Annotated in this window: 50 protein-coding genes, 9 tRNA genes and 2 rRNA genes; 20 read left to right on the forward strand and 41 right to left on the reverse strand. The window is 40.7% G+C overall.

All coding sequences use genetic code 11. The features are described 5' to 3' along the window. From CIK00_RS18555 to CIK00_RS18580, 6 genes are all read left to right on the forward strand, one after another. Positions 1–80: ribosomal RNA gene (locus CIK00_RS18555) — 23S ribosomal RNA — on the forward strand; the annotation flags it as partial. Positions 81–217: 137 nt separating this feature from the next. After that, a 5S ribosomal RNA gene (gene rrf, locus CIK00_RS18560) occupies positions 218–333 on the forward strand. Positions 334–403: 70 nt separating this feature from the next. Further along, a tRNA-Asp gene (locus CIK00_RS18565) sits at positions 404–480 on the forward strand. Positions 481–517: 37 nt separating this feature from the next. Then, positions 518–594, forward strand: a tRNA-Trp gene (locus tag CIK00_RS18570). A gap of 995 nt (positions 595–1,589) precedes the next feature. Then, positions 1,590–1,925: a DUF1904 domain-containing protein gene (locus CIK00_RS18575; RefSeq protein ID WP_101770103.1), complete on the forward strand. Its 336-nt coding sequence runs from the start codon at positions 1,590–1,592 to the stop codon at positions 1,923–1,925. A 96-nt stretch (positions 1,926–2,021) separates the two neighbouring features. After that, on the forward strand, positions 2,022–2,888 hold the full coding sequence (locus CIK00_RS18580) for an endonuclease/exonuclease/phosphatase family protein (RefSeq protein ID WP_101770104.1): 867 nt from the start codon (positions 2,022–2,024) through the stop codon (positions 2,886–2,888). Here the strand turns inward: CIK00_RS18580 and CIK00_RS18585 are convergent. The 4 genes from CIK00_RS18585 to gloB all read right to left on the reverse strand — a co-directional run bounded on the left by CIK00_RS18585 (position 2,885) and on the right by gloB (position 5,951). After that, positions 2,885–3,574: a Yip1 family protein gene (locus CIK00_RS18585; RefSeq protein WP_101770105.1), complete on the reverse strand. Its 690-nt coding sequence runs from the start codon at positions 3,572–3,574 to the stop codon at positions 2,885–2,887. The two genes, CIK00_RS18580 and CIK00_RS18585, sit on opposite strands and share 4 nt — an antisense overlap. Next, on the reverse strand, positions 3,571–4,890 hold the full coding sequence (locus tag CIK00_RS18590) for a lytic transglycosylase (RefSeq protein ID WP_233426580.1): 1,320 nt from the start codon (positions 4,888–4,890) through the stop codon (positions 3,571–3,573). Before CIK00_RS18590 ends, CIK00_RS18585 begins: the two co-directional genes overlap by 4 nt. Further along, positions 4,891–5,121 carry a hypothetical protein gene (locus CIK00_RS21575; RefSeq protein ID WP_233426577.1) on the reverse strand — a complete coding sequence of 77 codons (231 nt, stop codon included), beginning with the start codon at positions 5,119–5,121 and terminating at the stop codon, positions 4,891–4,893. 71 nt (positions 5,122–5,192) lie between these two features. Beyond that, positions 5,193–5,951 carry a hydroxyacylglutathione hydrolase gene (gene gloB, locus CIK00_RS18595; RefSeq protein ID WP_101770106.1) on the reverse strand — a complete coding sequence of 253 codons (759 nt, stop codon included), beginning with the start codon at positions 5,949–5,951 and terminating at the stop codon, positions 5,193–5,195. A 41-nt stretch (positions 5,952–5,992) separates the two neighbouring features. On the opposite strand from gloB, the gene CIK00_RS18600 reads away from it, so the two are divergent. Next, positions 5,993–6,751: a methyltransferase domain-containing protein gene (locus tag CIK00_RS18600; protein WP_101770107.1), complete on the forward strand. Its 759-nt coding sequence runs from the start codon at positions 5,993–5,995 to the stop codon at positions 6,749–6,751. 8 nt (positions 6,752–6,759) lie between these two features. Here CIK00_RS18600 and rnhA read toward each other — a convergent pair whose 3' ends face one another. Continuing rightward, a complete protein-coding gene (rnhA, locus tag CIK00_RS18605) occupies positions 6,760–7,224 on the reverse strand; it encodes a ribonuclease HI (RefSeq protein ID WP_101770108.1) in 465 nt (154 codons plus the stop codon). Between the two features lie 51 nt (positions 7,225–7,275). On the opposite strand from rnhA, the gene dnaQ reads away from it, so the two are divergent. Both dnaQ and CIK00_RS18615 read left to right on the forward strand, forming a co-directional pair. Further along, positions 7,276–7,995, forward strand: a complete 720-nt coding sequence (dnaQ, locus tag CIK00_RS18610) for a DNA polymerase III subunit epsilon (RefSeq protein WP_101770109.1) — start codon at positions 7,276–7,278, stop codon at positions 7,993–7,995. A 58-nt stretch (positions 7,996–8,053) separates the two neighbouring features. Further along, entirely contained in the window at positions 8,054–9,238 is a 1,185-nt protein-coding gene (locus CIK00_RS18615) for a TIGR03503 family protein (protein WP_101770110.1), read from the forward strand. A gap of 52 nt (positions 9,239–9,290) precedes the next feature. Here the strand turns inward: CIK00_RS18615 and fadE are convergent, their stop codons facing one another. After that, the gene (fadE, locus tag CIK00_RS18620) at positions 9,291–11,744 is read right to left on the reverse strand and encodes an acyl-CoA dehydrogenase FadE (RefSeq protein WP_101770111.1); all 2,454 of its coding nucleotides are present in this window, start codon (positions 11,742–11,744) and stop codon (positions 9,291–9,293) included. Between the two features lie 491 nt (positions 11,745–12,235). Here fadE and dauA point away from each other — a divergent pair, with 491 nt between their 5' ends. The 3 genes from dauA to CIK00_RS18635 all read left to right on the forward strand — a co-directional run bounded on the left by dauA (position 12,236) and on the right by CIK00_RS18635 (position 15,493). Then, a complete protein-coding gene (dauA, locus tag CIK00_RS18625; RefSeq protein ID WP_232577947.1) occupies positions 12,236–13,927 on the forward strand; it encodes a C4-dicarboxylic acid transporter DauA in 1,692 nt (563 codons plus the stop codon). Between the two features lie 101 nt (positions 13,928–14,028). Further along, positions 14,029–14,607 carry a D-sedoheptulose 7-phosphate isomerase gene (gene lpcA, locus CIK00_RS18630; RefSeq protein WP_101770113.1) on the forward strand — a complete coding sequence of 193 codons (579 nt, stop codon included), beginning with the start codon at positions 14,029–14,031 and terminating at the stop codon, positions 14,605–14,607. An 88-nt stretch (positions 14,608–14,695) separates the two neighbouring features. Continuing rightward, positions 14,696–15,493 carry a class II glutamine amidotransferase gene (locus CIK00_RS18635; protein ID WP_101770114.1) on the forward strand — a complete coding sequence of 266 codons (798 nt, stop codon included), beginning with the start codon at positions 14,696–14,698 and terminating at the stop codon, positions 15,491–15,493. Between the two features lie 81 nt (positions 15,494–15,574). Here CIK00_RS18635 and purN read toward each other — a convergent pair whose 3' ends face one another. Next, complete coding sequence (gene purN, locus CIK00_RS18640; RefSeq protein ID WP_101770115.1) at positions 15,575–16,216, reverse strand: phosphoribosylglycinamide formyltransferase; 642 nt, start codon at positions 16,214–16,216, stop codon at positions 15,575–15,577. 4 nt (positions 16,217–16,220) lie between these two features. Then, entirely contained in the window at positions 16,221–17,261 is a 1,041-nt protein-coding gene (gene purM / locus CIK00_RS18645; RefSeq protein WP_101770116.1) for a phosphoribosylformylglycinamidine cyclo-ligase, read from the reverse strand. Between the two features lie 201 nt (positions 17,262–17,462). Here purM and upp point away from each other — a divergent pair, with 201 nt between their 5' ends. Beyond that, complete coding sequence (gene upp, locus CIK00_RS18650; RefSeq protein ID WP_101770117.1) at positions 17,463–18,089, forward strand: uracil phosphoribosyltransferase; 627 nt, start codon at positions 17,463–17,465, stop codon at positions 18,087–18,089. Positions 18,090–18,184: 95 nt separating this feature from the next. Here upp and CIK00_RS18655 read toward each other — a convergent pair whose 3' ends face one another. Further along, on the reverse strand, positions 18,185–19,438 hold the full coding sequence (locus CIK00_RS18655) for a uracil-xanthine permease family protein (protein ID WP_101770148.1): 1,254 nt from the start codon (positions 19,436–19,438) through the stop codon (positions 18,185–18,187). A gap of 275 nt (positions 19,439–19,713) precedes the next feature. Between CIK00_RS18655 and CIK00_RS18660 the strand changes: the two genes are divergently transcribed. Then, positions 19,714–20,880 carry a DUF2066 domain-containing protein gene (locus tag CIK00_RS18660; protein WP_233426578.1) on the forward strand — a complete coding sequence of 389 codons (1,167 nt, stop codon included), beginning with the start codon at positions 19,714–19,716 and terminating at the stop codon, positions 20,878–20,880. Positions 20,881–20,983: 103 nt separating this feature from the next. On the opposite strand, the gene CIK00_RS18665 is transcribed toward CIK00_RS18660, so the two are convergent. The 4 genes from CIK00_RS18665 to bepA are packed head-to-tail and all read right to left on the reverse strand — an operon-like array spanning position 20,984 to position 23,869. Beyond that, positions 20,984–21,406, reverse strand: a complete 423-nt coding sequence (locus CIK00_RS18665) for a DUF2069 domain-containing protein (protein WP_101770119.1) — start codon at positions 21,404–21,406, stop codon at positions 20,984–20,986. A gap of 14 nt (positions 21,407–21,420) precedes the next feature. Then, positions 21,421–22,020, reverse strand: coding sequence for an NAD(P)H:quinone oxidoreductase (wrbA, locus tag CIK00_RS18670; protein WP_193435491.1), 600 nt, complete (start codon positions 22,018–22,020; stop codon positions 21,421–21,423). Next, entirely contained in the window at positions 22,017–22,373 is a 357-nt protein-coding gene (gene arsC / locus CIK00_RS18675; RefSeq protein WP_101770121.1) for an arsenate reductase (glutaredoxin), read from the reverse strand. The genes wrbA and arsC overlap by 4 nt, the downstream gene beginning before the upstream one ends. Positions 22,374–22,402: 29 nt before the next feature. Next, positions 22,403–23,869 (reverse strand): beta-barrel assembly-enhancing protease, encoded by a 1,467-nt coding sequence (gene bepA, locus CIK00_RS18680; RefSeq protein WP_101770122.1) that lies wholly within the window; start codon positions 23,867–23,869, stop codon positions 22,403–22,405. Between the two features lie 163 nt (positions 23,870–24,032). Between bepA and CIK00_RS18685 the strand changes: the two genes are divergently transcribed. Beyond that, positions 24,033–24,287: a sulfurtransferase TusA family protein gene (locus CIK00_RS18685; RefSeq protein WP_233426579.1), complete on the forward strand. Its 255-nt coding sequence runs from the start codon at positions 24,033–24,035 to the stop codon at positions 24,285–24,287. Positions 24,288–24,292: 5 nt separating this feature from the next. Next, a complete protein-coding gene (locus CIK00_RS18690; protein ID WP_101770123.1) occupies positions 24,293–25,363 on the forward strand; it encodes an AI-2E family transporter in 1,071 nt (356 codons plus the stop codon). Positions 25,364–25,438: 75 nt separating this feature from the next. Here CIK00_RS18690 and bcp read toward each other — a convergent pair whose 3' ends face one another. Further along, complete coding sequence (bcp, locus tag CIK00_RS18695; protein ID WP_101770124.1) at positions 25,439–25,903, reverse strand: thioredoxin-dependent thiol peroxidase; 465 nt, start codon at positions 25,901–25,903, stop codon at positions 25,439–25,441. Between the two features lie 73 nt (positions 25,904–25,976). Next, entirely contained in the window at positions 25,977–26,513 is a 537-nt protein-coding gene (locus tag CIK00_RS18700; RefSeq protein WP_101770125.1) for an ACT domain-containing protein, read from the reverse strand. A gap of 359 nt (positions 26,514–26,872) precedes the next feature. Here CIK00_RS18700 and dapA point away from each other — a divergent pair, with 359 nt between their 5' ends. Next, positions 26,873–27,751, forward strand: a complete 879-nt coding sequence (dapA, locus tag CIK00_RS18705; protein ID WP_101770126.1) for a 4-hydroxy-tetrahydrodipicolinate synthase — start codon at positions 26,873–26,875, stop codon at positions 27,749–27,751. Positions 27,752–27,802: 51 nt separating this feature from the next. Continuing rightward, positions 27,803–28,813: an outer membrane protein assembly factor BamC gene (bamC, locus tag CIK00_RS18710; RefSeq protein ID WP_101770127.1), complete on the forward strand. Its 1,011-nt coding sequence runs from the start codon at positions 27,803–27,805 to the stop codon at positions 28,811–28,813. A gap of 83 nt (positions 28,814–28,896) precedes the next feature. Here bamC and lipA read toward each other — a convergent pair whose 3' ends face one another. From lipA to leuS, 12 genes are all read right to left on the reverse strand, one after another. After that, on the reverse strand, positions 28,897–29,868 hold the full coding sequence (lipA, locus tag CIK00_RS18715; protein ID WP_101770128.1) for a lipoyl synthase: 972 nt from the start codon (positions 29,866–29,868) through the stop codon (positions 28,897–28,899). Further along, positions 29,865–30,515 (reverse strand): lipoyl(octanoyl) transferase LipB, encoded by a 651-nt coding sequence (gene lipB / locus CIK00_RS18720; RefSeq protein ID WP_101770129.1) that lies wholly within the window; start codon positions 30,513–30,515, stop codon positions 29,865–29,867. Before lipB ends, lipA begins: the two co-directional genes overlap by 4 nt. A gap of 221 nt (positions 30,516–30,736) precedes the next feature. Next, entirely contained in the window at positions 30,737–31,018 is a 282-nt protein-coding gene (gene ybeD, locus CIK00_RS18725; RefSeq protein ID WP_101770130.1) for a DUF493 family protein YbeD, read from the reverse strand. A 216-nt stretch (positions 31,019–31,234) separates the two neighbouring features. Further along, complete coding sequence (locus tag CIK00_RS18730) at positions 31,235–32,407, reverse strand: serine hydrolase (RefSeq protein ID WP_101770131.1); 1,173 nt, start codon at positions 32,405–32,407, stop codon at positions 31,235–31,237. A gap of 230 nt (positions 32,408–32,637) precedes the next feature. After that, positions 32,638–33,528 carry a septal ring lytic transglycosylase RlpA family protein gene (locus tag CIK00_RS18735; RefSeq protein WP_101770132.1) on the reverse strand — a complete coding sequence of 297 codons (891 nt, stop codon included), beginning with the start codon at positions 33,526–33,528 and terminating at the stop codon, positions 32,638–32,640. Positions 33,529–33,531: 3 nt separating this feature from the next. Next, entirely contained in the window at positions 33,532–34,653 is a 1,122-nt protein-coding gene (gene rodA / locus CIK00_RS18740) for a rod shape-determining protein RodA (RefSeq protein ID WP_101770133.1), read from the reverse strand. Next, positions 34,653–36,608: a penicillin-binding protein 2 gene (gene mrdA / locus CIK00_RS18745; protein ID WP_101770134.1), complete on the reverse strand. Its 1,956-nt coding sequence runs from the start codon at positions 36,606–36,608 to the stop codon at positions 34,653–34,655. Before mrdA ends, rodA begins: the two co-directional genes overlap by 1 nt. 6 nt (positions 36,609–36,614) lie before the next feature. Further along, positions 36,615–37,085 carry a 23S rRNA (pseudouridine(1915)-N(3))-methyltransferase RlmH gene (rlmH, locus tag CIK00_RS18750; protein ID WP_101770135.1) on the reverse strand — a complete coding sequence of 157 codons (471 nt, stop codon included), beginning with the start codon at positions 37,083–37,085 and terminating at the stop codon, positions 36,615–36,617. Between the two features lie 6 nt (positions 37,086–37,091). Further along, positions 37,092–37,409: a ribosome silencing factor gene (rsfS, locus tag CIK00_RS18755; RefSeq protein WP_101770136.1), complete on the reverse strand. Its 318-nt coding sequence runs from the start codon at positions 37,407–37,409 to the stop codon at positions 37,092–37,094. Positions 37,410–37,631: 222 nt separating this feature from the next. Next, a complete protein-coding gene (gene holA, locus CIK00_RS18760) occupies positions 37,632–38,660 on the reverse strand; it encodes a DNA polymerase III subunit delta (protein WP_101770137.1) in 1,029 nt (342 codons plus the stop codon). Next, positions 38,657–39,310, reverse strand: a complete 654-nt coding sequence (locus CIK00_RS18765; RefSeq protein ID WP_101770138.1) for an LPS-assembly lipoprotein LptE — start codon at positions 39,308–39,310, stop codon at positions 38,657–38,659. Before CIK00_RS18765 ends, holA begins: the two co-directional genes overlap by 4 nt. Positions 39,311–39,451: 141 nt before the next feature. Beyond that, on the reverse strand, positions 39,452–42,025 hold the full coding sequence (gene leuS / locus CIK00_RS18770) for a leucine--tRNA ligase (RefSeq protein ID WP_101770139.1): 2,574 nt from the start codon (positions 42,023–42,025) through the stop codon (positions 39,452–39,454). A gap of 169 nt (positions 42,026–42,194) precedes the next feature. Between leuS and CIK00_RS18775 the strand changes: the two genes are divergently transcribed. After that, a complete protein-coding gene (locus CIK00_RS18775; RefSeq protein WP_101770140.1) occupies positions 42,195–42,764 on the forward strand; it encodes a zinc ribbon-containing protein in 570 nt (189 codons plus the stop codon). 89 nt (positions 42,765–42,853) lie between these two features. On the opposite strand, the gene CIK00_RS18780 is transcribed toward CIK00_RS18775, so the two are convergent. The 7 genes from CIK00_RS18780 to mtgA all read right to left on the reverse strand — a co-directional run bounded on the left by CIK00_RS18780 (position 42,854) and on the right by mtgA (position 50,246). Continuing rightward, positions 42,854–43,612 carry a lipid-binding SYLF domain-containing protein gene (locus CIK00_RS18780; RefSeq protein WP_101770141.1) on the reverse strand — a complete coding sequence of 253 codons (759 nt, stop codon included), beginning with the start codon at positions 43,610–43,612 and terminating at the stop codon, positions 42,854–42,856. Positions 43,613–43,736: 124 nt separating this feature from the next. After that, positions 43,737–45,290, reverse strand: coding sequence for an apolipoprotein N-acyltransferase (gene lnt / locus CIK00_RS18785; RefSeq protein WP_101770150.1), 1,554 nt, complete (start codon positions 45,288–45,290; stop codon positions 43,737–43,739). Between the two features lie 3 nt (positions 45,291–45,293). Then, positions 45,294–46,166, reverse strand: coding sequence for a CNNM family magnesium/cobalt transport protein CorC (gene corC, locus CIK00_RS18790; protein ID WP_101770142.1), 873 nt, complete (start codon positions 46,164–46,166; stop codon positions 45,294–45,296). A gap of 82 nt (positions 46,167–46,248) precedes the next feature. Further along, entirely contained in the window at positions 46,249–46,710 is a 462-nt protein-coding gene (gene ybeY / locus CIK00_RS18795; RefSeq protein ID WP_101770143.1) for an rRNA maturation RNase YbeY, read from the reverse strand. Further along, positions 46,710–47,807 carry a PhoH family protein gene (locus tag CIK00_RS18800; RefSeq protein ID WP_101770144.1) on the reverse strand — a complete coding sequence of 366 codons (1,098 nt, stop codon included), beginning with the start codon at positions 47,805–47,807 and terminating at the stop codon, positions 46,710–46,712. Before CIK00_RS18800 ends, ybeY begins: the two co-directional genes overlap by 1 nt. Before the next feature lie 113 nt (positions 47,808–47,920). Beyond that, a complete protein-coding gene (gene miaB / locus CIK00_RS18805; RefSeq protein ID WP_101770145.1) occupies positions 47,921–49,348 on the reverse strand; it encodes a tRNA (N6-isopentenyl adenosine(37)-C2)-methylthiotransferase MiaB in 1,428 nt (475 codons plus the stop codon). Positions 49,349–49,517: 169 nt separating this feature from the next. Continuing rightward, positions 49,518–50,246, reverse strand: a complete 729-nt coding sequence (mtgA, locus tag CIK00_RS18810) for a monofunctional biosynthetic peptidoglycan transglycosylase (protein ID WP_101770146.1) — start codon at positions 50,244–50,246, stop codon at positions 49,518–49,520. A gap of 158 nt (positions 50,247–50,404) precedes the next feature. On the opposite strand from mtgA, the gene CIK00_RS18815 reads away from it, so the two are divergent. Then, the gene (locus CIK00_RS18815) at positions 50,405–51,565 is read left to right on the forward strand and encodes a 2-octaprenyl-3-methyl-6-methoxy-1,4-benzoquinol hydroxylase (RefSeq protein WP_101770147.1); all 1,161 of its coding nucleotides are present in this window, start codon (positions 50,405–50,407) and stop codon (positions 51,563–51,565) included. 162 nt (positions 51,566–51,727) lie between these two features. On the opposite strand, the gene CIK00_RS18820 is transcribed toward CIK00_RS18815, so the two are convergent. The 7 genes from CIK00_RS18820 to CIK00_RS18850 form a co-directional block, all read right to left on the reverse strand. Then, positions 51,728–51,812: transfer RNA gene (locus CIK00_RS18820), tRNA-Leu, on the reverse strand. 36 nt (positions 51,813–51,848) lie between these two features. Beyond that, positions 51,849–51,925, reverse strand: a tRNA-Met gene (locus CIK00_RS18825). 38 nt (positions 51,926–51,963) lie between these two features. Then, a tRNA-Gln gene (locus CIK00_RS18830) sits at positions 51,964–52,038 on the reverse strand. Between the two features lie 41 nt (positions 52,039–52,079). Continuing rightward, positions 52,080–52,164: transfer RNA gene (locus tag CIK00_RS18835), tRNA-Leu, on the reverse strand. An 81-nt stretch (positions 52,165–52,245) separates the two neighbouring features. Further along, positions 52,246–52,330: transfer RNA gene (locus CIK00_RS18840), tRNA-Leu, on the reverse strand. A gap of 33 nt (positions 52,331–52,363) precedes the next feature. Beyond that, positions 52,364–52,438, reverse strand: a tRNA-Gln gene (locus CIK00_RS18845). A gap of 61 nt (positions 52,439–52,499) precedes the next feature. Next, positions 52,500–52,584 (reverse strand) — tRNA-Leu (locus CIK00_RS18850). Between the last annotated feature and the right edge of the window lies 1 nt (position 52,585).

Consider the following 52,585-nt stretch of genomic DNA (forward strand, 5'->3'; position numbering starts at 1 on the left):
TACAACGTTGATAGGTCAGGTGTGTAAGTGCTGCGAGGCATTGAGCTAACTGATACTAATTGCCCGTGAGGCTTAACCATACAACACCCAAGGGGTTTTTCTTCTCTAAAGAGAAGAGACGGACTCTGCAAACGCTTGAATGAGTGTGAGAACAACTAGTCAGATTTTTCCCAGATTGCTATTTATTGCCATAAGGCGATAAATAAAACAGAATTTGCTTGGCGACCATAGCGTTATGGACCCACCTGATCCCATGCCGAACTCAGTAGTGAAACGTAATAGCGCCGATGGTAGTGTGGGGTCTCCCCATGTGAGAGTAGGACATCGCCAGGCTTCAATTTCGTTTTTATCTTTTTATAAAGGTAGAGACAAACAAGTTGCATTTATGCTGAATAGACACTGCGGAGTGGTAGTTCAGTTGGTTAGAATACCGGCCTGTCACGCCGGGGGTCGCGGGTTCGAATCCCGTCCACTCCGCCATTTATTTAAGACACAGTTAAGTCTTTAAAACAACTACAGGGGTGTAGCTCCAACTGGCAGAGCAGCGGATTCCAAATCCGCGTGTTGGGAGTTCGAATCTCTCCACCCCTGCCATATTAAAGAAGGCTCATATCGAAAGATATGAGCCTTTTTGCTATATGTAATTTATGAATATAGTTCTTACTGGCAGAACAGTAGATTCCGCCATTCCGAAAATCAGCGCGTGTTGGTCGTTCGAACCTCGTAACTCCTGCCATATTCAAGAAAGCCTCGACAGTAATGTGAGGCTTTTTTACGTTTGTATTATTATGATCGAGTGTGTGGAATGTTAACGGACAGAGCAGCGGATTCGCCATTCCGAAAATCAGCGCGTGTTGGGAGTTCGAGTATCGTAACTCCTGCCATCTTCAAGAAAGCCTCGACAGTAATGTCGGGGCTTTTTTACGTTTGTATTATTATGATCGAGTGGGTGTAGCGTTAACTGGCAGAGCCGTGGATTCGCCATACCGAAAATCAGCGCGTGTTGGTCGTTCGAACTTTGTAACTCCTGCCTTGTTCAAGAAAGCCTCGACAGCAATGTCGGGGCTTTTTTACGTTTGTATTATTATGATCGAGTGGGTGTAGCGTTAACTGGCAGAGCCGCGGATTCTCCATACCGAAAATCAGCGCGTGTTGAGCGTTCGGGTATCGTAACTCCTGCCATATTCAAGAAAGCCTCGATATTAATGTCGGGGCTTTTTTACGTCTGTATTATTGTAATAGATTAGGTGTGGTCGTAATTGGCAGAGCAGTGGATTCGTTATACCGAAAATCAGCGCATATTGAGAGTTCGAACCTTGTAACTTCTGCCATATTCAAGAAAGCCTCGATATTAATGTGAGGATTTTTTACGTCTATATAATTTAGATCAACAACAACTAACAAATCAGCGGATTCGCCATTCCGAAAATCAGCGCGTGTTAGACGTCTGAATATCGTAACTCTTTTTATTACAATCATATTCAAATTTTTATTTAACAATAAATAGGGTTATAGATAATAAAAATTCGAGATAGGGTGATGTTAAGTGGTAATGTAGTAGAGTAAATAGTCAAATTTTTGGAGTTTTTATGCCACATCTTCGTTTTCGTGCGATTGCATTTGATACCGTAAAACATCTATCAACAGCATTAGTTGATGATTTACAGCCATTAATGAAATGTCATCGTGAAGATTTCACATTAGAGCATATTCCAGCCTCATTTATTTTTGACGGTGAAGTGTCTGATGCTTACCCGTTTGTTGAGGTATTTTGGTTTGATCGTGGTCAAGAGGCTCAAGATCGTGTTGCTGCAGTGATTACTGCGGCTATAAGGACTGCGGTTGCCGATAATAATCAAGATGTAGCCGTTATTTTTACCGCGCTGACACCTTCCGCATATTACGATAATGGTCAGCATTATTAATCTGCCGTTATTCCCATCTTGGTTTTATTATTTTTAATTTTATGATGACATTAGCCCATTAATCTAATGGGCTAAGTTGTCTGTGTAGGCGCTATTATGGCACGTAGAACAAAAACAAAAGTGGTTGCTGGTTTAGGTGTTGTGGCGGGCGCGTTGGGGTTCGGGGCGTTTAATTCATCATTTGATGTAACAATGCAACCTGAAGTGACCAATGAAGTTTTTGCCCCACATTTTACTTACCGTTGTATTGAAAGTGAAATTGCGCCACCGCTAGATGATAATGGTGTACTTACGGTTGCAGTATGGAATATCTATAAGCAGCAACGCCCTAATTGGCGTCAAGCATTAGAAGAATTTACTCAACAAAGTGATTTGGTGTTATTGCAAGAGGCGAGTTTAAATACCGATCTCAAAAACTATTTAGATGCAAATCATTGGCAAGTGAGAATGGCTAATGCGTTTCGTTTTCTTGATACACCTGCAGGAGTGATGAATTTATCGCGAGTATCTTCACGTCAAACATGTGCTTATCTGGCGATGGAGCCATGGTTACGTTTGCCAAAATCAGCGCTCTTATCGCAATTTACATTATCTGATGGTCAAACTCTTGCGGTAGTTAATCTTCATGGGGTTAATTTTGCCATTGGTTTAAATGAATATAAGCAGCAATTAGACAGTTTAAAATCGGTTTTAGAACAGCACCAAGGACCGATTATATTAGCGGGTGATTTTAATACTTGGCGTAAAGCGCGAATTAAAGTCGTTCGAGCTTTTGCGCATTCGCTGGGATTAAAAGAGGTGCAATACCATAATGATCATAGAGTTAGAGTGCTAGGTAAGCCGCTTGATCATTTGTATTATCGTGAATTGCAGTTGGTAAAATCAGAAGCACCAAAAACAGATGCTTCTGATCATAATCCATTATTAGTGACGTTTAAATTAACGCACTCAGTGATGTACTAAGCTGAAATAATCAGTAACGGCCATACAATGAGTGTTAATACCCAAGGAAGCACTGCGACAACAATGGCTTTTGCACGGTCAAGATCCGTCCAGGCACTCACTGCTGCGTAAGTTAAGGCGATATACCATGGTGCTAATAACGGCATGGTAGTCGCTAGTGCTGCCCAGCGATTATTTAATGGTAATTTTAGAAGGCCATTAATACTATTTAAGTCTGCTGCATTAGGTAGAATACTATTGGTGTTAAACATAACATTAATATAACTGGCAATGTCACCAATAAAAGAGGGCAACATAATAAAACAAGCGGCGGCAAGCCATTTACCGTAGCTGTGTTGATGGTGGCTACTTTTAGTGGCTAACTTTAACCATAACGCCAGTACAAAAATCACTGCTGTTCGGCCAGTGATATCACTAAAAACTTCACCTGCAAGTAATACTTCGCGCGTTAACCAAGTCTGTTGTGCATTGTCACCAATATTACCTAGTTGGGCCTGTATTGCTTGTTGCAGCCATGGCATATCAACATGGTTAAAGTAACTGCCCCATAAAATGAATGAACCTAAAATAATCATTAAATAAGGTAAAATTGCCCATTTCGGTCGTTCATAGATAGCCGCAAAGCATTCTATTGGTGAACGAAAAAGATCGATAACCGCGACAATCGGGTTTTTAGATGGTGTCATGCTTGTACCTTACGACGATCAATCACTAATTTTAGCTGTTGACCTTGTTTAATATATTTATTGTTAGCCAGATTATTCCATTTTTTAATCTCAGCAACAGAAATATCATAACGTTGAGCGATGACACTTAAACTATCCCCATTTTGTACTTTGTAATGGATCGTTTTGTGGTTAGCGGCAGTTTTCTTTGATGTTGTCGATACATTTAAGCGCTGCCCTTGGTGTAATACGGTATTTTTACTTAGGCTGTTAAGTTGTTTAAGCTTTGCGACGCTAGTTTTGTATTTATGGGCAATGTTCCATAAATTATCGCCTGACTGCACCACATAATGCTGTACTTCCATATGGGTAGCGACACGGTGTTGACGATTGACCAATGAGATTGGTGAGGCCGGAATTGTCAGTGATTGGCCAATACGAATATTGGTAGTTTTAAGTTTATTCACTTTTTGAATTGTTTTAATATTGCTGTGGTAACGTTTTGCAATTAACCCTAGGCTTTCACCTGATTTAACACGGTGATGATGAGTGATCATACTCGCGTTACGGTTTTGTGCTAATTCACGTCTAAAGTGCTTCACTTTATTGATTGGTAATAATAAATGATTAAGACCATTAGGGGCTGTCACACCACGACGATAAGCTGGGTTTAAATCTTTTAATTCACGAGTGCTAATACCTGCAAATTCTGCGGCAATGGTAAGATTCATTTGTACGCCAGGTTTAACGATAGCGATAACGGGCTTATTACTGATGGGTTCGATGTGGAAACCGTATTTTTTAGGGTGCATGATAATATCAGCAACCGCATACAGTTTCGGCACATAACTGCTGGTTTCATTAGGTAAATCAAGATTCCAATAATCGGTTGGTTTACCTGCGGCTTTGTTTTTACGGATAGCACTAAAAACACGGCCTTCGCCAGTATTATAAGCCGCTAATGCTTGTTGCCAGTTACCATCAAATTTCTTATTTAAATACTCAAGTAGATTAAGTGCAGCAGTAGTAGATTTAACAACATCACGACGGCCGTCATACCAACTATTTTGTTTTAAGCCAAAACGACGACCCGTATCAGGAATTATTTGCCATAGGCCTGCAGCGGCCATGTTTGAGTATGCATGCGGATCAAATGAGCTTTCTACAATAGGTAAAAGAGCCAGTTCTAGCGGCATACCTCGTTTTTCAACTTGTTCCGTGATGTAGTACAGGAAAGGTTGAGCACGTTGAGCAATAATTTCAAGATTGCGCGGGTTATTTAAATACCAGTTACGGTAATATTGAACGCGCTTGTTGTTCGGAATTTTAGTGGTGATCTACATCGCGATGCGATCCCATACATCTTGCTGCTGTTGAGGTGTTAGTTGAGCCACAACAGGTTGTGTTTTTTTAATGATAGGAACAATGGGTACTACAGTTTCAACTGGAGTATTAGTTGGTTGCTCAACGACAGTTTTTGATTGGTTAGTATCGGCCTGCGTTGTCTCTTTTGTCGTCTGACAACCTGCGATAACAAGCACACTTGCTAAAAGAATTTTGAATTTCATGACAGTCGTTTGTAGCCAAAATGGTTGGTGATAATACTTGCCCAACCACCTTGGTTACAAGGGGAGAAACGTTAAAATTCGTCTTTCCAACGTCGAAGTGCCGCAAATGTTTCAATATCTGAGTTATCGTACGCTTTATCAGCAACTGAGCGTTTAATACTTGGCTGATCACAACGTAAAAAAGGGTTAATAAGTTTTTCATTATGAAGAGTGGTCGGTAAGGTACTTTGACCGTTTGCACGTAGACGATTAACTTGATCACGATAATGTTGTAAGTGAGCATTATCTTGTTCTGCAACTAATGCAAAAGCAAGGTTCCCTGCTGTGTATTCGTGAGCACAATAGATGTTAGTTTCATCCGGTAATGAAGCTATCTTTTGTAGTGAATGAAACATTTGTGCTGGTGTACCTTCAAAAATACGACCACAGCCTGCAGAGAATAATGTATCACCGCAAAATAGTTTTTCATCACCGACATAAGCAACATGACCTAAAGTATGTCCAGGGACACTAAGCACCATAAAGCGTTCACCAAAGATATCAACTTGATCGCCATCTTCGACAGGACGAGTGATACCAGGAATTGGCTCATCATTGGGACCAACAACTTTTATGGCAGGGAAGCGACGTTTTAATTCACTAATGCCACCGACATGATCATGATGATGGTGAGTAATCAGAATTGCATCTAGAATTAAATTATCTTTTTCTATTGCCTCAAGAACCGGCGTGGCATCCCCTGGATCAACAACGACACAATGATTGTCTGGGTTTTGAATCAGCCAGATGTAATTGTCTTTAAATGCGGGTATGCTTTTAACAGTTAACATGAATTTTGTCTCCAGCCCTATCAGGTGTTGAGCAGTATCTTATGAAGCCAGCGCGTACAGTAACACACATTGAAGTTCCTTATACATGGTCGAATGTGATCAATGGTGAATGGGTAGCAGAATTACTACAGGCGCGACTCGACGAGTGGTGTCCTAAACTATTTGGCTACCATATGTTAAAGCTTGGCGGCCTCAGTGCAGAGCTGACCAGTAGTCATTGTAATATTCAACATCAAATTAGTGTTGATAAATTCAGTCCTAAACGAACTATTACGGCTGATGCGTTAGAGTTACCTTTTATTGAAAAATCATTTGATGCCTGTTTATTAATGCATCAATTAGATTATGCCGTTGATCCTCATGGATTATTGCGTGAAATTGATCGCGTGATGGTTGATGATGGTTACTTAGTGTTAAGTGGTAATAATCCTCTTAGCCTACTAGGTTTACGAGGACTATTGCCTTGGAATCGTAATCATGCGCCGTGGACAGGGAAAATGTATTTATCGTTTCGTATCAATGATTGGTTACGATTATTAAATTATGAAGTGGTATACCAAGAAACATTTGCTATTGTACCGGCGACTCGGCATCTTGCCTGTGCCGCATGGCTTGAGCATGTTTTATCGGAACCGTTATCTGCGGTGGGTAGTTTATATTTTATTGTGGCGCGTAAACGTACTTGCCCATTGAAATTGATCAAACCAACGTGGAAATTACGGCGTCAATTAGCGCCGCTACGTATTAATTGTCGTACTCAAGCTGAAGAAATAGAAACTAAAGCCCCGCCACGTTTATAAACCTAGGTTTAGTTTGGTTGGTAACCAGTATCTGCTTGAGTGGGATTTTCAGCGCCTGTACGCGCTAAAATATCACAACGTTCATTTTCCGGGTGTCCAGCATGACCTTTAACCCAATGCCATTGAACTTGATGACGTTGCGTTTCTTGATCAAGCTGTTGCCAAAGATCGGCATTCTTTACGGGTTTCTTATCCGTAGTTTGCCAACCTCGCTTTTTCCAATTATGGATCCATTGCGTAATTCCCTGACGCACATATTGACTGTCAGTGGTAAGATCAACGCTGCATGGTTGTTTTAAACTTGCAAGTCCCATAATAGCGGCAAGCAGTTCCATGCGGTTATTGGTGGTCATTAAATAGCCACCACTAAGCTCTTTTTCGTGTTGTTTATATCTTAATACCGTGCCATAGCCGCCGGGACCAGGATTACCTAGACACGAACCATCGGTGAAAATTTCTACCTGCTTTATCATAGTGGGTAGTTTTGCCTTAGATAAAAACTTAAGTTTGACATATTAGCGACTATGAAAGCCACAAACCAACGCATTATTGTATTTGATACAGAAACAACGGGTATGAACAAGGCCGGCCCTCATTATGAAGGCCATGGTATTGTCGAAATCGGTGCAGTTGAGATCATTGATCGAAAATTAACCGGTAATTCGTTCCATGTTTATATCAAGCCTGATCGAACTATCGATCCAGAAGCTATTGCTGTTCACGGTATTACCGATGAATTCTTACGTGATAAGCCAGTGTATGCTGATATTCATCAAGAGTTTATGGATTTTATTGATGGAGCAGAACTTGTCGCACATAACGCGTCGTTTGATACCGGTTTTATGGATTATGAATTCCATAAAATGGGCGCAAACATCGCGAAAATAGAAGATATTTGCCACGTTACCGATACGCTAGCCATGGCCAAAAGGCTGTTTCCTGGTAAACGTAACAATCTTGATATCTTATGTTCACGTTATGGTATTGATAATTCTCATCGAACCTTGCACGGCGCATTACTCGATGCTGAGATCCTAGCTGACGTTTATTTGATGATGACCGGTGGTCAAACGTCATTACGTTTAAGCAGTGGCAATGATTCAACAACTGAGAGCAGTATTCGACATCTGGGCAATAACCGAAAAGTATTAAAGGTTATTCATGCAACGGCCGATGAACTAACAGCACATCAAGATAGGCTTGATTTGATTGGTAAAAAGGCAGACGTTATCTGGCGTCTTTAGAGGCATTATATTGCGGCGATTATGGTTACTTATTTTCTATGTTCCGCTTTGTGCTTGGATGCAAATATCGAGTGCTTGGGCGCAAACGGAGACGAGATTAACGTGGCTTGATAATCGCTTTCGCGTTGATCCGGCGATTGAGCAAATATCATTTATTGTTACACGTGAGCAACCGAGTCAATCGGTAGTTTTGGTTGCTCCCGATGGACGAAAGTATTATGCAAATCGTCATTCTAAGACAATGTCGTGGTATACCGATAATGGGATGGATATTGTTTCGATTAACCATCCCATGGCTGGGCCGTGGCAAGCGTTAGGTAAAGTGTCAGCTAATAATGGCATTAGGTTTATTTCTAATATTCAACTACAAGCTGAAACATTACCCTCCCAATTGTATCAAACGGAAGTATTAAAATTTAGTGCACAACTGACTCAAAATGAACAACCATTACTGTTACGTGATTTTTTAGATCGCGTGCAATTGAAGGTGATTTTTTATCCGCTGACATCCATATTATCGAATCAATCGAATCAATCGAATCAATCGAATGAATCTGCACCGATTGAGGTGGGACAATTTTCGGATGATGGCCAGAAGTATGATGAAGTCGCGGGTGATGGTATCTTTACTGTGGCACTGAATGTGGATGTTGAACCCGGTAAGTATCGCGTTGAAATTGCATCAATTAATGGGGTGTTTAAACGTGTAGTCGAGCAAACGGTGCTCGTTTATCCGACACCAATCATTACGTCATTTGTACAAAGTCATCAACCATTAACGCCGCATAGCGTTGACATTGAGACGAAAGCGGATCAAATACTTGCGGGGTCATTGGCTGCTTATCTTGTGGTTAAACAACCCCAGCAAAAGCCGACAATTATCCAACAAAGCTCTCACCTTCAACAATCACACTTAGTGCTCTCATGGCCTAATGATGGCCAGATAGGTAAAGCATGGTGGCGTGGTTGGGCTTATGTGACCGATTTATTGACTCAGCGAGAGTTGGTATTTCGTTTGCCTCAACAAAATTATACCCAAGTTGCTGCCGTCGCTGCTGATCTAAGTTCATCATTGGTTCAGCAACAATTAAAGCAGCAGTTAATTGTTCATCATGAACAGCAACAACAGCGGTTATTTTGGGTTGTCGTTACCAATATCGTCATCATTATTAGTGTGCTAGTGGTGTTATTGATATGGCGACGTAAACGAGTCGTTCAGAGTGATTTAATTGTGCCTAAATAAGTAAGTGATGATCAGAGACTTTTGCTTTTGAACGTCACAATAATGCGCTTATTTAAGCTGCACTATCAATTGAGGCTGTGGTTTGAAGCGGGTTAATCGCTAATTGTGCAGGATCAAAGTCATCAACATTAATGGTGTCTAACCGTCCTGCTTCTGCTCGGTGAAGTAATTGCGCTTCTTCGGTGGTGATGACGCCGAGTTCTAATCCTATTGCTGCAACCTTACCTAATTGCATGAACGGTAATAGTGTCTTCGCCGCTTGACAGACACGATCATAAATTGGTTCTGCTGCGAGAATATCAACTAGAGCGACTTCCATCATTCCAACTGCATTATTTGCTGTTGCTTCTAAAAATTGACCGCGACCAATACGATCTCGCGTAGCTGATGGCGTTTGAATTAAGTGTGCCAGTTGGTGATCTAATTCATCACTCGGTTGGCGGCGACGTAATCCCATCGGTAAAACAATGAATCTTAACCCACGAGCAATAGCTTTATTAGGGAAATTAGCTAAAAAGTTATCAATAGCAACTTCTGTTTGATAAAGCGCATCTTGTAATCCCCAGTGTACTAACGCGATGTCATCTTGTTGCTGACCTTCATCGGTATAACGTTTTAGTGTGGCTGAGGCTAAGTATAATTGACTTAATACATCACCTAAGCGGGCAGATAATCGCTCTTTACGTTTAAGTGAGCCACCCAATGTTGCCATTGATATATCGGCTAATAATGCGAGGTTTGCACTATAGCGATTCATTTGTTGATAATAGCGATAGGTTACATCTTTGTGGGGGGCTGATGAGCCTCGACCATCGGTTAAACCTAACCAAAAACTGCGTATTATATTGCTAAAAACAAACCCAATATGACTAAATACTGCATTATCAAAACGATCAAGTGCACGTTGTGGATCGTCGGTATAAGCGGCATTAATTTCATTAAGTACATAAGGGTGACAACGAATAGCGCCTTGCCCAAAAATGATCATTGAGCGGGTTAATATATTCGCGCCTTCAACGGTAACAGCAATAGGGGCACCTTGATAACTTCGAGCAAGAAAATTACGAGGCCCCATACAAATCCCTTTTCCTCCGACGATATCCATCGCATCAATAATGCTTCGTTGGCTACGATGGGTGCAGTGGTATTTAACGATGGCTGAAATAACCGAGGGCTTTTCACCTAAATCTATACCCGTGACGGTTAATGTTGTTGCGGCATCAAGTACATAAGCATTACCGACAATACGCGCTAAGGGTTCTTCAATGCCTTCCATTTTACCTATTGGTAATTTAAATTGACGACGAATACGCGCATAAGCACCGGTTGCCATTGCGGCTGTTTTTAAACCGCCGGTGGTGTTTGACGGTAAGGTGATACCTCGTCCAACAGACAAGCATTCAACTAACATTTTCCACCCTTGGCCAGCCATAGTTTGGCCTCCAATGATGAAGTCAATTGGAACGAATATTTTATCACCTTGGGTTGGACCATTTTGGAAGGGAATATTAAGTGGAAAGTGACGACGGCCAATCTGAACCCCATCAAGATCGGTTGGGATTAAGGCGCAGGTGATACCAAGATCCTTTTTTTGACCAAGTAAAAAATCGGGATCAAATAATTTAAAGGCTAAGCCTAACACGGTAGCGACTGGGGCTAAGGTGATGTAACGTTTATTCCATGTCAGCTCCATTCCCAGTATTTCTTCACCTTGCCAGATGCCTTTTTTGACGATACCAAAATCAGGAATAGATCCTGCGTCCGAACCAGCTTCTGGGCTAGTTAGAGCAAAACAAGGGATTTCATCACCCGCGGCTAGGCGTGGTAAGTAATAATCTTTTTGTGCTTCAGTGCCGTAGTGTTGTAATAACTCTCCTGGACCTAAAGAGTTTGGTACACCAACCGTTGAAGATAAGACCGCAGACACTCCGGTTAATTTTTGTAATACCAGAGATTGTGCATAAGCTGAAAACGCTAATCCGCCATATTGCTTTTTAATGATCATGGCAAAAAATTTATGCTGTTTAAGTTGCTGCCATACTTCAGGCGGCAGATCGGCGAGATCATGAGTGATATGGAAATCATTGACCATACGACAAATATCATTGACTGGACCCTCTAAAAAAGCGTGTTCTGCTGGCGTTAGGGTCGGAGCTTGAATGGCATGAAGTTTGTTCCAATCGGGGTTACCACTAAAAAGATCCGCTTCCCACCATACCGTACCTGCGTCAATTGCTTCTTTTTCGGTCTGTGACATTTGAGGTATGATTTTTTTAAAATGTTTCAGTGCTGATTGAGTAATAATTTTTTTACGTAAGATGGCAATATTTAGGGGGAGAGCAATCACGGTAAACGTTAACCAGCTAATAATTCCTGTAACATTTGCTAAGGTACCTAAGACTAATAATGCTGCAATAGTGACAGTGAAAATATGGCGAGATAGTCGGTGATAAGCAAGGATGCCAAGCACACAGATAAAGCTAATTAAGTATATAAATGTCAACATAGCGATTCTCCGTAATCATATAGCAGTACAGTGTATTGTATATAAAGAAGGTTCGTTCTTTGGTCATATTTTTAGCACAATATTGCGCGGTGTTTTTTTTAAGTATGGCGGTCTTTAAAATCAAGGTAAGAGGTCTAACCACTCACAATTGATTGTAAGTTATTTTTTAAATAAATGTAAAATATTTAATTGTTGAATCAATGGTGGATGAGAACGTAAAAAACACCAAAACAGCGGTTTTACTTGCATTGATCGAGATCATTAGTGAATTTATTTTCACTTGCGAATTATTAGTGAAGCGTTAACATATAGCACTATTGTGATACCGTTCACGTTATTAGAATTGTATGTTTTTTATACGGCCAATAAGTGAATGGTATTTCCGTTTGTTGCCTTTCCCGATTTCCGACTGACAGTTGCCCGCCGGACCCTCTTTCGGGTTGACATCAATGCCTATTTTTTTATGTGCAAATAAGCACAGGGGTTTTGTTGTGTTGATTTTTCAAGCTCTTTCTAAATCGTGGAAACAGGGATATACCCTTTCCAAGCTGCGTGCCGATTTAGTATCTGGTGTTACTGTTGGTATTGTGGCTATTCCATTAGGTATGGCATTATCAATCGCTGTTGGTGTTCCTCCTCAACATGGTTTGTATACTGTTATCGTCGCTGGTTTTTTAGCAGCGTTATTGGGTGGCTCACGGTTTAATATTACCGGTCCAACCGCGGCTTTCGTTGTAATATTATTGCCGATAACACAGAAATACGGTTTATCAGGATTAATGCTAGCGACCATGATGTCTGGTGTTATTTTACTACTGATGGGCATCTTTCGTTTGGGGCAATTGGTCACTTATGTGCCTTATCCTGTAACGACAGGTTTTACAGCTGGGATTGGTTTTGTTATTGCTTTTCTACAGCTAAAAGATCTACTTGGTTTGCATGTTTTAGGCAGTCCTATTCATTTTCCTGAAAAAGTGATGGCGTATTCACATGCGATCTCAACCACTAATTATGCCGATACATTGGTTGGTATTATTACGATTCTGACATTTATTGTCTGGGCAAAACTGAAAACCCGAATTCCACCCCATTTAGTTTCTTTATTAGTGGGTACAGTTTTAGCACTAGCTTTAAATCACTTTAGTCTTGAGCACGTAACGTTACTCGGTGAAAAATTCAGTTACACCATTGGTAATATTATTGGCCATGGTATTCCTCAAGAAGCACCACAGTTTTTACCACTATGGCAATCAAGTACTTTTAACTGGGCAACAATGATTGAGTTAATGCCATCAGCGTTAACGATTGCAATTTTAGGTTGTATAGAGTCTTTATTGTGTGCCGTAGTTGCTGACGGTATGACCAGTACTAAACATAATCCGAATGCGGAATTAGTTGGTCAAGGTATTGCGAACATCGTTGTACCATTCTTTGGTGGTATCCCTGCAACGGCGGCTATTGCTCGTACTGCGACCAATATTCGTTCTGGCGCTTTTTCTCCAATCTCTGGCATTATTCATGCGATTTTTGTTTTAGCTGCAATGTTAGTATTAGCACCTGTACTGTCTTATGTACCAATGAGTGCCTTAGCCGGTTTACTTATCATGGTGGCATGGAACATGTCAGAAGCACCACACTTTGTACACACATTAAAAGTGGCACCTCGTCGTGATGTTGCTGTTCTAATGACATGTTTTATTTTGACTGTTGCATTTGACATGGTTGTTGCGGTAATTGTTGGTTTATTATTAGCTGGCGTATTGTTTATTCAACGTATTGCAAGCTTAACCACGGTTACTATTACTGATGATAAACATCCGCACCTTAATTTCGGTAGTGATGTGGTGGTGTATGACATTAATGGTCCGTTATTTTTTGCTGCGAGCGAAAAAGCATTCTCTGTAATTGAGCATGCAACAATGGAAACACGTGCCGTTGTGCTTGATTTTAGCGATGTATCAACGATTGATATCACAGCTATTCATGCTTTTGAATCCGCATTGGATCGGTTATCTACTTTACCTGTATATTTGCTAGGGGTACTACCGCATGTTGAACGTAAATTGGAGCATGCAGGTGTATTTGAACTAACAAATCTTCATTTAGTGCAGTCAATTACGCAATTGCAGCAAATTTTAGTGGTTAATTCCGACAAAGCATCAGATCAAGAGTCGACACTGTAAGTTATTTGTATGTAAACTGCGATTATTGATGTATTACACCATCAAGCGAGCATATTGCTCGCTTGATTTGTATTTAATGGAAAACATTGAGAGAGCAGCTTATGTATAAAGATCTGATCCACAGCGAATTGACTGATGCCGCTGACGTCCTAAACCGTTTTTTAAATGATGATAAGAACTTAGCAGATATTGAAGCGGCGGCTAAATTGTTAGCTGATTCATTTAAGCAAGGTGGAAAAGTATTATCATGCGGTAATGGTGGTTCTCATTGTGATGCGATGCATTTTGCTGAAGAATTAACCGGTCGCTATCGAGATGATCGCCCAGGTTATCCTGGAATTGCAATTTCAGATCCGAGCCATCTATCTTGTGTCAGTAATGATTTTGGTTATGAATATGTATTTTCTCGCTATTTAGAAGCTGTCGGCGCTAAAGGCGATGTATTGTTTGGATTATCAACCTCAGGCAACTCTGCCAATATTCTGAAAGCAATTGAAGCGGCGCAAGCTAAGGGAATGAAGACTATCGCCTTAACAGGTAAAGATGGCGGCAAAATGGCAGGATTAGCGGATGTTGAAATTCGAGTTCCACATTTTGGTTATGCCGATCGCATTCAAGAAATTCATATTAAAATTATTCATATTTTAATTATGTTAGTTGAAAAAGAAATGGAAAAATAATCGTCGATTGGTTATAAATAAATCAAATAATAACAATGATTATTGATCTTTAAATAAGCATGATTCAGCAAAAAGAGCAGAAATAAAAATGTGTGAATTATTAGGCATGAGTGCCAACGTACCAACAGATATTTGTTTTAGCTTTACTGGTTTAATGCAGCGTGGTGGTAATACAGGACCACACCGTGATGGTTGGGGAATTACCTTTTATGAAGGTAAAGGATGTCGAACGTTCAAAGATCCTAATCCAAGCTGTCAATCACGTATTGCCGAGTTGGTGCAACAATATCCAATAAAGAGTCATGCTGTTGTGAGTCATATTCGTCAGGCTAATCGTGGTGGGGTGAGTTTAGAAAATACGCATCCTTTTACGCGTGAGCTATGGGGTAATTATTGGACTTTTGCTCATAATGGTCAACTGACAGGTTATGAGCAATTAGTGACTGGCCGCAATCAAGCGGTGGGTGATACTGACAGTGAAATTGCATTCTGTTGGTTAATGAACCAGTTAGAGATTCGTTTCCCGGTCTTGCCTACTGATATGACGCCAGTATTTGGTTATTTTGCGGAGTGTTGTGACACATTACGTCAATTGGGTGTGTATAACATGCTACTGAGTAATGGTGAGTATGTACTAACGTATTGTACTAATAACTTACATTGGATCACTCGTCGAGCTCCGTTTGGTAAAGCATCATTAATTGATGAAGACGTAACGATTGATTTTCAACGTGAAACAACCGCCAATGATGTAGTAACGGTGATTGCTACTCAGCCGTTAACCAATGATGAAAATTGGCAGAAGATGGTAAGTGGTGAATTTCGTGTGTTCCATTTTGGTGAAGTGGTTTATGATGCAATTGCAGTAGATGTTAGTACTTGCTAACGGTAATGCCCGCTATTAGTAACAGATAATAAAAAGGCGATCTCAATGAGGTCGCCTTTTTTAGATAAATAGATTAAGTCATTACAGTGCAGCATAGCCTTGTGGTGGCAGTTTGTTACCATCTAGCACCGCATCACCATTTTGCATTAATAATCGCTGACTCAGTAGCCATTGGATCACTAATGGATAGATATTATGTTCTTGTCGTTGTACTCGTTCAATAACATCATCGACACTGTCTGTTGTGAAAATTGGCACTTTAGCCTGTAAAATAACGGGGCCACCATCTAACTCTTCGGTAACGAAATGGACACTGGTGCCATGTTCTGTGTCTCCCGCATCAATAGCGCGCTGGTGGGTGTTTAATCCCGTATATTTAGGTAACAAGGAAGGATGAATGTTAAGCATTTTCCCTTGATAATGGTTGACGAAATCTGCAGATAAAATCCGCATAAAACCCGCTAACACAATCACATCAGGCTGATAAGCATCAATTCTTTCAATCAGAGCTTGATCATAATCTTGGCGGTTGGCGTAATCAGTTACAGCAATAGAAAGTGTCTCTATGTTGGCAAATTGGGCTCGCTCAAGGCCATAAGCATCGGCTTTATTTGAGATCACAGCAGCAATACGGCTATTTTTGATGATGCCATTGGCACAACTATCAATAATCGCTTGTAAATTAGTGCCATGTCCTGAGATTAAGACAACAATATTATGCATAGCTTTAGTTAATCTCTACTTGCTCTTCACCGACTGCGGCTGTAGCAATTTCACCGAGCAGCCAAGCATTTTCGCCTTCGGCCTGTAAAATTTCAATTGCAAGTGCTGCTTGCGCTGGTGGTAAAGCAATCACTAAACCGACACCACAGTTGAAGGTTCGGTACATTTCATAGGTATCGACATTACCCGCCTGTTGTAACCAGTTAAAAATAGCAGGCCATTGCCAGCTGTTGCCATCAACAACGGCTTTAGTACCTTGTGGTAATACGCGTGGGATATTTTCCCAGAAACCACCACCAGTAATGTGAGAAATGGCATGAATATCACAGTTCTCAATCATTTTTAGCGCTGATTTGACATAAATTCTAGTGGGTGTTAATAAATGTTCAGATAGTTTTTTACCGTCAAGATCTTGATTAAGATCTGCTTGGGAAATTTCTAATATTTTACGAATTAATGAATAACCGTTTGAGTGGGGACCACTTGAACCGACAGCAATAAGTGCATCGCCAGCAGTGACTTTTGAACCATCAATGATGTCAGCTTTTTCTACCACACCAACACAGAATCCCGCGACATCGTAATCTTCGCCATGGTACATGCCCGGCATTTCAGCAGTTTCACCACCGATGAGTGCGCAACCTGATTGAATACACCCTTCACCAATCCCTGCTACAACGCTGGCTGCAGTATCGATATCCAGTTTACCTGTGGCGTAATAGTCTAAGAAAAACAATGGTTCAGCACCTTGTACAATCAGATCATTAACACACATGGCCACCAGATCAATACCAATGGTATCGTGCTGTTTTAGATCTATAGCAAGGCGAAGTTTAGTTCCTACGCCATCAGTTCCTGACACTAAAACGGGTTCTTTATATTTAGTTGGTAGTGAACATAAAGCACCAAAACCACCAATTCCCCCCATAACTTCAGGGCGATGAGTGCGTTTAACTACGCCTTTAATACGGTCAACTAACGCATTACCAGCATCAATATCAACACCAGCATCTTTGTAACTAAGAGAAGAGTTTTTGTTGCTCACAGATGATCCCTCAAACGTATTAAAGTAAAAAACCAAAATATAATAACAGCAGTTATTATAGTAAGGCAAACGTTTGCGTCAATTTGTGAGTATGGCTATTTTTTAGCCAATTAAACATTTGATACTATCGGCAATCGATTGGCTTGGTATATAATGCTGCGATTTTTATATTTTTTTATAATTTAGTTCCCAGGAGTCGAGATGAAAGTCGTTGAGGTGAAACACCCGCTGGTTAAACATAAGATTGGTCTTATGCGTGAAGGTGATATTAGCACTAAGCGTTTTCGCGAATTGGCAACCGAGGTTGGTAGCCTATTAACGTATGAAGCGACTTCAGACTTCGAAACAGAAAAATTGATCATTGAAGGTTGGAATGGTCCAGTTGAAGTTGATCAACTAAAAGGTAAAAAAGTGACTGTAGTGCCTATTCTTCGTGCCGGTTTAGGTATGATGGATGGTGTATTAGAGCATATGCCAAGTGCACGTATCAGTGTTGTTGGTATCTACCGTGATGAAGAAACGCTAGAGCCTATTCCGTACTTTAATAAATTAGCGTCGAATATTGATGAGCGTATTGCATTGGTTGTTGATCCAATGCTAGCGACTGGCGGTTCAATGATTGCAACGCTTGATCTATTAAAAGAACATGGTTGTACGCAATTTAAGGTATTGGTACTTGTTGCTGCGCCTGAAGGTATTGCGGCTTTAGAAAAAGCGCACCCAGATGTAGAGCTATATACAGCGGCTATTGATGAAAAGCTAAATGATAAGGGTTACATTATTCCTGGTCTTGGCGATGCGGGCGATAAAATTTTCGGTACTAAATAATTTTAGTATTGATTATCGCTGATATAAAAAACCGGACCAAGAATGTCCGGTTTTTTTTATTTTAATTGGTCGTCTATAAATGACAATTGTTGTAATTATAGATGTTCAGTATCTTCAATTTGTGCATTATCAACCACATTAGTTTCACCTAAATCTTGTGGTAGAATCAGGTTCAATAAAATAGCAACAATACCGCATAGGCTCACACCTTGTAAGCTAAATTCACCGATACCAAATGCCATTCCACCAATACCAAATACTAATGTTACGGCTACAATCACGAGATTGCGGGCTTTATGTAAATCGACTTGATTTATTATCAGAGTATTTAATCCAACCGTTGCAATCGAACCAAATAATAAAATCATTATGCCGCCCATTACTGGTACTGGAATAGTTTGCAGTATTGCGCCTAATTTACCAACAAATGCTAAAACAATTGCAGTAACCGCTGCCCAAGTCATGATGACTGGATTAAATGCTTTGGTCAGCATAACGGCACCTGTGACTTCTGAGTAGGTAGTATTAGGTGGTGCACCAAGAAAAGAGGCGACAATTGTTGCAATGCCATCACCCGCCATTGTACGGTGTAAGCCTGGTTTTTTGAGGTAATCTTTTCCTGTTACATTAGAAATAGCTAAAATATCACCGACATGTTCTACCGCAGGTGCAATTGCTACTGGAATCATAAACAAGACAGCATTGATATTGAATTCAGGCAAGGTGAAATTAGGAACAGCCAGCCAACTTGCTTGCACAACAGGTGTGAAATCAATAACACCAAAACCAAGACTAGTAACGTAACCTGCTGTAATACCGCCAACGATTGGAATTAATTTTAGAATACCTTTAGCAAAAACACTTAAGGTAATAGTGACCGTAAGGGAAATCGCTGAGATCCATAAAGCAGTATCGTGAGCGATTAATTGCACGTCACCGCCGCCAGTTTTACCTACTGCCATATTCACTGCCGCGGGTGCTAATCCTAAACCGATCACCATGATGACTGGACCGACAACAACGGGAGGTAATAAGCGATGAATAAATCCAACACCACGAATCTTGATGATACCGCCCATGATGACATAAACCACGCCCGCCATCATGAGACCCCCCATAGTGCTTGCAACACCCCATGTTTGGATGCCATACATCATAGGAGCAATAAAGGCGAAAGATGAGGCTAGAAAAATGGGTACCGATCGTTTAGTCACGACTTGAAATAAAAGTGTGCCAGCACCTGCGCCAAATAAAGCTACATTAGGATCCAGTCCTGTTAATAACGGAACCAGAACTAATGCGCCAAATGCTACAAATAACATTTGTGCACCTTGAAGAACCTGCATCATGATATTCATCTCTAAGTAAAAAAAATCGCGCAATCCTATCACGAAAGCAAACGATAACCTAGATTAATAAAAGACGAAAAGTACCTGTAATTGCTCGAATTTAGAACGAATGGCGTTTTGTTTGCATATGAGTGATCTTTGCACTATTAAAAATGTGAGTTATAAAATGATATTGCTGAAATTGTCGAATAATTTTCCCATTCTCTGCGCTATGATACGGCACCAATGATAAAACCTGTTGTCTGCTTTAATAGGTCCATTTTTTTGAGTTAACCATGAGTCTTACTATGTTGCGATTTGCATTATTATTTTTAGCGGTATTGGTATTGCCGGTACAAGCTGCGACGGTAAATGATCTTTATCGAACCCAAGTTACTTTGATCGGAAGCGACCAACAAGCCGATCAAGCTGCCCGTGAACAGGGATTAGCAAATGTGTTGGTAAAAATATCAGGTAATACTGATATTTTAAATAACGCTACGATTAAAACTGCGATTACTAATAGCGGTCGTTATGTTAGTCAGCTTGGTTATAGTCAAGTTGATGGTCAACGCGCTATTAATTTAAGCTTTGATAAAAACCAAATTAAACAATTATTGATTAAATCAAAAGCGAGTATTTGGAAAGATCAACGTCCAAATATTTTAGTGTGGATGGTCGATAATGATGGCCAGCAACGTAATATTCTGTGGGATCAGTCAACCAATGCGTTGGTTAACGACACCAAACAAGCCGCTGATAGCCGAGGCTTACCATTAACGTTCCCTGTGGGAGATATAACGGATGAAACGGCTGTAAATGCGTCAGATTTATGGGGTGGTTTTATTGATCCTATTGCTGTGGCAAGTACGCGTTATCATGCGGATGGGTTATTGTTGGTTAAAGCACAGCAGCAACCAGATGCCAATGTAACTTTACATTGGCAGTTTTATCCGCAGCAACCAAGTAAGATTGCAACGGCAGAAGTACAACCGATTACAGGTACAACATCTGGCACATTGGCACAATCATCAAATAAGATGATTAATCAAGTGACGGATTACTTAGCTAATAAATATGCCGTCGTTTTAGGTGGTGTTGCTGGTGGTAAAGTTAATATTGAAGTTGATAATATTCAGTCAACTGAAAACTTTTTTGCTCTAGAAAAAATGCTTAATGGTTTAACGACTGTGAACAGTGCTAATGCCATGAGAATTAAAGGCGATAGTGTTATTTTTCAATTAAATCTTCAAGGTTCTGAGCAGGCATTCCATCAAGAGATTAGCCATGATGATCAAGTGCGTCAAACTCAATCAGCAATAGCTTTTGCTGCTGATCCTGCCGTGTCGACTACCTCTGCAATAATCCCCGTGACAACGGATACTGTCAGTGCTGTACCATCAGTGACTGCTTCAAGTGCATTAACCGTAACGCCACAAAATATTTATTCTTGGAATAGTTAATTACATATTAACAAAGTAATTAGATGACGTTATTTTGAGTAAAATAAACAACCTCAGTATATTCAGTGCTGAGGTTTTTTTTATCACATTTTAGTGCTAACGATTAATCGTTATAGCGCGCATGCTCTTCACGCTCAACTTGTGATAATCGTTTTAATTTAATCCCTAGTTCTTTAGCCCGCAAACGCGCAAAAAGAATGTTACTAACAAAACATACACTAACGATAATCAACTCGATGGCAGCTAATCCTTGTTCACCATCATTGAGGACGATAAGCGTGACGGCATGCAGAACATAAAACATTAGAATAAAATTTGCCCATGCATGGGTATAAGGTTTTGCGGCAAATATTCCGGGTAAGGGTAATAATAAGGGGATGACCCATAACGCGGTGATGATGAATGCGGATAATTGAGGATGAGGCGATAGTTGTAATTGCCATAGGCTAATGAAAATAATCAAACTGCAATAATTGATCAATGCAGATTGACGAGCAAAATGTGTTAGTCGTTGCATTTTGGGCATGAAGACTCCTTTTTCTAGCCACTTAATTTACATGCTATGGTTGCTAAACGCCGTCCAATGGCTTGAGCAAGTGCTATTTCATCTGGGTGTAATTGTTTATTTGTACCGTTATTAACATGCGATGCGCCATAAGGTGTGCCGCCATGATGTGTTGTGTGTAACAACGGTTCTGAATAGGGAATCCCCACAATTAACATTCCATGATGTAATAGCGGTAACATCATTGATTGTAGCGTAGTTTCTTGACCGCCGTGTAATGATGACGATGAGGTAAATACGCAGGCAGGCTTATCGATTAATGTGCCTGATAGCCATTCACCACTGGTACTGTCTAAAAAGTGCTTGAGTGGGGCTGCCATATTGCCAAACCTGACCGGACTTCCCATCGCCATTGCTGAACATTGCTTGAGATCATCATGAGTGACAATGGGATCAGTACTTGTTTCTATTCGTGTCGATATTACTGATGTCGTCGGTATTGTATGAATGTCTGCTACCGTTCTTAGTATCGCTTCACAGCCATCGACTTGTTCGATGCCACGGCAAATATGACGTGCTAATTGGCGCGTATTACCATGAAGACTGTAATAGAGTACTAAGATTTTAGTCATTATAAAATACTCAAAACATGCTCAGGTGGACGTCCCATTGCGGCTTTATCGTTGTCACTGTTAACCACAATTGGTCGTTCAAGTAATTTAGGGCACGATATGATTGCTTCAAATAAAGCGTGATCCGTTAGTGTTTCCGCATCGAGTTGTTGTTCTTTATATTGTTGTTCTTTAGTTCGCATCATCTCACGTACATTGCTATAACCAAGTTGACGGTAAAGTTGTTGTAGTTGTTCAATAGCGGGAGGGGTGTCTAAATAATGAATGACGGTTGGCGTAATACCATGCTCTGTCAGTAAAGCTAATGTTTCACGACTTTTTGAACAACGCGGATTGTGATAAATCGAAATAGTCATTGTTAATTCCTTATCAATAAAAAGAGCCACTAAAAAGAAGAACGTAAAGCTTCAAATTTGGCTTGTTGAAGGCGAAGTTGATCCAATCGTGCATCATAACGCGCTTGATCGAGTGAACCTAGTTTTGCGCGTTGCGCCGCTTGCGTGTAGTTACTGATTGCCAGCCCCCATTGTGCCCGTAATGCGGCTAATTCACCCATTGCTGCGAGCTCACCATCACGTTTATTTTGTTTGGCATAATTTTGTGCTAATAATGCCCAGCCATTAATATCATTAGGTTGCTGATAACTATAACGGGTCAGTATGTTAATACTTTGCTGGTAACGTTTAGCTTCTAATAAAGCATTGGCTAAATTAAGTTGTAACACGCTACTCTCTGGTTGATATTGTAATGCGTTTTTTAAACGAGTGATCGCTTTATCATATTGTTTTTGATATAAATTTAAGTCTGTTGCCGCGTCGATGTAAAATAAATTATTAGGTTCAGCTGTAAGTAATGGCAACAATAATTGTTGAGCTTTAGCATACTGACCTTTATCGATATAGACCAAGCTCTTACCATAATTAAGTTCTTTATGTTGGTTGGCTGGTGCTTTTTTGAGTTCAGTATTAAACCAGTTTAAGGCTGATGTTTGGCTAAAACCGACATAGCGTGCCACCATACGTGATTTCGCCAACAGATAGTGTTCAGATGGTGGCAATCTAACGACTGAATAATTATTCGCACGTAAACGACTGTCTGTAATGCGTGATTCTGGTAATGGGTGACTAAGTAACATTGGGGGTAATTTAGTGGTATAGCGGTATTGTTCGGCTAAACGTTCAAAAAAATGTGGCATTGCTTGTGGATTAAAACCTGCCTTGGCGAGGGTAGATATACCGATGCGATCTGCTTCTTTTTCATTACTACGGGTATGGTTTAACATACCTTGTATTGATATCGCTGTTGTTGCGTGTAATGCTGCTATCCCCGCTTCAGGTGCTGCAATTACTAATAATAAAGAGCCTAGCATCGCTGCCATTGTCGCTGGGTTTTTCTTTGCTTGATCTTCTAAAGTACGAGCAAGATGGCGTTGAGTGACATGAGCAATTTCATGTGCGATAACTGACGCGAGTTCACTTTCCGTTTTAGCATGTAAAAATAATCCTGAATGGACTCCAATATTACCGCCAAATAAGGCAAATGCGTTGATCTCATAATTCTTAATCAAGAAAAAATCAAACGGTGTTTTAACACCATCAGCATTAGCAACTAATTTATGCCCAAGATCTTGGATATATTCTGATAATACGGGATCATTAATAATGGGACGACTGGCGCGCATTATTCGCATGTACATCTCACCATATTCAATTTCTTTATCAATAGTCAGCGTTGATGCTGCTGTCGTACCAATGTCAGGTAATGAAGAGGCGTTATTCGCTATAGCCGGCAAGCTAGTACTTAACAAGGCTGACAGTAAGATATAGGTTGGTGCTTTAGCAAATTGGAACATATAAATAATACAACCACCATGTCGATTAATAAGGGAAAACGGGGCAATTATCGATAACCTTCTGCATTGTTACGACAGCGAATTTTAGCTTAGGTTCGCTATTGTGATATTTCGCTTTGTGGTTATCTCGCTTATTCCTTGCGGTTAAGGTTACAATACGATAATGGATAATCACTGTCACGCAATTGGAATGGAAATCCTAACACTTGATCTCATGGCTCACCGTTGTCCATTAGCATTATTGATAGTAAAGCGAAAATGTCGCGATTTATTGTCGACCCAGAAACTTGACATTAAGGTTTTAGCCGACGGCACTAAAATGGATATTATTCGTTATTTGAAAAACAATGGATTTATTCTTGATATACAGGCTGAAAATACCTATCAGCTGGTTATTTTTGTGAAAAAAGGACTGTAATTCTCATGCTGCATATGTTTAAAAGTTGGTATCAGCGCCGATTCTCTGACCCTCATGCTGTGAGTTTAATGATCATTTTAGCGGGGGCTTTTTTAACCTTATATTTCTTTGGTGGGTTAATCACACCATTGCTGGTTGCGATTGTGCTGGCGTATTTGCTTGAATCTCCCGTAGCACGTTTTACCCATTGGGGTCTGCCTCGTACATTTTCTGTTGCTATCGTGCTGATTATTTTTGCAGGGCTAATGGTGTTAGCTTTGTTTGGCTTAGTACCGACGATTTGGCATCAAATTACCAATTTAAGTGCTGATGTGCCGAAAATGTTTAATGATTTGCAGGTTTATGTCTCAAGTTTACCTGAACGTTATCCTGATTTTGTACAACCGCTTCAAGTGACTGTATTAACTGATACCTTACGTGAGAAAGTATTGACAGTAGGCGGTAGTGTAGTCAAAGGTTCATTATCATCATTAGTGAGTTTGGCGACACTCGGGGTCTATTTGATTTTAGTGCCATTATTGATTTTCTTTTTATTGAAAGATAAAGACATTATTTTACGTTCATTTATTGACGTTTTACCTAGTAATCGTCGTTTAGCGACTAAAGTAAGTGCTGAGATGAATCAACAAATCTCTAATTATATTCGCGGTAAAGTGATCGAGATCTTCATTGTTGGTATCGCGAGTTATATTGTTTTTGTTGTGATGGGACTTCAGTATGCTGCGCTACTTGGAGTATTAGTCGGTTTATCCGTACTAATTCCTTATATCGGTGCAGCAGCGGTGACAGTACCGGTTGCGATGGTCGGATTATTCCAATGGGGTTGGACACCTGAGTTTTGGTGGTTGTTAGCCGCTTACGGCATTGTACAAGCATTGGATGGTAATGTTTTAGTTCCTGTTCTGTTCTCTGAAGCGGTTAACTTACATCCCGTGGCAATTATTGTTGCGGTATTAGTGTTTGGCGGTTTATGGGGGTTCTGGGGCGTATTCTTTGCGATCCCATTAGCAACTTTAGTCAAAGCTGTGTGGGGCGCATTAGTGATGAAAGATAATACGCCTCCTGTTAGTTATTAACGTTATTAAGTAGTGTAAATACTAAAAAAAACCACAACGACTGATAACAGCCTTTGTGGTTTTTTTGTGATTAGATTACTGATTAAGGTAATCTAATACGACTTGATGATGATCTTTGGTTTTGAATTTATCAAACACGTGTTCAATCTTGCCATGCTCATCAATTAAGAAACTGATGCGGTGCAAACCATCATAAATTTTGCCCATGAATTTTTTCTCTCCCCACACGCCAAATTGATCAGCTACTGCATGATCTTCATCAGATAACAGGGTGAAGTTAAGATTATCGCGTTCAATAAATTTAGGTAAACGCTTAACAGGATCAATACTGATACCTAAAACAACCACGTTAAGGGCTTCTAGTTCAGCTTTACTGTCGCGTAAACCACACGCTTGAATGGTACAACCTGGGGTCATTGCTTTGGGGTAAAAATAAGCCAGTACTTTCTTACCTTTAAAATCACTTAAGCTGACGGGTTGGTCGTCTTGGTTGAGTAACGTAAAAGTGGGAGCGAGCATTCCTGCTGTTAGTGTATTCATGCAGCTGTCCTTTTAATAAGTCATAAACGTTAATATAACATGCGCTGTTATGGTGTGTTTTATGGGTAATTAATTAATGGTGACCAATAAAATTGACAGTACCGTGAGCGTTTAGTTGGCTACAAAGCGTTTCATATTCTTGTTGTAAGCTCACTAAATTACAGTCTTCGGGTAAATTGGTACTGATTTGAAGCACTAATTGATTGTCGATATCAGTATGACCATTTTCAATGGTGTTGGCACTCAAGGTTGAGATGTCAATTTTTCGGCTAGCCATGAAATGGGTGAAATGTTTAATCAGCCCTGGGCTATCTTTTGCTTCAATATGAAAATCCGCCGTATATGGAAAGAAGCGAGCAATATGTTTATTGGTGCGTTTCATCACCGTGATTAAATCATGCTCTTGGCCTTTTAGTGGCAACGTTGATTCAATTCTTGAGATAGCATTGCTATTGCCAGAGAGCAACATAATTAGCGTGAATTCAGAGCCAAAAAGAGCGATTCGACTATCAACGATGTTACAGCCACTGTGCGCGACAAGATGGGTGATCTCATCAGTGATACCTGGTCGGTCAGTACCTACTGCGGTTATTACAAGGTAATGTTCCATATTTAGCGCCATTTTTTCGTGATCATTATTAGCATGTTAGCACAGACTGATTCTTCAAAAGAGCGCAAATCATCATCAATAATCACAAATTTTTTTATTATAATTGTGTAGTTAACAAGAATAATGACTCATCAAAACGTATTTTTAGTGTTAGAAACGTTAAACACAACCGACAAGCTTAAAATGAATACGATAAAGCGCGTCAGTTAACGGTTTTCAGTCACCCTTTGCTTGAGTTTATAGTCGTGCAAAAGTACCATGACTTACAAACTAGCTATATACCGTAACCATTTTTATTGATTGGTTGTTAATGTTATTAGTTTAGAATCGTTACGATATATAAAACAGGGGAGACGGATATGTTTTCAGGAAGCATGGTAGCACTACTAACGCCATTTGGTCCTTCAGGTGAAGTTGATTATATCGGCCTAAAAAAGCTGGTTGATCACCATATTGCAGCAGGTACTACGGCTATTATTGCTGTTGGAACAACCGGTGAATCGACAACATTAACGGTTGATGAGCACATTAAAGTTGTTTTAAAAACGTTAGAATATGTTGATGGACGTATTCCAGTTATTGCAGGTACGGGGGCAAATGCAACCCATGAAGCGGTAACGATCACTAAACTGTTTTCTGGTACTGGAATTGCAGCCTGTCTAAGTGTGACGCCATACTATAATAAACCAACTCAAGAAGGTTTATATCAACATTATAAAGCGATTGCTGAAGCGACTGATATACCACAAATATTATACAATGTACCCGGTCGTACTGCGGTTGACTTACTACCAGAAACAGTGGCGCGATTAGCAAAACTTGATAATATTATTGGTATTAAAGATGCCACGGGTGATATTACTCGCGTTAAAAAAACACGGGAACTTTGTGGCGCAGATTTTATCCAACTAAGCGGTGATGATGCAACGGCGGTTGATTTTGTTGCTGAAGGTGGTCATGGCGTTATTTCTGTTACTGCCAATATTGCAGCAGCAGCAATGGCGACAATGTTTAACCTTGCGTTAGAGGGGAACATTGACGCGGCTCAAGAGATCAACCAACGCTTAATGCCATTACATACCAAACTGTTTGTTGAAGCGAATCCTATTCCAGTTAAATGGGCCGCTTACCAAATGGGATTAATTGAACACGATAACTTACGACTTCCGCTTACTGTTTTAAGCGAATCACAGCAGCCTATTGTTAAACAAGCACTTGTTGATGCTAACGTATTATAATACGTAGTTATTTATTAGTCGTTGTAACAATCTAGGAGCGCAGGAGCATAAATGAATTATAAATACCGGCTAGCATTAGCTGCCGTCGTAGTGACAACTATCACCGCATGTTCTGGTGGTACAGACAGTCGTCGACAGGCCGCGCAAGATTTTAATTATCTTAATACGCCATCACTTGAAAGTTGGACGTTGCCGGCAGGTGCTCAACCTTTTAGTAATACAAACTATGCTATTCCGCAACGTGTGTATCAAGGTGAAGTAGGTACTAAGGTTGATATTCGTCCACCATTACAGGTGTTAGAGTTGATCCCTGGCGTAACCTCTGCGATTGATCAGCAAGGTGTAACGCTGTTTATGCCATCGTCAAATGGCCTTATGAAGATCTGGCGTGTAACACAACAGCTAATTACGGATAATAAAGTCGGTATTGTAAAACAAAGTGCTGATCGTATTGATACTGATTGGGTTTCTTGGACCAATGATGACGAAGACACTAAGATCAGTACTCGTTATACGATTGCAAAATCACCTAATATTAATAGCTACCGTATTACGTTAACTGATTGGCGTGAAAACGGAGAAGTTAAACCGGTTAGTGCTGATAATAAGCGTCGTTACAGTATTTTAATGACCAATTTAGTGATGTCGAAGTACGATAATATGGCTCGTGAGCAAGCGCGTTTAGCGGCTGCTGAGCAATTGAAAAATATTCCAGTGGTAATGGGTACGGATCGTAGTGGTCTACCGATTATTATTGCACGTGCACCATATGATGATATGTGGGAACGTTTACCGATAATGTTACAAAAATTAGGCTTTACCGTTGAAGATCGTAATCGTTCACAAGGTTTAATTGAAGTTAAATACCGTCAGCCTGATGATGCATTTTGGACTCAGTTAGGTACGAAACCAATGAATTTAACCAATGATAAATATCGTATTTTGGTTGGTGATTTAGGTAATCGTACTTCATTGAACATTACTGATAATGAAGGTAAACCAGTAACAGTTTCTGTATTAGATTCTATTGCTCCGGTATTTGGCGCTGCTTTTGCTAAATAATTAACCTGTTATCTCGGTTATTAAAAAACCGCTTTAGTTGATCACTAAAGCGGTTTTTTTATTGAAACTAACTAACGAATTAATTATTTAATTTCAACACCTTGGGCTTGTAAGTCGGCATGGTAAGACGAGCGGACAAATGGACCACAAGCGGCATGAGTAAAACCAAGATCTAATGCGATTTGCTTTAGTTCATCAAACTCTTCAGGCGGTACGTAACGTTCAACCGGTAAGTGATGACGACTTGGTGCAAGGTATTGACCAAGAGTTAGCATGGTAACGCCATGAGCGCGTAAATCTGTCAGTACCTGAATGATCTCTTCTTTTGTTTCACCCAGTCCCATCATAACGCCTGATTTTGTTGGTACTGTTGGATGAATTTCTTTAAATTTCTTTAATAGATCCAACGACCATTGGTAGTTCGCTCCAGGACGTGCCTTACGGTATAAGCGTGGGGCAGTTTCTAGATTATGATTAAAGACATCTGGCGCTGTATCGTGAAAAATTTCTAGTGCACGATCCATGCGACCACGGAAATCTGGCACTAAGGTTTCAATATGAATTTTTGGGCTTTTTTCACGAATCGCATTAATACAATCAACAAAGTGCTGCGCACCACCATCACGAAGATCATCACGATCGACTGAGGTTACAACCACATAACGTAATTTCATATCTGCAATTGTTTGTGCTAAATGGCTTGGCTCTTCTGCATTGGGTGGTAATGGACGACCATGGGCAACATCACAAAACGGACAACGACGAGTACAAATAGCACCTAAAATCATAAAGGTAGCAGTACCGTGATTAAAACACTCTGCTAAATTCGGACATGATGCTTCTTCACAAACAGAATGAAGGTTGTTTTTGCGTAGGGCTGATTTTATTTCTTGAATGCGTTTACTGTCTGATGGCAGTTTTATTCTCATCCATGAAGGCTTACGTAGCACTTCTTTGGGTGCTTCTTCTTGGGCAACATTACGTACCGGAATTAATGCCATCTTATCTGCATCACGGTATTTAACGCCTTGTTCAATTTTAATTGGTTTGCTCATAGTTGATTGCTTTCCGTCATCCACTCGACCTGTGAGTAGTCGAGTAATTTTGTTAATTCTTCAATGAGTACCGGCTGAACTTCCATCAGTTCACTCGGGCCATTTAATGACGCGGTTTGCGTCATTTCCATTCCAGCATAGCCACAAGGGTTAATACGTTGGAACGGGGCCAAATCCATATTTATATTAAGTGCCAGACCATGAAAAGAGCAGCCGCGTCTGATCCGCAATCCTAATGAACATATCTTGCGATTGTCGACATAGACACCAGGTGCATCAGGGCGAGCATTAGATGTAATCCCAAATTGAGATAGCGTATTAATAATTGTGTTTTCGATGTGGCTGACTAGGTCACGAACACTGATTTTTTTTCTGCGTAAGTTAATCAATATATAAGCAACTTGCTGACCTGGACCATGATATGTCACCTGACCACCACGATCACTTTGAACGACTGGAATATCACCTGTGTTGAGCAGATGTTCTACCTTTCCAGCTTGACCTTGAGTAAAGACTGGGTGGTGTTCAACCAACCATACTTCATCAACTGAGTTATCAGTGCGGTCATTGGTGAATTGATGCATAGCATCAAAGGTAGTTTGATAATCACAACGGCCAAGATTTCTAATAATAAGAGATTTTTGCAAATTTGTGCCTATTTATTGATATAACGCAAAGCGTCATTTTATGACTGTGAACCAAGTCATTATACCTAAACTATCCAAAGATGCATGATTAACCCGTAATTCAGTGCTTATTAATAGTTTGCAGGGGGATATCGAAGGGGTAAAAGAAAGTAAAAGAAAAGAAAGAAGAGGGGATAAAGAGAAAAATGGCGACCCAGAAGTAGTCGCCATAGAGATTACTGCTATAGCACAACACGTACGATATCGATCGCACCAAGTTCTTTGTACAGTGTTTCGATTTGTTCAACATTAGTTGCATTTACAGTAACAGAAACTGCGGTATAAGTTCCTTTACTGCTTGGCTTAGATGTTGGAACGTAATCGCCAGGGATCGTTTTTTGGATAACTTCAACAATACGATCTGCTAATTCTGGTTTATTTTCACCCATGACTTTGAAAGCAAAGCTACAAGGAAATTCCAATAGGTCTTTTAGTTTTGGTTGTTCTTGCTCTTGTTCTTGCATATAGAACTCCAGAGTTGCGTTTATTCAAATTTAGGCCGTGTTATGGATCACAAAACACGAAGTATATTGGCATCTTAATGCGTCATTAGTTGGAACACAAGAACACAATTGAAGAGAGAGTACGAGGTTATTGCAAAATAGGTATGCAAGCTTGAGAAGCAAAAAAAAGCCGCCATCGGCAGCTTCTTTATGAGTGTTTTTGGTCGTGATTATGGTTTAAAACCAGCTTTGTACTAGCATCATTACATAATCAACCAAGCGACTAAAGAAGTTACCTTGCTGTACTTCAGTGAGTGCAACTAAAGGGTATTGAGCAATATCAGTATCACCTAAGCGGTAATAAAGCGTACCCATTACTTCACCTTTTTTAATTGGCGCTTTAAGTTCTTTCGTTAGTACGAAGCTTGCTTTTAAATCTTTAGCTTGGCTACGAGGGAGCGTAACGTAAGTATTTTCATTTACACCTAGATTTACTTTATCAGTAGCACCCATCCAGACTTTTTCAGTCACAAATGTTTGATCTTTTTTATAAGGCGTTAATGTTGTAAAAAAACGGAAACCATAAGTGAGTAGTTTTTTGCTTTCAGCAAGGCGAGCATGTTTACTCGCGGTACCCATAACGACGGAAATTAGACGCATATCGCCTTCCGTTGCGGTGCTGACTAAACTATAACCGGCATTGTTAGTATGGCCTGTCTTTAGACCATCAACATGCATGCTTTGATCCCACAATAAACCATTACGGTTATATTGGGTAATGCCGTTATATGTGAATGATTTTTCATCGTAGATCTTAAATTCATTCGGAAGATCATGGATAAGCGCACGCGCAAGAACAGAAAGATCATAAGGGGTGGTGTATAAATTGGGATTATCTAAACCATGGACATTGGTGAAATGGGTTGATTTCAGACCTAGATTTTTTGCCCAACCATTCATTAATTCAACAAACGCTTGTTGTGATCCCGCAACGTGTTCAGCCATTGCCACACAAGCATCATTACCTGAATCAATAATGATGCCACGGTTAAGGTCTGATACTTTAACGGTTTTACCCACTTCTAAGAACATCTTTGATGAACCTGGAAAGTTTTTAGCCCATGCTTTTTTACTGATAACGACATTATCATTAGGAGAGATATTGCCATTTTTAATTTCTTGACCAATAACATAACTGGTCATCATTTTTGTTAGGCTCGCAGGCGCTAGTTTTTCATTTTGATTGTGACCAGCAATGATTTTGCCTGAGTTGTAGTCAATAAGAACATAACCTTTAGCCGCAATTTGTGGAGCTTCAGGTACTACTGCTGGTGATGCAGCAACAGTAGCTGAAGCCAGCAGAGTGGCGGAGATGGCTACAGAACGGAAAAGCACAGCTGTTTTCTTCATGATATATCTAACTTTAATTAATCTGTGGCTAAAAAGTGGGCTTACTATAACAGATAACATATTGGCAATCAGTGCTAGAACAGAAGTTTCCATCGTTCAGACATTAGGAGATTAAGATTAGCTTCGTGGTCATTGTTATGGGCACACGCTATAAAAAGCCTATAGTTTTATGATTTCAATGAAAAAACTATAGGCTGTAAGTATGATTATGAAATAACGAGAAGGTTCAGTTATCGTTTTTCCGTGATCATAAATGCTTGTGGATAATGTTTATTTTTTATTTGAGCGAGCAATAAATCAGCATCTTTGTGATCTAAAAATGGGCCTAAGCGAATACGGAAAATAGTCCGATCGGTGATTTTTTCAATATCAACACTGGTACTGTAACGTTTTTTTGCTTCGCGCTGCATTTGATCCGCTTTTTGCTGACTATTAACCGCCGCTAATTGGATAAAATATTGGATTGGAATTGGTGCTTTCTTTATTTCAGCTTTCGTTGATGGTTTCGGTACGGTTAATACTTCAATTTTTACAGGAGCAGTACCATAGCTTATTACGCCCAATTTAGACGCTGCAGCCATGCTTAAATCAATAATACGGCCATCATGAAATGGACCACGATCATTAACGCGAACAATGATTGATTTATGATTGAGTGTATTTGTAACCCGTACAAAACTTGGTAATGGTAAGGTCTTATGTGCCGCTGTCATCGCGAACATATTATACACTTCACCATTGGCTGTTTTATGGCCATGAAATTTTTCGCCATACCATGATGCAAACCCTGTTTCGGTATAACCTTTGGGATTTTTAATAATATGGTAGCGTTTACCGCGTAGGGTATAGTCTTTATTTCCACCACGGCTATAAGCTTCGTAGTGGGGAGTAATTAATTTTACTTTTGAAAAATTAGGGATGACATTGGGTGCGCGATCATCTTTAAGAGAATAACGTCCTGCATTAGGATCATCAGTGTTGGGTTTGGTGACTTTAACGATTTTAACCACTTTAACTGGTTTAACCGTTGTATCTGGTTTTGTTTGTGGCTGTTGGGTTTGTTCAGGCGAAGAACTACACCCAGCAAGAATTAGGAAAAAAACTACAAATAGTGAACGCATTTATTAGGTCGCCTTCGACAACATTTTTCTATGAGTGTGAATGGACATTAGAATACCAAAACCAGCCATAAGAGTAACCATTGAGGTTCCGCCATAACTGACTAAGGGGAGGGGAACACCTACAACAGGTAATAATCCACTCACCATTCCGATATTAACAAAAATATAAACAAAAAAACTGAGCACGATACTGCCTGCCATCATACGCCCAAACGCTGTTTGAGCTCTGCTCGCAAGTAATAATCCTCGTCCAAGCACAAATAGATACATTGCTAATAAACCAATAACACCCGCTAATCCCCATTCTTCGGCTATCACCGCAAAAATGAAGTCAGTATTACGTTCAGGAACAAATTCTAATTGTGATTGAGTACCATGAAGCCAGCCTTTCCCGGTGATCCCTCCTGAACCAATGGCAATTTTTGATTGGATGATATGGTATCCCGCACCTAATGGGTCAGACTCTGGATTAAATAAGGTCATCACTCGAGTGCGTTGATAGTCATGCATCAGGAAGAACCATAACACAGGAATAAAGGCTGCGAGTAATACCAATGCACCAATTATCACTCGCCAGCTAATTCCTGACAGAAACAGAACAAATATCCCTGATGCGGCTATCAAAATCGAGGTGCCGAGGTCAGGTTGCTTGGCAATTAAAATCGTTGGCGTGAAAATTAACACTAATGCCACGAAGATATTGATAAATGTTGGCGGTAAAGGGCGGTTACCAATAAACCGTGCCACCATTAATGGTACTGCAAGTTTGATTAATTCTGAGGGTTGAAAGCGAATAAAACCGAGATTAAGCCACCGTTGCGCGCCTTTAGAAACTTCACCGAATGCAAGTACACTAACGAGTAGTAATAATCCGATTCCAAATAAATAGGGTGCCCATGTTTCATAGTGGCGTGGGGCAATTTGTGCGAGTAAAAACATGACCCCGAGTGATAATACCATTCGCATTGCTTGGCGTTCCATCATTGGCATACTTTGGCCGCTGGCACTGTACATTATCACCAATGAAAAACTCATAATGGCTAATAAACCGAGTAATAATGGAACATCAATATGTAAGCGATCACTTATACTTGGTTTTTCGCCAGTTGTTGCCATGATGCTCATTAACGTACTTCCGCAGTGGTTTTTGCAGGTGTTACCAATTGTGGAGGTAACTCAGTAATTGGTTTAATTAGCATATGATCAAATATTTTTCGTGCTATAGGACCACCATTACTTGAACCACCGCCAGCATTTTCTAATACCATCGCGACCACAACTTGTGGTTTATCAAACGGTGCAAATGCAGTAAATAGGGCATGGTCACGTAAATGCTCTTCTAATTCATCGGCATTATATTTTTGATTTTCAGCTAAACCAAAGACTTGAGCTGAACCTGATTTACCACCCGCTTGATAGGGGGTGTTATAAAACGCTTTACGTGCTGTGCCACGGTTACCGTAAAGTACGCGGTGCATACCTTCACGTGCGATTTCCCATGTTTTTTGATCGACGCCAGTGATCGGTGAAAAATCTTTGAATTCAGCAGGTGCTTCTACATTGCCATCAATAATATTTTTAAGTAGGTGTGGACGATGTACAACGCCACTATTAACTAGCACGGAGGTTGCTTTCGCCATTTGTAATGGAGTTGCAGTCCAATAACCTTGGCCTATACCTACAGGAATAGTATCCCCTTGATACCACGGGCGCTTATGACGGGTTTGCTTCCATTCACGGGTGGGCATATTTGCTTTACTTTCTTCGTGAATATCAACGCCTGTGTATTCGCCATAACCAAATTTATTCATCCATGTTGAAAGACGATCAATACCCAAATCGTAGGCAACCTGATAGAAATAAGTATCGACTGATTCTTCAATCGCTTTATAAATATTGACTCGACCATGACCCCAACGCAGCCAGTCACGGAATTTACGACTGGTAGTATTCGGTATTTGCCACCAACCGGGATCATTACGGGTTGTATTAGGTGTGATCACCCCTTCCGTTAATGCAGCAACGGCAATAAAAGGTTTAACGGTTGATGCTGGTGGATAAATACCGAGCGTGACACGATTGACTAAAGGACGATCTGGATTATTCAATAAGGCGTTATATTTCTTACTTGAGATCCCACGAACGAACAGATTAGCATCATAACTCGGGCTAGATACCATGGCTAAAATAGCATTATCTTTAGGATCTAATACCACGATAGAACCACGTTTATGCTTAATGATCTCTTTGCCTGTAACAGGATCAACAGTATGTTCAGTTAATAAGTTTTGAACATATTGTTGTAGTTTAATATCAATATTGATCTTGATATCTTTGCCTGGAATCGGGGGAATATATTTTAGGGTGCGGATCACGCGTCCACGGCTATTGACTTCAACTTCTTGGTAACCAGAAGTGCCGTGTAAGAGTTCTTCGTAATAACGTTCAACACCCAATTTTCCCATATCACGCGTAGCTTTGTAATTACTTAGCTTTCCGGCTTTATCGAGTTTTTTAAGGTCACGATCGTTAATTTTAGCCACATAACCTAAAACGTGAGTTAAGGCATCCCCGTAAGGATAATAACGCTTTAGGTGGGCTTTAACTTCAACGCCAGGTAGGCGATGTTGATTGACCGAAAATAGGGCAACTTGTTTTTCGTTGAGGTGCTCAAGAATAGGGACTGATTTAAAACGACGTGTACGACGGCGTTCTTTTTGGAAATTAGTAATGTCTTCATCAGTAATGCCCATGATCTGTTTAAGATCGGCAAAAGTCTGATCAAGCTCAGAAACTTTTTCTAAGGTGATTTCAAGGCTGTAGATAGGCCTGTTTTCAGCTAATATCATCCCGTTACGGTCATAAATTAAGCCGCGATTAGGGGAGACTGGGACAATTTTAATGCGATTATCATTAGAGCGGGTTTGATAGTCCTGATGTTGTTCAACCTGAATATGGAACAGATTAAACAGCAGCAGGCCTACAAGTATTGCGATACCAATAAATGAGACAAGAGCTCGACGAAAAAACAGTGCCGACTCAGCGCGATGATCGCGGATCTGGGTTCGCTTTTGCCTCATTTATTATTATTCCCTGTGGTACGGATGGTTAGCCGTGACACTCCATGCCCGGTATAAGCTTTCTGCCATAACCACGCGCACCAATGGGTGTGGTAAAGTCAATGGTGATAATGACCAGCTTTGTTCTGCCGCTGCTTTACATGCAGGAGAAAGTCCTTCAGGTCCGCCGATCAAAATTGATACATCGCGTCCGTCTAGTTTCCATGCATCCAATTGTTGTGCCAATTGTCCTGTATCCCAGCGTTTACCTGGAATATCAAGGGTAACAATACGGTTTCCTTTAGCAACAGCGGCTAACATAGCCTCGCCTTCTTTTTGAAGAATGCGAGGAATATCAGCATTTTTGCCACGTTTTCCCGCTGAAATTTCAATTAATTCCAGTGGCATATCTTTTGGGAAGCGACGGCTATATTCTTTATAACCGTCCTCAACCCATTTTGGCATTTTAGTACCAACAGCAATCAGTTGAAGCCTCATGGTCAATTAGCTCCAAAGCTTCTCCAGTTGGTATAGCTCACGAGCGTTTTCTTGCATAATATGTAGCATAACATTGCCCATATCAACAATAACCCATAGGCCTTCTTTATCGCTACTGATGCGTAGAGGTGGGTAATCAACTAATTTTGTTTCTTTTTCTACGTGATCGGCAATAGAAGCCACATGACGGTTAGATGTACCAGTACAGATAACCATTAGATCAGTGATGCTTGATTTGCCGCGGACATCAATTGTTACGATATCTTGTGCTTTAATGTCGTCAATTTTATCAACAATGAAATCGTGTAGTTCTTGAAGCTGCAAAGGGATTCCCTCACTTGAGTGTTAGTATAGTAGTGGCCGATTGACGCTATAACTAGCATCGATAATGTCAAATAGACATACTGACCATGAATTGTGCCGCAGTATACCATGCTCTTATCAGACAGCGATAAGCGGACAAGGTTCCGACGGTATTTTTTCGCATGTTTGTTTAGTGATTTTGTTCAAATAGGTAAAAAGTCGCGATTTTGACCTGTATTAAGATTAATTTAATGGCTGTAAATGAGTTGATATGCCACACATTTCAGCACATAAGCAACTCAAGTCTGACCATGGTTGAGTGTCATAGTCGGTTTTTACCTGAATTTCTAGTAATGTTAGCTGGCGGATAATGGTGACTAAGGCCGTAAGCGGTAGTCGATGCAAAGCCCCAATGTACATTTCACGACGATTTTGCCATATCCTAAATTGTTCAAAAATGAGATTTAAAGGTGTGCCTTTATTTCCCATTTCTTGCATTTTATACAATTGAGCTAACTCACGTTGCAACGTTCGTAATAAAATGGTTGCTTCTACACCTTCCGCCTGTAATTGACGCAATATGCGTTGGCTACGTTTAGCTTGTCCGGCTAACAGTGCATCAATTAATTGAAATGGGGTGTAGTGATTATGGCGACTCAATGCTTCTTGTAACCGAATGGTGGTTAAAATACCATCAGAATACAATAATACTAATTTATGTAAGCTTTGTGATAATGCGAGTAAATTACCTTCATGCCATTGGGCTAACATTTGTATTGATTCATGATCCGGTTTTAAACCTAAGATCTGACAACGGCCTTGAATAAAACGCGGCATTTGACGTGGATCTGGGGTATTACACGGTACATATAACCCAATATTATCGAGTGCTTTAAACCATTTAGTACTTTCCTGTTTTTTATTAATTCTAGGTCCAGTTAAGAGTAATAAAATATCAGGATTTAGTGCGTCAATAACCTCTAGTAATGCTTTTGCTTGATTGGCATTTAGGCCTGTTTCTGCTATTTCGAGCTCAATAATTTGTTGGGCTGAAAATAAGCTCATGGCATTGCAGCAATCTAACACCGCATTCCAATCAATACTATTATCGATAGTAAAGCTATGGCGTTCAAGAAAACCTTGTTGTTGGGCGATATGTTTAATGTTATCGCCCGCTTCTTGTTTTAATAATAGCTCATTACCAAACAGTAAATAAGCCTGACGCAGGCCTTTTGTCAGCTGCTGCGTCAGTTGTTCTGGGTAGGCTCTCATTGTGCGTTGTGATCTTGTTTTTTATGTATAACCGCAGGTGTTGTGGTGATGGTCGTTGTACTGCCATCTTTAATCGATACTTTTTGGTTATGTAAAATCTGGTTTAATTCAGCGTTGAGTTTGTCTTCTTCCATCTTATTAAACACTGTGGTCAGACGCGCCAGTTTACGCATGATTTGTTGTGCGGCTTGTTCACGCATCACATTCACTAATTCATCACGTTCTACTGATTTAGCCAGTGCTGAAAGTGGGTTATCCAAGAAAGTACGCGTAACTTTAGTACTAAACTGTTCAATACCTTGATTAGGAATCGTCACCGTGTAGTTAACCGTTAAGGTTAAATCATATTCTGCTTTACCGTTATTTTGATATAGCGATAACGTACTGTCGCCAGTTGATTCACTGGTGATATTAAGGTTCGGTATGGTTGCTGCTGGTTTTACTTCTTCAATACCATGCAGTTTAAATTGGTATTTTACCATACGGGTTAATTGACCGTAGGGGTCAAAACTGGTTAACGATAGCTTAGCAATCCCTTCCGGTAGCATGTAGTTACCACGAAGATGAAAGCCGCAAGAAGCTGTTGTAAGCGCGAGAAGAGTAATGATAAGTAGTCGAGTTAGGCTGTTGGCCGAGAAAAAACTTTTCACGAAAGTCAGCTCCTTGAAAGAAAAGAAGGTGCGCTGGGCGCAAAATTAAATATGACCGTAATTATAAAGATCCCCGCAGAAGCGGGGATCTTTAGGCTATTTACTGCTTTAACGACAATGTTATACAGTAGTTAACCTTGATTAGTTAGCAACAATGTTAAGTAGTTTACCCGGTACATAAATAACTTTACGTACAGTATTTCCTTCAGTGAAGCGAGTTACGCCTTCATCTGCCATTGCTAATGCTTCTACTTGCTCTTTGGTTGCGTCTGCCGCTACCGTTAATTTAGCACGTAGTTTGCCGTTAACTTGAACAATGATTAGCTTTTCATCTTCAACCAATGCAGCTGCATCAGCTTGTGGCCATACAGCATGGTCTATATCTGTTTGACCTAGAGCTTGCCACATTTCAAAACAGATATGTGGTGTCATTGGGTAAAGCATCGTAACAATCGCTTTTAGTGCTTCATCAAGAATAGCACGATCTTGTACTGATTCTTGTGGCGCTTTAGCTAGCTTGTTCATTAATTCCATGATTGCAGCAATCGCGGTATTAAATGTCTGACGGCGACCAATATCATCACTTACTTTAGCGATAGTTTTATGAATATCACGACGAAGTGCTTTTTGATCATTGCTTAATGTTGTGGTATTAACGGTTTTAGCGGTGCCTTTTTCAGCATGCTCACGAACCAGTTTCCAAACACGCTTAAGGAAGCGGTTTGCACCCTCAACGCCAGATTCTTGCCACTCAAGTGTCATATCAGCAGGTGATGCAAACATCATAAATAAACGTACGGTGTCAGCACCGTATTTGTTTACCATCTCTTGTGGATCAATACCGTTGTTTTTAGACTTAGACATTTTGATCATGCCTGAGTGTTCAACGTTATGACCTTTAGAATCTACCGCTGTTGTGATACGGCCTTTGCCGTCACGTTCAACGATTACATCTGTTGGCGCAACCCACTCTTTACCACCTTTGTCAGTAGTGTAGAAGAACGCATCAGCCAATACCATGCCTTGACATAGTAGTTGCTTAAACGGTTCGTTAGAGGTTACGTAACCCGCATCACGAAGTAATTTGTGGAAGAAACGTGAGTACAATAGGTGCATACACGCGTGTTCAATACCACCAACATATTGATCAACAGGTAGCCAGTAGTTGGCTTTCGCTGGATCAAGAATATCATCAGCTTGTGGTGAACAGTAACGTGCGTAGTACCAAGATGACTCCATAAAGGTGTCAAAGGTATCAGTTTCACGCAGTGCTGGTTCGCCGTTAAAGGTCGTTTTAGCCCATTCTAAGTCAGCTTTAAGCGGGCTTGTTACGCCATCCATTACCACATCTTCTGGAAGAATAACGGGTAGTTGATCGGCAGCAACAGGATGTACTTGACCATCTTCAGTCGTTACCATTGGGATTGGTGCACCCCAGTAGCGTTGACGTGAAACACCCCAGTCACGAAGACGGAAGTTAATCGTTTTCTTGCCTTTGCCTTCCGCTTCAAGTTTTGCTGCAATTGCATCAAATGCTTGTTGGAAGTTTAGACCGTCAAATTCACCTGAATTGAACAACACACCTTTGTCAGTGAATGCTGCTTCAGAGATATCAAATTCGCTACCGTCTTCTGGCTTAATTACCGCCATGATGTCGATGTTGTACTTAGTTGCAAATTCAAAGTCACGTTGATCGTGAGCAGGAACTGCCATTACTGCGCCTGTGCCGTAATCCATTAATACAAAGTTAGCGATGTATACTGGTACTTCACGACCGTCAAGTGGATGGATAGCAGTAAAGCCAGTATCCATGCCTTTCTTTTCCATTGTTGCAAGTTCAGCTTCAGCAACTTTGGTGTTACGGCACTCATCGATAAATGTTGCTAGGGCTGGGTTGTTCTTAGCCGCTTTTGCAGCCAGTGGGTGACCTGCTGCAATGCTAACAAATGTCACACCCATTAGGGTATCTGGACGCGTTGTGTAAACTTCTAAATCGTTTTGACCTTTAACGTTAAACGTTAATTCAACGCCTTCAGAACGGCCGATCCAGTTACGCTGCATGGTTTTAACCATTTCAGGCCAACCATCAAGGGTATCAAGGTCGTCAAGTAGCTCTTGTGCGTACTCAGTAATTTTAATGAACCACTGTGGAATCTCTTTTTGTTCTACAGGGGTATCACAACGCCAGCAACAACCGTTTTCTACTTGCTCATTTGCTAGAACAGTTTGGTCGTTAGGACACCAGTTTACAGACGATGTCTTTTTGTAAACTAGACCCTTGTTGTACAGTTTAGTAAAGAACTCTTGTTCCCAACGGTAGTACTCAGGAGTACAGGTTGCGAATTCACGGCTCCAATCGTAACCAAAACCTAATAGCTTAAGTTGGTTCTTCATGTACTCGATGTTTTCGTAGGTCCAAGGTGCTGGCGCAGTGTTATTTTTTACTGCTGCGTTCTCTGCTGGTAGACCAAATGCATCCCAACCAATTGGCTGCATGACATTTTTGCCTTGTAAGCGTTGGTAGCGAGAGATAACATCACCGATAGTGTAGTTACGCACGTGACCCATGTGCAAGCGACCACTTGGGTACGGGAACATGGACAGACAGTAGAATTTTTCTTTATTAGGATCTTCACTAACAACAAAGGTCTTATTGTTATCCCAATGTTCTTGAACTTTTTGTTCAATGTCCTGTGGACGATATTGTTCTTGCATCGATGACATCCAGAATTTTGTGAGTTTAATACAAACACATTCATTGTAATCGACATAGGATAACCAAAGGTAAAGGTGTCAACAATAGCTGATAGCAATTCGGCGACCTTAATCTTACATTTGGCCGTAATTACGTAATTATTTTGCACATTGGCAGAGGATTAATCCCATGACTAAGCAACAAAAGCAGTATGAAGCAATATTAGAAAAAGTAACTGAAGCGCTTAAGCATAGTCCAGAAGAGCTAAAGAAGTTTTTTAAGATGACGGAGCTTTATGGTAAAGCTGCGAGTGATATGACTAAAGATGAGCTTTCATTAGTTGAAGCTTACATTAAAAGTGATCTTAAAACGACTGAGCTTTATGGCAAAGCTGCGAGTGATATGACTAAAGATGAATTGTCATTAGTTGAAGCTTATGTCAAAAGTGATTTAAAAACCTTTACTGAAGAAGTAAAAAATAGTTCACAACCCTTCAGTGAAAGTCCATTTTATAAGTTAGTCAGTGAAAGCATTTGGAAAAATTTAGCTGAAGTTACTGATAAAACCCAATTAGAGTGGATTGAGGTTATGGATGATATTCAGCATAAGGGCGTTTATGAGGCTGGTGAGCTTGTTGGGTTGGGTAATCTTGTGTGTGAGAAATGTGGTCATACAGAAATGATCACCCATGTGACTCGCATTGAGCCATGTGTGAAATGTGGCTGTAAGCAGTTTTCACGTTTGCCATTGAACCCATAAATGGTTATTTGCATTATTAGTAGTAATATAAAACGCAGCCATATTAAGAGCTGCGTTTTTATTGTTATGTAATAAATCTAACGCTTAATTTAATAGTCAGGTTTTTCAATAAGATCAACAACCACTGCGGAGTCTGTAGATTTTATTGTCGCCGCAGGTTTTTGCATTTGTTGATATTTTCTTGGCTGTGATTGAGACATTGTTTGGGATGGTTGATCGTCAGCGTTAAACTTAGGTAGCACCTGATCATAGCCTTTTATTTCACGGGTTGCGGTTGTCATTGGCTCATAGGTGAATTTTTGTCCGGCTAATGATGCTTCAATCATGGCTCCACCTTTAGCTCGAGTGAAGATAGCAACACCATTAATGTAGCTTTGGGTCATATAGTCACTACCTGCACTGATACCAGCCCCTGCTGTTCCGATCTTAGCTGAAGCTCCTTCTGTTAAGGCTACTGCTGATGCTTGAGCATCTAATTCTAAGCCACCATCAATAAAGCGATCGTAAGCACGTTTATCTTGGAAGAATAGAATCTCACTAAAAGCTTGGCCGCCAAATTGTAACCCAATAGACACTTGGTATAACTTAGCAAATCCCATTGCTTTATTCGCTTTAAATACAACCCCTGAGCCGTAAGCACCACCAATCCAAAAGCCGCCTTTACCCACCGATGGAAAAACAGCATATCCATAAGCCGAATGGAAAAAAGGTTGTGTTTGTGGGGATTTATAAAAAAGTGCTAGTGCGTCTTTGGTATCATTTTGTTGTTCTTGAGCAAGTACTTGTGTTGATAGCATTAACATCAATAATGAACATAAAGAGGTAAATATTTTATGTGTTGCTTTCATCTATCATTCCTCATCTCGTTGCTGGTGGTTGATTCTTGTAAGATTGCCGTTATTAGTTGTTAATTAAGATTACAATAAACTAATCGTAAAAAAGAAGGTGAAGTTATTAGCTTCACCTTAAATTTTATTCTTTTTCCGTTGGACGTACGTCACGAAAATGTCCGCGTTTACGTCGAACAAGTAGCCAAGATAATGCTAATGCCCATAAACAGTAACCATATAACGGCCAACTGCCTAAGGTGGTGTAGGGTGTCATCCCAATGGTTGGGATCACTTTATCTTTTAATACGCCAGTGACAAATTGCGGTAATTCTTTGGTGATATGACCATTATGATCAACCACTGCTGTAATACCCGTATTTGTTCCACGCAATAATGGTTTACCAAGTTCAAGCGCCCGCATTTGAGCAATTTCCATGTGTTGGAATGGGCCAATAGAGTGGCCAAACCATGCATCATTAGAAAGTGTAAGCAGTAACTCTGTTTTTTTGGTAACGTTTTGACGAATCTGTTCACCAAATGCAATTTCATAACACAGCGCAGGTGCAATTGAATAACCATGGGCTTGAATATTCGGTTGAATATAAGCACCGCGGCTAAACGATGACATCGGCAGATTAAAGAACGGTGCTAATGGACGTAACAAGCTAGCAAACGGCACAAATTCACCAAACGGTAACAGGTGGTGTTTTGTGTAACGGGTTGCAGTCTTGTAGTTATAAGGGCCATCAGCATCGACACCGAGCGTCAAAATATTATTGAAAAACTCGCCATCTGCTTTTCGATCTAAAATACCGGTGATCACGGTGCTGTTATTAGCGCGTGCGGCCGCATCCAGATTTTGTAAGAAGGTTGGAATATCTTCTTCAAGTGCAGGAATGGCGGCTTCTGGCCAAATAATTAAATCGGCACCCCAGTTATCACGGGTGAGATCCATATATTTCATCAACGTTGGCCAGCGGTGACTGGGTAGCCATTTCTCTTCTTGCGAAATGTTACCTTGGATCAAAGCAACACTGATACTGTGTTTAGGATCGGGTTTTACCCACTGTGGAATACCGGCTAATACCGCTAATATTGCCACTAACACCGCAACCATGAATGGACGCCAGTTACGGTAGTAAAGGGTTGCAGTAATTGATCCCGATATAAGCACTAAGGCGAGAGTGATCCCTTCGACACCAAAAATGGGTGCGAAGTGTGCCAATGGCGTATTAAGTTGGCTGTATCCCATCCATAACCAAGGAAAACCAGTAAATAACCAGCCACGGATCCAATCAAGTACTAACCAAATAACCGGACCGGAAAGCAGTAATTGATGTAATGGCCGTTGGCGATTAAAACGATTAAATAAATAGCCAAATAATGCTGGATATAATGCTAAGTAACTAATTAGCAAGCACATTAAGAACATGCTGGCGATTTTAGGCATACCACCAAAGGTATCGATGCTGACATGTACCCAGCTGATACCAGTACCAAACATACCTAGACCATAAAAAAAGCCAATCAGTGCTGAGCGTTTAGGGGATTGTTTCTGTAATAAAAGGAAAAACAGAATCAGTGTTAGTGGCGCGATAAATGCGTAGTCATAAGGAGCAAAAGACAAGGTCGCAATCGCACCTGCAGGGACAGCTGCAAGCAACTGTCCCAATGAGATGAGTGTTTTTTTTGTCATCATTTATGGAGTAATGGTAGGTTGAAAGGCTTCGTCAGGTACAGTTACTTGTAACTGGATAACGCGACGGTTATCAGACGAGGTCACTTTAAATGAATAACCATTAACTTCAACAACTTCACCGCGCGATGGCAAGTGACCAAAACTCATCATAACCAAGCCGCCGACGGTATCGACTTCTTCATCACAAAATGAGGTATGGAACAGTTCATTGAAATCTTCAATGGTTGTTAGGGCTTTGACTGCGTAAGTATGTTTACTTAATTGACGAACTTCTTGTTCTTCTTCGTCGTCAAATTCATCTTCGATTTCGCCAACAATTTGTTCAAGAATATCTTCAATAGTGATAACACCAGATACACCACCAAACTCATCAACCACAATTGCCATGTGGTAACGCTCTTCGCGGAACTCTTTTAATAGGCGATCAACACGTTTACTTTCAGGCACTACAACGGCTGGACGTAATACTTTGTCGATATCAAAGGGCTCACTGTCAGGCAATAAATAACGCAGTAAGTCTTTGGCTAATAAAATGCCTTCGACATGGTCTTTATCATCACTAATAACAGGGTAGCGTGAGTGTTGAGCTTCAACAATTAAATCAATAAGATCTTCTAGCTTCTGAGAACGCTCGATAGTCGTCATTTGTGAACGTGGGATCATAATGTCACGTACACGCATTTCTGCTATTTCCATCACACCTTCGAGCATGTCGCGGGTGTCATGATCTATCAAATCGTTTTCTTCCGAGTCACGGAATACTTCAACTAATTCTTCACGGTTTTGTGGTTCACCTTGAAAAAGTTGGCCAATACGTTCAAAGAAGGACTTTCTACTCGGACCTTCAGTTGTTGGAGAGTTATCTGCGTTCATTATTTACTTTATCAACTAAGTGGACATTGCCACGGAAATGCAGCTTGGTTTATCAAGCTGCGGAATATTTTGGGGTATGTTACTACTTTTCAGAAATGTAAGGGTCGATAAAGCCCATGTTTTGCATGATTTCAGTCTCTAATGCTTCCATTTCTTCAGCTTCATCGTCTTCGATATGATCATAACCTAGCAGATGGAGACTGCCGTGTACAACCATATGTGCCCAATGCGCATTAAGTGGCTTTTGTTGTTCAAGCGCTTCAGTTTCTACAACTTGACGACAAATAATGAGATCGCCAAGTAAGTTCATTTCGATTTCTGGTGGCGCTTCAAATGGAAAAGAAAGTACATTTGTTGGTCGATCTTTGCTTCGGTACTCAAGGTTGAGTGCGTGGCTTTCTTGCTTATCAACTAATCGAATAGTGACTTCAGCATCGGCCTGAAATGGGGTGACTGCGGCATTTAACCATTGCTGGAATTCAGCCTCAGTCGGTAACCCAGTTTCGTCTGCTGTTGCAAGTTGTAGATCAAGATAAATCGCCATTAGTTACTCTTTTGTGATTCAATTTTAGCGGCAGTCGCGACGGCGAATAAGGCGGCATCTTTGGCGTCTTGTTCTGTACGACGACGTTGTTCTGCTTGTTTTCGTTGTTTTTGATCGTCACTTTCCCAGATTTCATAGGCTTGAACAATGCGAGCGACAACAGGGTGGCGCACGACATCATTGGCTAAGAAAAAGTTAAAGCTAATCTCTTCAACATTTGATAATACTTCAACTGCATGACGTAAACCTGAACGCGCGCCACGCGGTAAATCGATTTGAGTGACGTCGCCAGTGATCACTGCGCGTGAATTAAAGCCAATACGCGTTAGGAACATTTTCATTTGTTCAACAGTGGTATTTTGGCTTTCATCTAAAATAATAAACGCATCATTAAGGGTACGACCACGCATATAAGCTAACGGTGCGACTTCAATTACATTACGCTCAATAAGCTTTTCTACGCGTTCAAAACCTAGCATTTCAAACAAAGCATCATAAAGTGGGCGTAGGTATGGATCGACTTTCTGGCTTAAATCTCCGGGTAAGAAACCCAATTTTTCCCCTGCTTCAACGGCAGGACGAGTAAGCAGAATACGGCGAACTTCTTGACGCTCAAGGGCATCAACGGCAGCGGCAACGGCAAGGTAAGTTTTCCCCGTACCCGCAGGGCCGACACCAAAGGTAATATCGTGGGTCACAATATTCGTAATATATTGGGCTTGGTTAGGCGTGCGTGGTTTGATGATCCCTTTTTTGGTTTTGATATGGACTTCTTTACCAAAAGGGATGCTTGTTTCTATGGTTTGTTCTAAGACGCCAGAGGCTTTAATTGCTAGATGAAGTTGGTCGGGTTCAATATCGGGAATGTTGTTATGTACGGGAGCCGTATCAACGTATAAATCTTTAATGATATTGGTGGCAACATCAGCAGTGTGTGGTTGGCCCACGACGCTAAAATGGTTGTTGCGATGATTGATTTCAACACCTAGACGACGTTCTAGCTGTTTAATGTTGTCGTCGAAAGGACCACAAAGGCTGGAAAGACGCTGGTTATGGGCGGGTTCCAGATCAAATTCTACAGTAATTATCTTGTTCAAGGTTTGCCTCTCATTGAGGTCGCCTATTAAGTAGGCGACCATATTTTCAGGGCATGCGACTTACTTTGAATAATCGTTATTACTGCTTGTTGTTCAACGGCAGTGAATCGCTATTATTCAGGAGTATATACGCCTACACCTAAATCATCTTCACGGCGCGTTTTTGCCATCATTGCTGCTGGTGACATTGCAACACGAAGATCCATTTCTGCTTCAGTGCGAACAAGTTCGCCACGTAATGAGTTAGTAAATACGTCGACGATTTTCACATCAACAAATTGACCAATCAATTCAGCAGAACCTTCAAAGTTTACGATACGGTTATTTTCAGTACGTCCGCGTAGTTCCATTACATTTTTACGTGATGGACCTTCAACCAAAATACGTTGTTCTGTGTCTAGCATTTGGCGTGCATGACGCATTGCTTGGCTATTGATTTGCTGCTGTAGGGCGTAAAGACGCTCTTTCTTCACTTTTTCAGTCAGATCACAAGGGTAATCTGCCGCTGGTGTACCAGGGCGCGGTGAGAAGACAAAGCTGTAGCTAATATCAAAATCGATATCACGAATTAGTTTCATGGTATCTTCGAAATCTTGATCCGATTCGCCAGGGAACCCAACAATAAAGTCTGAACTCATGGTGATATCTGGACGCACTTTACGTAACTTACGAATTTTTGACTTGTATTCAAGTACCGTGTGAGGGCGCTTCATCATCGTTAGAATACGATCTGAACCACTTTGTACTGGTAGGTGCAAGTAGTTAACCAGCTCAGGGGTATCTTTATAAACGTCGATAATGTCGTCAGTAAACTCAATCGGATGGCTTGTCGTATAACGTACACGGTCAATACCATCAATTGCTGCAACTAAACGCAGTAATTCAGCAAAACTTGCAAGCTCACCATCGAATGTTGGGCCGCGGAATGCGTTCACGTTTTGGCCTAACAGATTAACTTCACGTACACCTTGTTCTGCCAGTTGTGCAATCTCATACAAAACATCATCTATCGGACGGCTAACTTCTTCACCGCGAGTGTAAGGCACTACGCAGTAAGTACAATATTTAGAACAGCCTTCCATGATAGAGACAAATGCAGTTGCACCGTCAGCACGAGGTTCAGGTAAGTTATCGAATTTTTCAATCTCAGGGAATGAAATATCCATTACTGTTTTTTCATTTGATTGAGAGCGTTTAATCATCTCAGGCAAACGGTGTAGGGTTTGTGGACCAAAAATAACATCAACGTAAGGTGCGCGTTTGCGAATAGAATCACCTTCTTGAGTCGCTACACAGCCACCAACGCCGATCACTAGATCAGGTTTTTTATCTTTTAGTTTTTTCCAACGGCCTAGCTGGTGGAAAACTTTTTCTTGTGCTTTTTCACGGATCGAACAGGTGTTAAGTAGCAGAACATCTGCTTCTTCTGGGATTTCTGTTAACTCGAAGCCATTAGCAGCATTAAGAAGATCGGCCATTTTTGATGAATCGTATTCGTTCATCTGGCAGCCCCAGGTTTTAATCAGCAGTTTCTTCGCCATCTCTCTTCGCTCGTAGTGTTGATTCATTACATTCAGAATTACGGGCTGACAGGTCGCATTACGTTATTTTTAGGGTAATGCCCTGTAGCAAGCCGCGTATTGTACTGCTTTAAACTCGGTCTGACTAGATCATCACCACCCTGAAAAAAGTGTGGTCTTTTGTCTTTGACTAGCGATAGAGATTAAATGATTTAAAAAGTGATTGTTCATCATAGACCTTATTTAGCGTAACCATACCTAGTTGACGCATTTGTTTACGGATCCATAATGTTCGTTGATAGACATAATTACTCATTGGACTGGCTTTTATTTTATACGGATTAGGTAATACTGCGGCCAGTTGTGCTGCTTGTTGAGCGCTAAGTCGACTCGCTGGAATATGGAAAAAATGCTCACTAGCCGCTTGAACACCATAGATCCCCGGACCAAATTCAATGACGTTTAAGTAGGTTTCTAAAATACGATCTTTGCCCCAAATAACCTCCATCCATAATGCAAAATATAATTCGATGCCTTTACGAATAAAAGAATGACAAGGGAATAAAAACACATTCTTAGCAGTTTGTTGAGTAATGGTACTAGCACCTCGGCTAGGGCCATTTTTACCGCTGTGTTCAAGGACAAAGAGGGTTGCATTAAGATCGATACCGTGGTGTTCAGGGAAGGTTTGATCTTCTGAAGCTATCACCGCTAATTGCATATTTTTTGAAATCTTATCCAAATTAACCCATTGATGATGTGTTTGCTTTGGATAACCTTGTGGCGGAAATAGAGTACGGCTAATTTCCCAGCCCCAAAACGGTGGGTTAATAAATTTAAAAATGACGATCAGAACAATCGGTACAATTAACGCGCCTAAAATAAATTTAACGATAAAACGTTTAAAGCTTGTCAGCATGGTGATTGGATTCCTGTCAATGATGAAAGGGAGTGATTAGCGATGAATACATTATGGTAGTACCCCAATAACCGTATTTTCTTATACAATCATCTAACACAATGGTTTGAAAGATTATAACCAAATAATAAGCTTGGGCATAATAGGTAGGTAAAGATATGGAACAATATGATGTCATTGTTGCCGGTGGCGGTATGGTGGGGGCCGCTACCGCGATTGGTTTAGCTCAACAAGGCTTAGAGGTGGCGGTGATAGAAGGTTATGCGCCACAGCCATTTATGTCAGCACAAGCGATGGATTTACGCGTATCTGCTATTTCTCCACGTTCAGTCGTACTCTTAGAACAATTAGGAGCATGGAAAACGGTGATGGCGATGCGCTTATGTCCCTTTAAACGTCTTGAAACATGGGAAAATCCTGAGTGTCGCACTCGGTTTAATGCCGATGAGATGCAACTGCAACAATTAGGTTATATCGTCGAAAATCGTGTCATTCAATTAGCGCTATGGCAGCAATTTGAACAGTACGACAATATTACTTTATTGTGTCCTGCAACCATGGTCGCAGCGACTGCGATTGATGAGGGTTATCAGATCGAATTAGACAATGGTTCACTGCTTAATTGTGGTTTACTCATTGGTGCTGATGGCGCTAACTCTCAAGTACGCCAGCAAGCGAATATTGGTATTACCGCGTGGGATTATCGCCAGCATTGTATGCTAATTAATATCACAACGGCTTTGCCACAACAGGATATTACTTGGCAGCAGTTTACGCCTGCGGGACCTCGGTCATTTTTACCTTTGCCTGGCCATCAAGGATCACTTGTTTGGTATGACTCTCCTGCTCGAATTCGTCAATTATCAGCAATGCCAGCAGCGCAATTACACGCTGAGATTGTGGCAACGTTCCCGAGTGAATTAGGCGAGTTTACGGTGCTTAATCATGGTAGCTTCCCCTTAACCCGTCGTCATGCGCAAACGTATTATAAGTCGAATGTGGTGCTATTAGGCGATGCTGCGCATACGATTAACCCATTAGCAGGACAAGGGGTTAATTTAGGCTTTAAAGATGTCGCTTGTTTATTAGAAAAAATCAACCAAGCGGGTAATGAGTGGCAACAACCTCAAGTTCTGGCTAATTATGAACGTTGTCGTCGCCCTGATAATTTGATTATGCAAACTGGAATGGATTTTTTCTACAGCACGTTTAGTAATAATATTGGGCCATTAAAGTTACTGCGCAATGTAGGATTACGGGCTGCTGATCATACTGGCGCGATAAAAAAACACGTATTGAAGTATGCAATGGGGATATAACGATAGTATTGAATGTCTTTTGTAACGAAAATAAAAACAAAAAGCCGAGTAAAATTAATTACTCGGCTTTTTATTTATTCTTTTACTTGCAGTTGGCATCAATGGAGATGATCACTATATTGCAGATAAAAGAAAACCTACTCAAAGAGTAGGTCTCTAATATGGTGCGGAAGGAGAGACTTGAACTCTCACACCTTACGGCGCTAGAACCTAAATCTAGTGCGTCTACCAATTCCGCCACTTCCGCAAATTTTTTATCTCTTTGAACATTATCAAAAGAGAATGGTGGCTACGACGGGATTCGAACCTGTGACCCCATCATTATGAGTGATGTGCTCTAACCAACTGAGCTACGTAGCCATCATAGAATACTGAAATGAATCAATATTCTTAAAGAGTGGCAGGTCTACCTGGATTCGAACCAGGGTATGACGGCATCAAAAGCCGTTGCCTTACCGCTTGGCGATAGACCTACTGTGCTTATTTTCATAAGACTTTCACAAACTAGAGAGAATGGTGCGGAAGGAGAGACTTGAACTCTCACACCTTACGGCGCTAGAACCTAAATCTAGTGCGTCTACCAATTCCGCCACTTCCGCATATTGTCAGTTATAAATAACCGTATTTCTCTAGTGTATTGTTTAAATCAGTAATTGGTAAAAAGCCGATTTAAAGAATAATGGTGCGGAAGGAGAGACTTGAACTCTCACACCTTACGGCGCTAGAACCTAAATCTAGTGCGTCTACCAATTCCGCCACTTCCGCAATGATTAACTGCCGCAGCAATTAATCTAAATATGGCAGGTCTACCTGGATTCGAACCAGGGTATGACGGCATCAAAAGCCGTTGCCTTACCGCTTGGCGATAGACCTACAGTGCTTAATTACATAAGCGTTGCTTGTTGGGTAGTAACAAGACTTTTAAATCAGAGAATGGTGCGGAAGGAGAGACTTGAACTCTCACACCTTACGGCGCTAGAACCTAAATCTAGTGCGTCTACCAATTCCGCCACTTCCGCA

This window comes from Photobacterium carnosum (genome assembly GCF_002849605.1).
Lineage (GTDB): Bacteria > Pseudomonadota > Gammaproteobacteria > Enterobacterales > Vibrionaceae > Photobacterium > Photobacterium carnosum.

Bases quoted from the DNA above. Each gene is read 5' to 3' on its own strand.
- CIK00_RS18575 (WP_101770103.1), top strand. From the start codon at position 1,590: ATGCCACATCTTCGTTTTCGTGCGATTGCATTTGATACCGTAAAACAT.
- CIK00_RS18580 (WP_101770104.1), top strand. From the start codon at position 2,022: ATGGCACGTAGAACAAAAACAAAAGTGGTTGCTGGTTTAGGTGTTGTG.
- CIK00_RS18585 (WP_101770105.1), bottom strand. From the start codon at position 3,574: ATGACACCATCTAAAAACCCGATTGTCGCGGTTATCGATCTTTTTCGT.
- CIK00_RS21575 (WP_233426577.1), bottom strand. From the start codon at position 5,121: ATGAAATTCAAAATTCTTTTAGCAAGTGTGCTTGTTATCGCAGGTTGT.
- gloB (WP_101770106.1), bottom strand. From the start codon at position 5,951: ATGTTAACTGTTAAAAGCATACCCGCATTTAAAGACAATTACATCTGG.
- CIK00_RS18600 (WP_101770107.1), top strand. From the start codon at position 5,993: ATGAAGCCAGCGCGTACAGTAACACACATTGAAGTTCCTTATACATGG.
- rnhA (WP_101770108.1), bottom strand. From the start codon at position 7,224: ATGATAAAGCAGGTAGAAATTTTCACCGATGGTTCGTGTCTAGGTAAT.
- dnaQ (WP_101770109.1), top strand. From the start codon at position 7,276: ATGAAAGCCACAAACCAACGCATTATTGTATTTGATACAGAAACAACG.
- CIK00_RS18615 (WP_101770110.1), top strand. From the start codon at position 8,054: ATGCAAATATCGAGTGCTTGGGCGCAAACGGAGACGAGATTAACGTGG.
- fadE (WP_101770111.1), bottom strand. From the start codon at position 11,744: ATGTTGACATTTATATACTTAATTAGCTTTATCTGTGTGCTTGGCATC.
- lpcA (WP_101770113.1), top strand. From the start codon at position 14,029: ATGTATAAAGATCTGATCCACAGCGAATTGACTGATGCCGCTGACGTC.
- CIK00_RS18635 (WP_101770114.1), top strand. From the start codon at position 14,696: ATGTGTGAATTATTAGGCATGAGTGCCAACGTACCAACAGATATTTGT.
- purN (WP_101770115.1), bottom strand. From the start codon at position 16,216: ATGCATAATATTGTTGTCTTAATCTCAGGACATGGCACTAATTTACAA.
- upp (WP_101770117.1), top strand. From the start codon at position 17,463: ATGAAAGTCGTTGAGGTGAAACACCCGCTGGTTAAACATAAGATTGGT.
- CIK00_RS18655 (WP_101770148.1), bottom strand. From the start codon at position 19,438: ATGATGCAGGTTCTTCAAGGTGCACAAATGTTATTTGTAGCATTTGGC.
- CIK00_RS18660 (WP_233426578.1), top strand. From the start codon at position 19,714: ATGAGTCTTACTATGTTGCGATTTGCATTATTATTTTTAGCGGTATTG.
- CIK00_RS18665 (WP_101770119.1), bottom strand. From the start codon at position 21,406: ATGCCCAAAATGCAACGACTAACACATTTTGCTCGTCAATCTGCATTG.
- arsC (WP_101770121.1), bottom strand. From the start codon at position 22,373: ATGACTATTTCGATTTATCACAATCCGCGTTGTTCAAAAAGTCGTGAA.
- bepA (WP_101770122.1), bottom strand. From the start codon at position 23,869: ATGTTCCAATTTGCTAAAGCACCAACCTATATCTTACTGTCAGCCTTG.
- CIK00_RS18685 (WP_233426579.1), top strand. From the start codon at position 24,033: ATGGATAATCACTGTCACGCAATTGGAATGGAAATCCTAACACTTGAT.
- CIK00_RS18690 (WP_101770123.1), top strand. From the start codon at position 24,293: ATGCTGCATATGTTTAAAAGTTGGTATCAGCGCCGATTCTCTGACCCT.
- bcp (WP_101770124.1), bottom strand. From the start codon at position 25,903: ATGAATACACTAACAGCAGGAATGCTCGCTCCCACTTTTACGTTACTC.
- CIK00_RS18700 (WP_101770125.1), bottom strand. From the start codon at position 26,513: ATGGAACATTACCTTGTAATAACCGCAGTAGGTACTGACCGACCAGGT.
- dapA (WP_101770126.1), top strand. From the start codon at position 26,873: ATGTTTTCAGGAAGCATGGTAGCACTACTAACGCCATTTGGTCCTTCA.
- bamC (WP_101770127.1), top strand. From the start codon at position 27,803: ATGAATTATAAATACCGGCTAGCATTAGCTGCCGTCGTAGTGACAACT.
- lipA (WP_101770128.1), bottom strand. From the start codon at position 29,868: ATGAGCAAACCAATTAAAATTGAACAAGGCGTTAAATACCGTGATGCA.
- ybeD (WP_101770130.1), bottom strand. From the start codon at position 31,018: ATGCAAGAACAAGAGCAAGAACAACCAAAACTAAAAGACCTATTGGAA.
- CIK00_RS18730 (WP_101770131.1), bottom strand. From the start codon at position 32,407: ATGAAGAAAACAGCTGTGCTTTTCCGTTCTGTAGCCATCTCCGCCACT.
- CIK00_RS18735 (WP_101770132.1), bottom strand. From the start codon at position 33,528: ATGCGTTCACTATTTGTAGTTTTTTTCCTAATTCTTGCTGGGTGTAGT.
- rodA (WP_101770133.1), bottom strand. From the start codon at position 34,653: ATGAGCATCATGGCAACAACTGGCGAAAAACCAAGTATAAGTGATCGC.
- mrdA (WP_101770134.1), bottom strand. From the start codon at position 36,608: ATGAGGCAAAAGCGAACCCAGATCCGCGATCATCGCGCTGAGTCGGCA.
- rlmH (WP_101770135.1), bottom strand. From the start codon at position 37,085: ATGAGGCTTCAACTGATTGCTGTTGGTACTAAAATGCCAAAATGGGTT.
- holA (WP_101770137.1), bottom strand. From the start codon at position 38,660: ATGAGAGCCTACCCAGAACAACTGACGCAGCAGCTGACAAAAGGCCTG.
- leuS (WP_101770139.1), bottom strand. From the start codon at position 42,025: ATGCAAGAACAATATCGTCCACAGGACATTGAACAAAAAGTTCAAGAA.
- CIK00_RS18775 (WP_101770140.1), top strand. From the start codon at position 42,195: ATGACTAAGCAACAAAAGCAGTATGAAGCAATATTAGAAAAAGTAACT.
- CIK00_RS18780 (WP_101770141.1), bottom strand. From the start codon at position 43,612: ATGAAAGCAACACATAAAATATTTACCTCTTTATGTTCATTATTGATG.
- lnt (WP_101770150.1), bottom strand. From the start codon at position 45,290: ATGACAAAAAAAACACTCATCTCATTGGGACAGTTGCTTGCAGCTGTC.
- corC (WP_101770142.1), bottom strand. From the start codon at position 46,166: ATGAACGCAGATAACTCTCCAACAACTGAAGGTCCGAGTAGAAAGTCC.
- ybeY (WP_101770143.1), bottom strand. From the start codon at position 46,710: ATGGCGATTTATCTTGATCTACAACTTGCAACAGCAGACGAAACTGGG.
- miaB (WP_101770145.1), bottom strand. From the start codon at position 49,348: ATGGCGAAGAAACTGCTGATTAAAACCTGGGGCTGCCAGATGAACGAA.
- mtgA (WP_101770146.1), bottom strand. From the start codon at position 50,246: ATGCTGACAAGCTTTAAACGTTTTATCGTTAAATTTATTTTAGGCGCG.
- CIK00_RS18815 (WP_101770147.1), top strand. From the start codon at position 50,405: ATGGAACAATATGATGTCATTGTTGCCGGTGGCGGTATGGTGGGGGCC.